This window comes from Streptomyces filipinensis (assembly GCF_014649495.1).
In the GTDB taxonomy this organism is placed as follows: Bacteria; Actinomycetota; Actinomycetes; order Streptomycetales; family Streptomycetaceae; genus Streptomyces; species Streptomyces filipinensis.
Map to the genome: position 1 here is coordinate 1 of NZ_BMTD01000009.1, position 57671 is coordinate 57671.

Consider the following 57671-nt stretch of genomic DNA (forward strand, 5'->3'; position numbering starts at 1 on the left):
CCTCGGTGCTTTCCAGGTTCCCGCTCTCGCGTTTCCCTTTCCGGCGGTTCCGACTCTATCAGATCCTTTCGGCGTCTGACCCCCAGTCAGCGGGGTTTGTCTTCGCGGCCGTTGGGCCGTTCCGACGTCTCAAACCTTAGCGGATCCGCTCGGCGATTCCCAATCGGGCCACCGGGCTTCCCTTCGGAATTGAATTCGGGCATGCCGAAAACAACCCGTTCGGGAGATCGTACTAATGGTGTGAGGGGGTGCCGCTCGGGGCGGCTGAGGTGCTGCTGCGGAACCGTTACGGCTCCGTGGCAACCCGAAGAACTTTACGGAACGGGCAGGGGCGTGTCAACCACTGCCGCCCATCCACTGTCAAGATCTTTTCGGCGTCCTCAGTCGAGGTCGCTGAGGCGCCCGCCGGCGTCCGGCTGGGCGTGCTCCACCCTGCGCAGAAGACGGGTCAGCACCTCGCCGAGGACCACGCGCTCCGTCGGCGTGAGGTCCTGGAGCAGGTCCTCCTCGAAGACGGTCGCCAGACGCATCGCCTCCAGCCACTTCTCCCGCCCCTCCGGGGTCAGCTCGACGATGACCCGCACACGGTTGGATTCGTCCCGCTCACGGGTAACCAGTCCCTCGCCGACCATGCGGTCGATCCGGTGGGTCATCGCGGCCGGCGTGAGGCCGAGGCGTTTGGCCAGGTCGCTGGGTCCCATGCGGTAGGGGGCACCGGAGAGGACCAGTGCCTTGAGGACCTCCCACTCGGCGTTGCTGATGCCGAGGCCGGCCGTCTGGCGGCCGTAGGCGACGTTCATACGCCGGTTGAGCCGGGACAGCGCCGAGACGATCTTCTCGACCTGGGGGTCGAGATCCCGGAACTCGCGCTGGTAGGCGGCGATCTGCTCTTCGAGCGTCGGTTCTGTGACGTCGGGGGCGGTGTCGGCCATGGCCGCAGTATCGCACGCAGCGCCTTTGCCTTGAAGTCCTTCGATGTGTACTCTTTAGCTTCGAACTTTAGCTTCGAAGTCTTCACACCTAACTAGTGAGAGAGGTGAACGTGACCAGGGCGATGGGCGCAGCGATGCGCCGGATCCACGTGGGCAACGCACTCAGCGCGTTCGGGCTCGGCTTCACCGTCCCGTACCTGTACGTCTATGTGGCGCAGGTGCGGGGCCTGGGAGCCATGACGGCGGGACTCGTGCTCGCCGTCTTCGCCGTGGCCGCGCTTGTCGTGCTGCCGTTCGCCGGCAGGGCGATCGTGCGGCGCGGCCCGCTGCCGGTCCTGCTCGCCGCCCTGGTCATCGCCGCGCTCGGCGCCCTGAGCCTGGGACTGGCGGGCAACGCCGCCGCCGTACTGCTGTCGGCCGCGGCGCTCGGTGCCGGGCAGGCCGTGATGCAGCCGGCGCTGGCGACGATGATCGTGGACTGCTCCACGGCGGACACCCGGTCGCGGGCGTTCGCGACGCAGTTCTTCCTGCAGAACCTGGGGCTCGGCGTAGGCGGCCTCATCGGCGGCCACCTCGTCGACACCACGCGCGTGTCCTCGTTCACCCTGCTGTTCGCGATCGAGGCGGCGATGTTCCTGCTGCTGGTCGCGGTGATGGCGACGGTGCGCATGCCCCACTCGCCGCAGATGGAGGACGCTCCCGCGGGGTCGGCGAAGGGCAGCTGGAAGCAGCTGCTCGGGAACCGGGCGATGGTGCAGCTGTGTGTGCTGGGTTTCGTGCTGTTCTTCGCCTGCTACGGCCAGTTCGAGTCCGGCCTGAGCGCGTACGGCGTCGAGGCGGCCGGGATCTCCACCTCCGCGCTGGGGACGGCCCTGGCCGCGAACACGCTGATGATCGTGGTCGCCCAGTTCGCCGTGCTGAAGTTCGTGGAGCGGCGCCGGCGCTCGCGCGTGATCGCGGCGGTCGGCCTGATCTGGGCCGTGGCGTGGGTCGCGGCCGGGTACGCGGGGCTGGGCCACGGCAGCCAGGAGATGGCGACGGCCGCCTTCGTGTCGACGTACGCGCTGTTCGGGCTGGGCGAGGCGATGCTGTCGCCGACGGTCGCGCCGCTGGTCGCCGATCTGGCGCCGGAGGGCATGGCCGGGCAGTACAACTCGGCGTTCGCGCTGGTCAAGCAGTTGGCGCTGGCCGTCGGTCCGGCGGTCGGCGGGCCGCTGGGTGCCTCGCTGCACGCGCCGTACATCGTGACCTTCCTGCTGTTCTCGCTGGGGATCACCGTCCTGGCGCTGCGGCTCGGGCGGCGGCTCACCGCCGTGCAGGACCGGCCGTGGCTGGCGCGCGGGTCCCGGGTGGTCACCCGGGGTGGAGCTCCCGCCGAGCCGGTTCCCGCCGAGGCGTGAGCCTGGGTGTTCCGTGACGGCCGTCGCCTTCGGGCGGCGGCCGTCACGCGTACCCGGTCAGCGGGTCGCCGGGATCAGGGTGCTTGTCACATCGGGCGTGGGGTACGGCCCTGTGCCGCGCCGGCCCATGCGTCCGCCGGTCAGTGCTTTCCCTTCGGCAGGACGAACTCGCACCACACCGCCTTGCCGCCACCGGGGGTACGGCGGCAGCCCCAGCTGGAGGCGATGGTCGCCACGATGGCGATGCCCCGGCCGGACTCGTCGCCGGGTTCGGCGCGCCGGCGCCGGGGCAGGTGGTCGTCGCCGTCGGTGACCTCGATGATCAGGCGGCGGTCGGTGCGGCGCAGGCGCAGCCGCATGGGCGGGGTGCCGTGCTGGAGGCTGTTGGCGACCAGTTCGCTGGTGGCGAGGACGCCGAGGTCGTGCAGTTCGGCGGGGAAGCGCCAGCTGGTGAGGACGCCGGAGGCGAAGGCACGCGCGCGGGGTGCCGCTTCGACACCGCCGAGGAGTTCCAGGGCGGCGTTGCGGAAGAGGTCGCCGTCGGGGCCCGTGCGGGCCGGGTGCTGCAGGACGAGCACGGCGACGTCGTCGTCGTGGTCGGCGGTGACGCCGGCCGAGCGGACCAGGCGGTCGCAGACGACCTGCGGGGTGCCGGTGGCGCCGGCGAGGGCGCGTTCGAGTGCGGCGATGCCCTCGTCCAGGTCCTCGTCACGGCGCTCGACCAGGCCGTCGGTGTACAGGACGGCGGTGGCGCCGGGGCCGAGGGCGATGGAGCCGGAGGAGTGGATCCAGCCGCCGGTGCCGAGCGGCGGGCCGGTGGGCTCGTCGGCGCGGGAGACCGTGCCGTTCTCGTCGCGGACCAGGATCGGGAGGTGGCCGGCGGAGGCATAGACCAGGCGGCCCTCGTTGGGGTCGTGGACGGCGTAGACGCAGGTGGCGATCTGGTTGGCGTCGATCTCGGTGGCGAGACCGTCGAGGAGCTGGAGCACCTCGTGCGGGGGCAGGTCGAGGCGGGCGTAGGCCCGGACGGCGGTCCGCAGCTGGCCCATCACCGCCGCCGCACGCACCCCCCGCCCCATGACGTCGCCGATGACCAGGGCGGTGCGGCCGCCGCCGAGGGTGATCACGTCGTACCAGTCGCCGCCGACGGCTGCCTCGGTGCCGCCGGGCTGGTAGGTGGCGGCGATGCGCAGGTCGTCGGGCTGTTCCAGCTCCTGGGGGAGCAGGGAGCGCTGGAGGGTGACCGCCGTCTCGCGCTGGCGGCGCTCGCTGGCGCGCAGGCGCTCCGCGGCCTCGGCGTGGTCGGTGACGTCGGTGGCGAAGACGAGCACGCCGGCGTCCCGGTCGCCGTCCTCGGCGACGGGAGTGCAGGTGAAGGTGTAGGAGCGGCCGTCGACGGCCTTGCGGGACTTCAGGGTGCGGGGCTTGCCGCTGCGCAGCACCTGGTCGAGGAGCGGCAGCAGGCCCAGTGCGGCGAGTTCCGGGAGGGCCTCGCGGGCGGGCTCGCCCGTCTCCCGTACGCCGAAGGCCGCCGTGTAGGCGTCGTTGACGTAGGCGATGCGGTGGTCCGGGCCGTGTACGAGCGCGACGAGGGCCGGGACGCGGTCGAGGACGTCACGCGCGGGCAGTTCGTCGACGGCGGGCACCGCGGGTGTGCCGTCGGCCGGCTGTTCGGCGCGTGCCGCGGGCACGGAGCCTTCCCCCCGCCGGTCCGGGGAGACCGGGGTCTCGGTCCGCGCGGCGGCGCGGCGCTGTGTTCCGGGGAGCCGGGCGCTCCAGCGCGTGAAGTTCACTTGGGAAGAAGCCTCGTGGGTGCTGTGGGCGGGCGGGTGGCCCCGCCGCGGACGTGGGGCAGTCTGGCAGGGGCGGCGCCGCGGCGACATCCGTCAGACGCCTGGGCGGGCCGGGTAGTTCCTGGGTCCGGTCAGGACGACCCCTTCGGGTCGTCCGAGGGGCTGTGAGGAGCCTTTCCACCGGCCGCGAGTTCGAACTCCGCTCGCGGATGTTCGAGCGAGCCGAGCGAGACGATCTCCCGTTTGAAGAGCCCGGCGAGGGTCCACTCGGCCAGGACACGGGCCTTGCGGTTGACGGTGGGCACCCTGCTGAGGTGGTAGACGCGGTGCATGAACCAGGCAGGGTAGCCCTTCAGCTTGCGTCCGTAGACCTGGGCGACGCCCTTGTGCAGGCCGAGGGAGGCGACGGAGCCGACGTACTTGTGCGCGTACGTCTCCAGGGGCTCGCCGCGCAGCGTGTGGGCGATGTTGTCGCCGAGGAGCTTGGCCTGGCGGACGGCGTGCTGGGCGTTCGGCGCGGTCTCGGTGCCGGGTTCGGCGGCGGTGACGTCGGGTACGGCGGCCGCGTCGCCGGCGCCCCAGGCGTGTTCCGCGCCGTCGACGGTCAACCGGGCGGTGCACCTCAGCCGGCCGCGTTCGGTGAGCGGCAGGTCGGTCGCGGCGAGCAGCGGGTGCGGTCTGACGCCGGCGGTCCACACGAGCGTACGGGTGGGGAAGCGCTGGCCGTCGCTGAGGACGGCGACGCGGTCGGCGCAGGAGTCCAGGCGGGTTTCGAGGAGCACCTGGATGTTGCGCCGGCGCAGCTGGGTGACGGTGTAGCGGCCCATCTCCGCGCCGACCTCGGGCAGGATCCGGTCGGAGGCCTCCACGAGGATCCACTTCATGTCCTCGGGGCGGACGTTGTGGTAGTAGCGCGCGGTGTAGCGGGCCATGTCCTCCAGCTCGGCGAGCGCCTCGACGCCCGCGTAGCCGCCGCCGACGAAGACGAAGGTGAGGGCGGCGTCGCGGATCGCGGGGTCGCGGGTGGAGGAGGCGATGTCCATCTGCTCGATGACGTGGTTGCGCAGGCCGATGGCCTCTTCGACGGTCTTGAAGCCGATGCCGTACTCGGCGAGGCCGGGGATGGGCAGCGTGCGGGAGATCGAGCCGGGGGCGAGGACGAGTTCGTCGTAGCCGAGGAGTTCGGCCGCTCGTCCCTCGTGGGCGGTGGCGAGCGTGTGGACGGCGGCGGTGCGTACGGCGTGGTCGACGGAGGTGACCTCGCCGACGACGACGTGGCACTGGTGCAGAACGCGGCGCAGCGGTACGACGACGTGGCGAGGGGAAATCGAACCCGCGGCTGCTTCGGGGAGGAACGGCTGGTACGTCATGTAGGGGTCGGGGGTGACGACGGTGATCTCGACCTCACCCCGCTTGAGCTCGCCCTTCAGCTTCCGCTGCAGACGCAGGGCCGTGTACATCCCGACGTAGCCGCCGCCGACAACCAGAATGCGCGCACGTTCCTTCACCATCCCATGACGCACCCGGCGCAGGTGTTTGTCCACAGCCCCGGCAAATTGTGTGACTGGCGGCCGGGTGTACACGGGGCCGGGCGCGCTGTCCGGGCAGGACGAAAGGGGCCAGGTCAGCGGGGGCGGGCAAGGGGGATGGAAGGTGGGGAAACAGGACGTACGAGACCCGTACTCCGATCGGGGGGCGCACTGTGCGGAACCTGCCCCTTCTGAATTGACTCTCTCTCAACTATGTTCGTGTGTCGACGGGGTGTAGGGAATGTGGTCGAGCGGGTACCGCGACGGGCGGACCCGGTCGAGACCGGTGCATGTTCCGCGCACTCCGCATTCAGTTGCGGGGAGTCTCCGGGGGGAGACGTCATTACCGGGGGAACACATGCATGTTCAGGACACGCATTGGTCATCTGCCACCGCGATCGCGTCCGGCGGTGGCGGGGTAGGCGCGGCGGCGGGCAACGGACGCGCGGACGCGTCGCGTACGACGCCGCTGCGGGTGGACGCACAGCGCAATCTGGAGCACGTGCTGCGTGCGGCGCGTGAGGTGTTCGGTGAGCTGGGGTACGGCGCGCCGATGGAGGACGTGGCGCGGCGCGCGCGGGTGGGTGTCGGCACGGTGTACCGGCGCTTTCCGAGCAAGGACGTGCTGGTGCGGCGGATAGCCGAGGAGGAGACGGCACGGCTGACCGACCAGGCGCGGGCCGCGCTCGGGCAGGAGGACGAGCCGTGGTCGGCGCTGTCGCGGTTCCTGCGGACGTCCGTGGCCTCCGGGGCGGGGCGGTTGCTTCCGCCGCAGGTGTTGCGGGTCGGCTCCGCGCAGGGCTCCGCCGGTTCGGCCGAGTCCTTCGAGGGGGCTCGGGTGCCGCAGCAGCGGGTGCAGCCGGGGGCCGGTGAGCTGCGGCTGGTGCCGGAGTCCGGCGGGGCCGGTGAGGGCAGCGGGGTCGGGGCGCTGCTGGAGGTGGTCGGGCAGCTGGTGGAGCGGGCTCGGGCGGCCGGTGAGCTGCGGGCGGACGTGTCCGTGGGGGACGTGCTGCTGGTGATCGCGACGGCGGCGCCGTCCCTGCCGGATGCGGCGCAGCAGGCGGCGGCGTCCGCGCGGTTGCTGGACATCCTGCTGGAGGGGCTTCGGTCTCGGCCGGTGTAGGAGTCGGGAGAGGTGCGGGGTGCGGAGTCGTCGGGCTGCGGGTCCGTCGTGCCTGGTAGTGCCGTTCCCCGCGCCCCGGAGAGGAGCACCGTCCGCTCTTTCGGGTGGTGAGCGCGCGCCTGTGCTGACCAGAGCCCTCGGATGAGTGGATGCCGTGCACACGCGGGTCTTGACCGAAAGTCGGTGTGGCACCCTGAGCCGGTGACGGGTTGGGCTGGGCCGGTGCCGGGGGCTTTCCGCGATGGGCGTTGACGGGTGGGACGGGTCACGCGATGACGACGCGGACGCGGAGGCCGCCGGGCTGACCCCGCCCCAGGTGCCCCGTCAGGGCGGGCGTCCGGCTTCCCCGGGCGGGCGGAGCGACACGAGCGTGCCCGCCCAGCGCGAGGGCAGTGTGCTGCCGCCGCCCCGGCAGTTGCCACCCGACGACGGCGACCTGATCGAGCGGATGCGCGCCGGTGACGACTCCGCCTACGAGGAGCTGTACCGGCGGCACGCGGACGCCGTACGGCGGTATGCCCGCACCTGCTGCCGGGACGGGCACACCGCCGACGACCTCACCGCCGAGGTCTTCGCCCGGATGCTGCAGGCGGTGCGCGGAGGATCCGGGCCCCAGCACGCCGTTCGCGCCTATCTGCTGACCTCCGTGCGGCGTGTCGCCGCGCACTGGACCAGGTCGGCCCGGCGGGAGCAGCTCGTCGACGACTTCGCCGGCTTCGCCCAGCAGGCGAGCCGGGTCCCGGCGGTCTCCGACGGCACCGCGTCCGCGGGCTCCTTCGGGGCGGGTCTCGACCTGGGCGCCGACGTGCGCGCGATGCACGAGGCCGAGCAGTCCCTGGCCATGCGGGCGTTCCGCTCGCTGCCCGAGCGCTGGCAGGCCGTGCTGTGGCACACCGAGGTGGAGGACGAGTCCCCGAGCGAGGTCGCCGTGCTGTTCGGGCTGGACGCCAACGGCACCCGGGTCCTCGCCAGCCGCGCGCGCGAGGGGCTGAAGCAGGCCTATCTGCAGGCCCATGTCAGCGCCGCACTCGCCGGCGACGAGGAGTGCGCCCGCTATGCCGACCAGCTCGGCACCTACGCCCGCCGCAAGCTGCGCGTCCGCGCCGAGCGGGGTCTGCGCAAGCACCTGGAGGAATGCGCCAAGTGCCGGCTGGCGGCCGCGCAGATCGAGGAGGTCGCCGGCGGTATCCCCGGTGTCGTGCCGGTAGCGGTCATCGGCTGGTTCGGGACCGCCGGGTACGCCAAGGCGCTCGGGATCGTCGCCGGCAGCGCGGGGGCCGGGGCGGCCGGTGCCGCCGCGGCCTCCGGGTCGTCGGGTGGGGCGGGCGGCGCGGGCGGGGCCGGGGCCGGGGCCGCCGAGGGGCTCGGGGCGCCGGTGAAGGCGGGAATCGCGGCCGGTGTGGTCGCGGTGACCGCCGCCGCGGTGGCGCTCGCCCTGGTGAACGACAGCCACCCGCCGGCGGAGGAGGCGGCCAAGCCGTCGCCGTCCACACCGATCGTGCGGCCCGAGCCGCCGAAGCCCACCCCGCCGAGGCCGAGGCGGAAGCCCACTCCCGAGCCGGTCGCTCTGGCCCCCGAACCGGCCCCGACGCCGCCACCCACGCCCCCACCCACGCCTAAGCCGGCTCCGCGCCCGACCCCCACTCCCACCCCGACGCCGAAGCCGACACCGACGCCGACACCGACGCCCGCCCCCAAGCCCCCTCCGAAGCCCACCCCGCCGCCGGCGACCACCGTCTACGAACTGAGCGAGCTCAACTACGACCTCACCGGCGACGGCACCCGCCCCGAGATCCTGCTCGGCCGAAGCAGCTGGGTGTGGCAGCGCTACGGCATGTGGGTGGACGGCACCCGGTACACGCGCGGGGTGACCGTGCACGGCGGGTCCTCCGTCACCGTCGCCCTCAACCGGCAGTGCACCGCCTACGACGCGCTGGCCGGCGTGGACGACCTGACACCCGGCCGCGGCAAGGTGTCCTTCTCCGTCTACACCGACGGGGTCCGGCAGTGGCGGTCCGGGACGGTCAGGGGCCACGACCGGGCCGTACCCGTCCATGTGGACCTGACCGGGCACAGGACCGTACGGCTCGTCGTGCGGGCCCGGGGCGGCCTCTTCGACCCGGTGGCGTTCGCGGACTGGGCGGAGTCCCGGTTCACCTGCCGGTAGCCGCCCTCACCCCTGCGTGACGGCTGCGCCCGGCGCGTCGAGGTCCCGCAGCACACCGGCCACGTCGAGGGACGCGCCCCGGTCGCGCTCGGCCGCGTACCGCTCGGCGGGCAGGGCCGTGCGGGCTTCGGCCTGCACCCGGGCGGCCTCGCTGCGCTCCGGCTCGGGACGCCGGCCGTCGTCGCGCCAGTGGTCCGCCGCGGCGAACAGCCGGACCGCGCCGGCCAGATCACCGCACCGGGCCCGCAGCCCGGCCGCCGTGTCCACCAGCACCGCCGTGATCGCCTCGGAGCAGCGCTGGGCCACGGCGTCGCGCAGCGCCGCCGCGAGGATCGGCAGCCCGTGCCCGGGGCCCGACTCGTCGGCGGCGAGGAGCGCCTCGACGGTGCGCAGGGCCGACACGAACTGCGGTGGCGGGTTGCCGCCGCGGGTCACCGCGCACGTCGCCTCGTACAGCTCGCGGGCCTGGTCGGTCCGGCCTTCGTGCAGGGCGATGTGAGCGCGCATCAGCAGCACGAAGGCGCGGGACTCCGGCACCGCGTAGCGGTCGGCGGCGGCTCCCGCCTCGTCCAGGGCCGCCAGCGCGGTCTCGGGGTCGCCGGAGCGGTAGGCGATCTCGGCCAGCCGCGCCATCAGGAACGGCGACTCGGCGTAGGCGCCCACCTCGTAGGCGAGGCGCAGCGCCTCCTCGTACTCGGCGCGTGCCTCGTCGAACAGGCCGCGCGCCATGGCCGCCTCGCCGGCCGCGCTGCACACCTGGGCACGCATCCAGCGGTCCCCGACGCGCGGGCCGAGCTTCCGCAGCTCGGCCAGGTCCTCGTCCACACCCCGCAGGTTGCCGGGGGAGTCGACGGTCACATGGGCGCGGTACATCAGGGAGACAGCGATCTCCCAGTCACCGCCGTACGCACGGCAGTTGGCGACGGCCGCGGCCATGTCCGGGCTGAGATCCACCGGGCCGCCCAGGTAGTAGGAGGTCAGCGGCCAGACGATGCCGGGGAGACGGGCGGCCTGCGGACCGCCGGGCTCGAAGGCGGCCCGGACGCGCGCGATGTACTCCGGGGCCCGGGGGTCGGACGCGAGGTGCTCGGGACCCGACTCGGAGATCAGGAACAGGTCGAGCATCCGCAAGTCCATCCGCAGCTCCCGCAGCGGATGGCCGCCCTCGCCGTCGGGGGCGGCGACGAGGTCGCCGATCGGATCGGCCGCCTCCACCAGGGCCATCAGCGCCTCCGGATCGTCGGCGGCATCCGCAGGAGCCCCGGAGGGACGGGAAGCCGCTCGGGTGTCCAGGGCCACGCCCAGGCGCAGGACCAGACGGACCCAGGAAGCCGCCTCCTGACGGTGGTTGCGCAGCCACCAGAACCAGCCGATGGCCAGGACGATCGCACCCGCCTCCGCCTCGTCGCCGGCGCGCACCGAGCGGTCCAGGGCCGCCCGGATGTTGTCCAGTTCGGTCTCCAGGCGGGAGATCCAGGGCAGCTGGTCCGCCGACCGCAGACGCGGCTCGGCCTCCTCGACCAGGGCCCGCACCCACGCGCGGTGCCGGCGCTCGGCCGTGGCGCGCAGGCCGGGGGACTCGGCCGCACGCTCGGTGGCGTACTCGTGGATGGTCTCCAGCATGCGGTAGCGCATGCCGCCCGTGGCGTCCGGAGCGGCGACGACGAGGGACTTGTCGACCAGGGCGCCGATCAGGTCGGCCGCCGGGCCGGTGCACACGGCCTCGGCCGCCGTGAGGTCCCAGCCGCCGGCGAACACCGACACCTCGCACAGTACCGCGCGCTCACGCTCGTCCAGCAGGTCCCAGGACCAGTCGACGACCGCGCGCAGGGTCTGCTGGCGGGGCAGGACCGTGCGGCTTCCGGAGGTGAGCAGGCGGAAGCGGTCGTCGAGCCGGTCGGCGATCTGCCGCGGGGTGAGCAGCCTGAGCCGGGCGGCGGCCAGCTCGATGGCGAGCGGCAGCCCGTCCAGACGGCGGCAGATCTCCGCCACGGCCCCGGCGTCGGCGAGCACCGCCTCGGCGTCGGGACGGACGGCCCCCGCGCGCTCGGCGAACAGGCGGTGCGCCTGCTCCGGGACGAGGGGCTCGACCGGGCGCACCGACTCACCGGGGACGCCCAGGGGTTCACGGCTGGTCGCGAGGATCGTGAGCCCCGGGCAGTGGGTGAGGAGGGTCTCGGCGAGGGCGGCGGCCGCGCCGATGACGTGTTCGCAGTTGTCAAGGATCAGGAGTTGGCTGCGCGGGGCGCAGTACTCGATCAGCAGGGCGGCGGGGTCGGCCTGCGGGGTCGCCAGCTCGTTGGTCAGCAGCACGGTCTCGCGCAGACCGAGGGCGCTGACCACCGCGCCGGGCACCGCCTCCGGATGGTCGAGCGGGGCCAGCTCGACCAGCCATGCCTGGGGAAGCCCTGCGGCGGCCTCCTCGGCGAGGCGGGTCTTTCCGGAACCGCCCGGTCCGGTGAGCGTGACCAGGCGGGCCCTGTGCAGATCCGAACGAATGGCTTCGAGTTCGGGTTCCCGCCCGACGAAGGACGTCAGACGGGGGCGGAGGTTGCCGGTGCGCTCGGGGGGTTGGGAGGGGGGCGCTGCTCGCCGGGTCTCCGGCTGGGTCGGTGGTGCCTGCTGCTTGAGCAACGACGCGTGCAGGGCCTTGAGTTCCGAGCCCGGGTCGGCGCCGAGGGTGTCGGCGAGGGTGCGGCGAGCGGACTCGTACGCGGCGAGGGCGTCGGCGGGGCGGCCCGTGTCGCGCAGGGCGCGGATGAGGAGAGCGTGCAGGGGCTCGTCCAGCGGGTGGGCCGCGGTGAGTTCCGTCAGCTCCGGTACGACGTCCGAGGCGCGGCCGAGTTCGAGGGCGGCGGCGGCCCGGGTGCGGGCCGCCGCCAGGCGCAGGGCCTCCGGGCGGGTCGCGGCGGTACGGTCGGGCAGGTCGGCGAGGGCGGGGCCGTGCCAGAGGGCGAGGGCCTCGGTGAGCGTGCGGTGGGCGGTGGCCGGGTCGCCTGCGGTGAGGGCCTTGGTGCCGCTGTGGGTGAGGCGTTCGAAGACGTACAGGTCGATGTCGTCCTCGGTCGCTTCGAGGCGGTAGCCGCCGGGGGCGGAGGCGATGGTCTGCCTGCCGAGGGCCCGGCGGAGGCGGCCGACGAGGGCCTGGAGGGCGGCGGGGGCATCGCTCGGGCGGTCGTCCGGGTGGTCGCCGGCCCAGATCTCCTCGATGAGGGTTTCGGGGGTGGTGGTGCGGTTCGGGCGGAGGGCCAGGACGGTGAGCAGGGTGCGCAGGCGTTGGCCGCCGATGGGGATGGGGGTGCCCTGGTCGTCCGCTGCTTGGGTTACCCCCAGGATTCTGTACCGCACCCGGTCATTGTCGCGGGGGCCGCGGGGCGGGGCGACGGGGTTTCACTCAACGCCGCCGAACCGCCGCCCGGTGCTGCGGCTGGGCAAGGGAGGCATCCTCAGCCTCTCAAACACCGCAGACCAAACCCCCCAAGGGGCGCGGGGAACTGCGCGACCAGCCACCACGAACCCGCAGCGACCCACAAGGGGCCCCCACCCGCCCGCATCCCAGCGCCCAACCGCCGGAGGCCGGCGCTCAACCGCCGGAGGCCAGCGCTCCTCTTCTCGGCTGGATCCCGGAGGGAACCGCACGGGCGCGTGCCGGTGTCCCCGTCCAGCAGGTGCCCCGGCGGGAGAGGAGGCGGTGGAGCCAGAGTTCGAGGGAGACGAGGTCGGCGAGGCCGTCCAGCGGCAGGGGCTCGCCGGCGGCCCCCGCGCGGAGCGCCTTGCGGATGACGCGGGCCTCCACCAGGCCGGCGTCGGCCAGGAGAGGGGTCGAGAAGAGATCCAGGAGGGGCTCGGCCGCCACGCGCAGGCCCGCGCGTGCGGCGGCTGCCGACGAGGCGTGGGAGGGGGCTCCCCAGCCGGGCGGCAGGTCGGTGACGCCGGCGCCCTCCAGGACCGTGCGGAGGATGGCGGCGCGGGCGCCGGGCTGGACGCGCAGGGCTTCCGGCAGGGCGCGGCAGGCGCGGACGACCTGGTTGTCGAGGAACGGCGCGTGCAGGCGCTGCGAGCGGATCTCCGCGGCCTGTTCCAGGACGCGCAGGTCGGCGGCGTGGCGGGCGAGAGCGGCACGCGCGCGATAGTCACCGGGACGCTGGACGCCGGTTGCCGAGCGGTCCGCCTCCGCCTGCAGCAGAACCGATACTTCTGCCAGGGCCTCCCCCGTGAGCCAGCGCGCGGCCGGCCCGGGTCTGGCCCAGGTCAGTCCGGCGAGGGACGCGCCGACCGCGCCCACGGGCTCGTCGAACCGGCGCCGCATGAGCCGCTCGGCCAGCACCTCCAGGCCGGCCCGGTAGGGCGTGCGGGCGAGCCGGCGGGCGGCGCCGTACACGCGCGCGGGGACCATCACCGAGCCGTCGGCCTTGGCGAGTGCTGCGACCGGGCGGACCAGATGGCGGCGTTTGCGGTCCATGAGGAGGTCGGCGAGGCGGGCGGGGTGGGCATCCAGGACCTGGCGGGCGCCGTGGCCGGTGAAGTGGTCGGCGCTGCCGGCGGCGAGCCGGGCGCGGTGCCGGGCGGCCATGACCAGCGAGGGCCCGGGTTCGTCGGTGAGGGGGCCGTCGAGGTCGGCGTACGGCAGGGTCTCCTCGGCGCCGGTGACCACCACGTGGTGCAGCCGCGGGTTGGCGGCGAGGGCGCCGGCGCGTTCGAGTTCGGCCTCGCGGCCGGTCACGGCCAGGTCGTTGAAGGTGACGGCGAGGAGCCGTTCGCCCGCGCCGGTGCCGTGGCCGAGGAGCGTGCCGGGTCTGCCGGGCAGCCCGGCGGCCAGCAGGGCGAGGGTGCCGGAGGCGGGGCCCCCGGAGAGGTCGGCGCCGATACCCGGCACCGGCATCCCGCGCCGGGCCCGCCGCTCGGCCGGCCCCATGCCGGGCACCGGCCCGGGGTCGAGGTCGGGCACGTGCCGGGGTGCCGACAGCCGGGTGCGGACCGCCTCCACCAGGGCGTCGCGTACGGCGTCCACGGCGCGCTCGGGGTCGGCGGGGGCCGCGGCCACGGCGAGGGAGGCGACCGGCTCGTACCCGGCGATCTCACGCGCCCCGGCGCGCAGCACGAGTGCGTGCCCCGGCGGAACGCGCCGCACGCCCTCGTACGGGGTGGTGTCCCGCAGCGCGGCCGGTACGTCCGGGGCGGCGAGCAGGGCGGCCAGGTGGCCGAAGTCGAGGTTGGCCTCGATGAGGTCGGCGAGGGGCAGCGCGGCGGTGGCGTAGGCCGTGCCGCCGGCCCAGGGGGTGTGGAAGACCGGGCGGGCGCCGGCGAGGTCGCCGCAGACGGTGATGCGGCGGCCCACCTTGACGACGGCCGTGTAGCTGCCCGGCCAGCCGGTCAGATGGCGCAGTGCGCCCCCGCGCGCGGTGAACAACCCGCGTCTCAGCTCCTCGTCGGAGGCGCCGCAGATGCCGAGGACGGCGATGTGGTTGTCGGCGTCGGCCCGCACCATGCGCACCTCGTCCGGGCGCCAGTCGCCGACGGCCCACAGCGGATCCGGGTCGCCCCACAGGAGTTGGGAGCCGACCGGGTGCAGGGTCTCGCCGTCGTAACCGGTGGCGCCCGCGACACCGGTCACGGAGACGCCCGCGGCGGTGCTGCTCCAACCCACCAACCACCGCATCGACGCCTCCACAGGCTGTGGACAACAGTGCACCGTACGAACCGGACCCCCATGCTGCCATGAAGGGGGCACTGTGGAGGGGCGGCGGCACCGGCTTCGGGCGAGGGAAGACCGAGGGGGCCGCGCAGGGAACACCGAGGTCGGACCCGGCGAGCACGACTCGAATGCGCCCCCTGTACGCTCCCCCAAAACGCCCTTCACGCCGTCAAGTTGCATGGTCGGAGCGGATGTCAACCGCGTCAAGCGGGGGCGATTTTCAGCCAAATACGCAGAGCGAAGCGGGATTTGAGCACGCTCCGTACAGGCCTGCGCAACGCGCTGCGGCGCGGACACGCGCACAGTCCGGGAGGCGGGCATCGCCTCCCGGACCGGTCCGCCACCCGCGGGGATGAAGGTGGCGGTGTCCCCCAGCCCACTGGATCCAGTACAGCGGGCCGACCCACGCAAGAGCCATGGAACCGCTCCCCCCGGTGGCCGGAGAAGAGCGCACGGACGGGCGCACGGCCACACGGGCGGGGGCACGGGGCGACAGGCCGTGCACGGTGCGTACAGGACCGCACTTCCGTACGGACCACAATCCCGCCATCCGGAACAATGCCCCTTAACGCTTGGGATGCGGCGAACTACGCTGGGTTTACGAATGCCGCGTGGTTATGCCAGCACGGCAGCCGTCTGTGTCGAGGGGTGGCGCATGTCCAGGGAGCAACGCGGGCCGAACGAAAAGCTCGGCGCCGTTCTCGCCCTCGCGGGAATCAGCAACGCAGGACTCGCGCGACGCGTCAACGACCTTGGCGCCCAACGCGGGTTGACTCTTCGCTACGACAAGACCTCGGTGGCGCGCTGGGTCTCGAAGGGGATGGTGCCGCAGGGCGCGGCGCCGCACCTCATCGCGGCGGCCATCGGCCAGAAGCTCGGCCGCCCGGTGCCGCTCCACGAGATCGGCCTGGCGGACGCGGATCCCGCGCCCGAAGTGGGCCTCGCCTTCCCCAGAGACGTAGGACAGGCGGTGCGGAGCGCGACGGAGCTGTACCGTCTCGACCTCGCCGGCCGCCGGGCCGGCTCCGGCGGCATCTGGCAGTCCCTCGCCGGATCGTTCGCAGTGAGCGCATACGCAACGCCCGCCTCACGATGGCTGATAACCCCCGCCGACAGCTCGGTCGCGCGGGAGGCGGGTTCCGCCGAGGACTCCGGCGCACCGATCAAAGTCGGCCACAGCGATGTGCGCAAGCTGCGGGAGGCCGCCGAGGACGCCAGGCGGTGGGACTCCAAGTACGGCGGCGGGGACTGGCGTTCGTCGATGGTCCCCGAGTGCCTGCGGGTGGAGGCGGCGCCGCTGCTGCTCGGCGCCTACTCCGACGAGGTGGGCCGCGCCCTGTTCGGCGCCTCGGCCGAACTCACCCGGCTCGCCGGGTGGATGGCCTTCGACACCGGCCAGCAGGAGGCCGCGCAGCGGTACTACATCCAGGCGCTGCGGCTCGCGCGCGCGGCGGCGGACGTCCCGCTGGGGGGCTATGTGCTGGCCTCCATGTCGCTGCAGGCGACGTACCGCGGCTTCGGCGACGAGGGGGTCGACCTGGCGCAGGCCGCGCTGGAGCGGAACCGGGGGCTGGCGACCGCGCGCACGATGAGTTTCTTCCGGCTCGTGGAGGCGCGGGCACACGCGCGTGCGGGGGACGCGCAGGCGGCGGGTGCGGCACTGAAGGCCGCCGAGGGGTGGCTGGAGCGGTCCCGGGAGGGCGACAACGATCCTTCTTGGCTTGGTTTCTATGGATACGACCGGTTCGCCGCGGATGCCGCGGAATGCTACCGGGATCTGAAGGCGCCACGGCAGGTGCGGCGCTTCACCGAGCAGGCCCTGTCGAAGCCGACGGAGGAGTTCGTGCGCTCGCACGGGCTGCGGCTGGTGGTCTCGGCGGTGGCCGAGCTGGAGTCCGGGAACCTCGACGCCGCCTGCGAGCAGGGGGTGCGGGCCGTGGAGGTGGCCGGGCGGATCTCGTCCGCGCGCACCACCGAGTACGTGAAGGATCTGCTGCACCGGCTGGAGCCGTACGGGGACGAGCCGCGGGTGGTGGAGCTGCGGGAGCGGGCCCGGCCGCTTCTGATGGCTCCGGCGTAGGGAGATGCCGCTGAGCGGTACGGCACATCCCCGCGTTGGAAGCCACTGTCAGTGGCACAGTGCACTATCGGGAGTGGAGGTGGTGCTCGGTGCTGGTCGGGGCGTACGACTGTGATGTGCTCGTGGTCGGTGGGGGGATCGTCGGGCTGTCCACGGCGTATGCGATCACGCGGGCCGCGCCGGGCACGCGGGTCACCGTCCTGGAGAAGGAGCCGGGGCCGGCCCGGCACCAGACGGGGCGCAACAGCGGGGTCATCCACAGCGGGATCTACTACCGGCCGGGCTCGCTCAAGGCGCGGTACGCGGTGCGCGGCGCCGCCGAGATGGTGAAGTTCTGCGCCGAGTACGGCATCGCGCACGCCGTCACCGGCAAGCTGATCGTCGCCACGGAGCGGGAGGAGCTGCCGCGGCTGCACGCGCTCGTGCAGCGCGGCCGGGAGAACGGCATACCGGTGCGGGAGCTGGGCGCCGCACAGATCGGTGAGTACGAGCCGGAGGTCCGCGGCCTCGCCGCCATACACGTCGGCACGACCGGCGTGTGCGACTTCGTCGGGGTCGCGCGGCAGCTCGCGCGGGCCTCCGGAGCGGACATCCGGTACGGCGCCCGGGTCGTGCGGGTCGACCGGCGGGCCGATCGGGGCGTGGCCGTGCTGACCTCGGGCGGCGACGTCGTCCGCGCACGCGTGCTGGTGAACTGCGCCGGGCTGTACTGCGACGAGGTGGCCCGGCTGACCGGGGACGAGCCCGAGGTGCGGATCGTGCCCTTCCGCGGGGAGTACTACGAGCTGGCGCGGCCCGAGCTGGTGCGCGGGCTGGTGTATCCGGTGCCGGACCCGGCGTTCCCGTTCCTAGGCGTCCATCTGACCCGGGGCATCGACGGCGGTGTGCACATCGGGCCCAACGCGGTGCCGGCGCTGGCCCGGGAGGGGTACGGCTGGGGGGTCGTACGCCCCCGGGAGCTGGCCGGAACGGTGGCGTGGCCTGGATCATGGGCCATCGCCCGGCGGCACTGGAGATACGGCGCGGGGGAGCTGCGCCGCTCGGTGTCGAAGGGGGCGTTCCTGGAGGCGGTGCGCAGACTGCTGCCCGCGGTGGGGGCGGACGACCTGGTGCGGGCCCCTGCCGGAGTGCGGGCACAGGCGGTGCTGCGGGACGGGACGCTGGTGGACGACTTCCTCATCCGCGAGGGGGCTCGGGCCGTGCACGTGCTGAACGCGCCCTCGCCCGCGGCCACGGCCTCGCTGCCGATCGGGCGGGAGGTCGGACGCCGGGTGCTGTCCATGCTCGGGTCGTTGTAGCGCACACCGGTCCGCTCGCCGGCGCCGCGCCGTAAAATCTGTCCTACTGTGTCTGACTTCCTCAATGCCCCCGAAGCCCCCTCGCCGACCCCCCACACCCCCGGCGTCTCCGTCCGGCATACCCGGGCCAAGGGGGAGCCGCGGTTTCCCGACGGCCCCAGGGCGGATCCCGCCGGGTCGCACTTCGAGCGGCGGATCCGGAGTTTCCAGCCGCGGCGCAGCCGGGTGACCGCCGGGCAGGCCGACGCGCTGCAGCGGCTGTGGCCCGCGTGGGGGCTCGACATCGACGGACAGCGGGTCATCGACCTGGGTGAGCTGTTCGGGAACGACAGCCCGGTGGTGCTGGAGATCGGGTTCGGGATGGGCGAGGCCACCGCGCGGATGGCCGCCGCCGACCCGGACACCGACATCCTCGCCGTCGACGTGCACACCCCGGGCCAGGGCAATCTGCTGGGCCTCGCCGACCGGATGGGCCTGTCCAACGTCCGGGTGGCCAACGGCGACGCGATCATCCTGCTCAGGGAGATGCTCGCCCCCGACTCGCTCGACGGCCTGCGGGTCTACTTCCCCGACCCCTGGCCCAAGAAGCGGCATCACAAGCGGCGGCTCATCCAGCCCGAGTTCCTGACGCTCGCCGCGACCCGGCTCAAGCCCGGCGCCGTCGTGCACTGCGCGACCGACTGGGAGCCGTACGCCGAGCAGATGCTCCAGGTGCTCAGCGCACACCCCGACTTCGAGAACACGCAGGCGGACGGCGGTTTCGCGGCGCGTCCCGCGTTCCGTCCGCTGACACGTTTCGAGGGACAGGGACTGGACAAGGGACACGTCGTGAACGATCTGCTCTTCCGCCGCGTACCGCACCGGGACCGATAATCCGCTCCAGCCCCTCGTCCCGTCACCGTTAGGGTCGATGCCGTGGCCACCAGTCCTCCGTTTCCGCCGTACCCGCCGGGCCCCGAGGGCCTTGTGCTCCGCCATCCGCACTGGTGGCAGCGCAGGTGGGTGCGGTACGGGGCGCTGATCACCCTGCTGGCGCTGTCCGGGCTGGTCATCCTCGCGCTGGTGCGCAGGCAGACCGGCACGGAGGGGTTCCTCGTCGGGCTCGGGCTGGCCATGCTGCCCGTGCCCTGGCTCATAGCCGCGTTCCGCTGGCTGGACCGGGTGGAGCCGGGCCCCTGGCGGAACCTGGTCTTCGCCTTCGCCTGGGGAGCGTGCGCGGCGGCGCTGATAGCCATCGTCGCCAACAGCTTCGCGACCAAGTGGATAGCCACCGCCACCGCCGACCCGGCCAGTGCCAACACCCTCGGCGCCACCGTGATAGCGCCCATCGTGGAGGAGTCCGCCAAGGCCGCCGCCGTGCTGCTGGTCTTCCTCTTCCGCAGACGTGACTTCACCGGGATCGTGGACGGGATGGTGATAGCCGGGATCACCGCCACCGGCTTCGCGTTCACCGAGAACATCCTCTACCTGGGCACGGCCTTCGGGACCGACCAGCTGACCGGCGGCAGCGGCATCGCCTCCGTCACCGCCGCCACCTTCTTCGTGCGCATCGTGATGTCCCCGTTCGCGCACCCCCTGTTCACCACCCTGACCGGCCTCGGCTTCGGCATCGCCGCGCTCTCCGCCGAGCGGCAGCGGGTGCGGCGGGCGCTGCTGCCGGTCTGCGGTCTGCTGCTCGCGATGAGCATGCACGCCTTCTGGAACGGCTCCTCCACGTTCGGCGAGTTCGGGTTCTTCGCCGTCTACGGCGGCTTCATGGTGCCCGTGTTCGGGCTGCTGACCTGGCTCGCGATCTGGACGCGGCAGCGGGAGCTGCGGACCGTGCGCGAGGAGCTGCCGGCGTATGTGCCGGCCGGGTGGCTCGGGCCCGCCGAGCCGTTCGCGCTCGGGTCGATGCGGGCGCGCCGGATGGCCCGTGACTACGCCCGCCACCACGCCGGCCGCCCCGCGGCACGGGCCGTGGCGCAGTACGAGGCGTACGCGACGTCGCTGGCGTCCCTGCGGCAGCGGGGCCGCAGGGGAAAGGCCGGGGCGGACTTCGTCGTACGGGAGCGGGAGCTGCTGGACGAGCTGTGGAACCGGAGGGAAGCGGCCCGGCCGGCCCTGGAGTACGCGGCCAGGGCCTCTGTTCCGGCACCGGTGTACTGGGCACCGCAGCTGCCTGTGGCGTACGGGCCGGCGTACGGCTATCCGGCGGCGCCGATACCCACGGCGTACGGGTATCCGGCGGGGCCGTATCCCGCGGACAACCCGTACCGGTCGTAGCCGGCCGGGTCGCGGGGAGTCCGCCGTTTGGCCGGGAAGGTCACGCGGACGCTTCCGTCAGCTTCGCCAGCTCCGCTTCCGTAAGCCTCAGCTCCGCCACTCCCAGCAGGGCCGGGAGCTGATCCACCGTGCGGGCCGAGGCGATCGGGGCCGTGATCGTCGGCTGGGCGGCCAGCCAGGCGAGGGCGACCGTGGCGACGGGCGCCTCGTGGGCGGCGGCGACCTCGTCCAGGGCCGCCAGCACCTTCCGGCCGCGCTCGGAGTCGGCGTGCTTCGCCGCGGAGCCGGCCCGGGCGCTGTCGACCTGGGTACCGGGGCGGTACTTGCCGGTGAGGAAGCCCGAGGCCAGGGAGAAGTAGGGCACCGCGGACAGGCCTTCCCTGGCGGCCAGGTCCTGCAGCGGGCCCTCGTAGGTGTCGCGGGAGACCAGGTTGTAGTGGGGCTGCAGGGCGACATAGCGGGCCAGGCCCTCGCGGGCGGAGAAGTCCAGGGAGGCCTGCAGGCGCTCGGGGGTGATGTTGGAGGCGGCGATGTGCCGGACCTTGCCCGCCTTCACCAGCTCGTCCAGCGCGCCGATGATCTCCTCGACCGGCACCTCTGGCTTGTCGAAGTGGGTGTAGTAGAGGTCGATGTGGTCGGTGCCCAGGCGGCGCAGGGAGGCGTCGGCGGCGGCCTTGATGTTGGCCGCGGACAGGCCCTGGTACTCGGGGTGCTGGCTGACCTTGGTGGCGATGACGACGCTGTCGCGGTTGCCGCGGGCCTTGACCCACTTGCCGATGATCGTCTCGGACTCACCGCCCTTGTTGCCCTCGACCCAGGCGGAGTAGGCGTCGGCGGTGTCGAGGAAGTTGCCGCCCGCGGCCGTGTAGGCGTCGAGGACGGCGAAGGAGGTCTCCTCGTCGGCGGTCCAGCCGAAGACGTTGCCGCCCAGGGAGAGCGGGAAGACCTTGAGGTCGGAGGAACCGAGCGTGCGCAGAGAAGTCATGCTTCACGTCAACACCGGCGACGGATGATCGCATTCCGTCGCCGGCGTCGATTTCACACGTTTCACACGGCTGCCACGGATACCACCGGTGGCACGGATGACACCGATGGCGCGGGCGGGAGGGTCAGGGGGTGAGCCCCTTGTCCCGCAGCCACGGTGCCGGGTCGATGCCGGTGGCCTGGCCGCCGGGGTGGACCTCCAGGTGCAGGTGCGGGCCGGTGACGTTGCCGGTGGCGCCGATACGGCCGATGACCTCGCCGGTGGAGACCTTCTGGCCGACGGAGACGTTGATCGAGGACTGGTGGCAGAACCACAGCTCGGTGCCGTCGTCCAGGGTGAGGACGGTGCGGTAGCCGTAGGCGCCGGCCCAGCCCGCCTGGGTGATCGTGCCGCTGTGGATGGCCTTGATGAGGGTGCCGGTGGGGGCGGCGAAGTCGAGTCCGGTGTGGTAGCCGGAGGACCACATGGCGCCGGGCTGGCCGAAGGTGCCGGTGATCGTGTACGAGACGACGGGCAGCTGGTACTGCTTGGCCAGCTCGGCCAGGCGCTTGGCCTCGGCCGCCTTCTTGGCGTCGGCCTCGGCCTTCTGCTTGGCGGCGGCGGCCTTGGCGGCGGCGTCCTGCTCCGCCTTGGCCGCGGTGTCGGCGGTCTGCTTCTCGGCGGCGGCGAGCGCGACGGCGGTGGCCTTGCTGTCGGCCTTGCTCCGCTGCTGCTCGGCCTGGGCCATGATCCGGTTGCGCAGGGTCTCGCCCGCGTCGGAGTCCTTGCTGTCGGCCGAGGTCACGCCGGCGCTGCTGAGCGCGGTGGCATGCGCCTGGTGCGTGTCGGAGGAGTCGTCGCCGAAGAGGTGGCTGACGGAGTCCAGGTCCGGCAGGGATATGGAGACCGGCGGCTTGCCGGTGTTGGCGCTGGCCATGCCGCCCGCACCGACGGCGGCCACCACGCCGACGCCGAGGACGGTGGAGCTGCGCGCGAAGCCGCCGCGCTGCTTGGCGACACGGTGCCGGCCACGGACGGGGGCGAGGGATTCCTCGGTGGGGTTCCACTCCTCCCAGGGGCCCTCTTCGGTGCGGTAGGCGCCGTAGCCGAAGGTCTCGGGCTCGGCCTCCGCGGGCATGAACGGGGCTTCTGGGGCAGGCCGGTTGGACGCCACGCGGGCGTACTCCTTTCCTTCCTCCGCCTACCGGGTTAGCTGACGGGTTCGGAGCAGGAAGGTCTCCTACGCGCGTATACCGGGCGTGGACTCCGTGAGTTCACCGAGTTCAGTGCGGCAGCCGCGAGATTCACCCCAGGGTTGGTGGTTCCCCGGTTCCCTTGCGGGATTCGGCGCGTGCGCGCGGAGCCGCCTCTTGTGACGGCTGGGACGACCGCGCTGCGTTATCGAACGTTAATAGACCTGCTGGTTACTTTCCAAGCCGTTCGGCTTGATCATTAACGTTTCCCGGGCCGGACTTACCGGTCAGGAGTGCGGCAAACCGGGCGAGTTGGCCTGCGTTCAGGAGTCTCGGCGTTTTTGATGGTGACTCAGATGTTATGCGGAGGGCTGCCGTCCGGTCACCGTCGGTGAGGGTGACCACGGGAACGGGGGCGGTGGACCGCCCCGGGCGAGCGGGCGGCCGGCGCCCCGGGACAAGCCGTGTGCGTGACGCCCTGAACATGAGGTACTCTGGAGTCACAACGACGCGGGGTGGAGCAGCTCGGTAGCTCGCTGGGCTCATAACCCAGAGGTCGCAGGTTCAAATCCTGTCCCCGCTACTCAAGGCTCAGGGCCGGAAGCCAGTGATGGTTTCCGGCCCTGAGTGTTTTCCCGGCCGACCGGGCCGCCCCGCCCCCGAAGGGGCGCGGGGCCGTGTCCGCCGTGCCGCTTGGCCGCCTCACCCGAGCAGGTGGGTGTTCGGCGCCTTGGCAAGCGCCTCCAGTTCCGGCAGTACGACCACCTCGGCACCGCCCTTGACCAGGACGCCCGTCCCGTCGGCCGAGGAAACGAACGTGTCCGGCTCCCGCCAGGCCGTGACCACCCTGCGCACCCCCGCCCGCAGAATCAGCGCGGCACACGGCGCCGGCCGCGAGGCACGCCGGGCGCACGGCTCCAGACTGCTGTAGACCGTGGCGCCGGCCAGCCGGGGATCCGCCGGATCGATCTTCGCGAGCGCCGCCTCCTCGGCGTGGACCACGGGGTCGCCCCCCTCCCGCGAGTGGCCCCGGGCGAGCTCCGTGCCATCGGCGGCGACCACCACCGCACCGACACTGAACGCCGTCTCCGAGACCGGACACCGCTCCGCCAGCCGGCAGGCGGTCCGCAGCCAGTGCCGGTCGGCGGCGGTGGGGACCGGGCCGGTGCCGGGGGCGGTGGGCTCGTAGCGCATGAGGACCACGTCCTCGATACGGCGGGTTTCCGTCAGACGCAGCCGGCCGGCCTGGAAGGTGCCCGGACCGAACAGGCGGGGGGCGGCCGGGTCGCCGACGAACAGCGGGGCCAGGACCAGCTGGAGCTCGTCGGCGAGGCCCAGCTGGAGCAGCTGGGTGTGGACCGTGCCGCCGCCCTCGACCATCAGGCGCCGTACGCCGCGCACGTCGTGCAGGTGGCTCAGCAGGGCGCGCCAGTCGAGGCCGGGGCCGAGCGGGACGATGCCGGCGGCGTCGCCGAGGCGGTGGGCGGCCTGTTCGGCGCCCCGGTCGGTCGTGTAGACGAGCTTGTCGCCGCCGGTGTGCCAGAAGTTGGCGTCGGGATCGAGGTCGCCGGTGGCGGTGACGGTCACCTTCAGCGGGTACTCCGGCCTGCCCTCGGCCAGGCGGGCCGCGCGGCGCTCGGCGGAGTTGACCAGCAGCCGGGGGTTGTCGGCACGGATGGTGCCGGCGCCGATCAGGATCGCGTCGACCGAGGCCCGTACCGCGTCGACCCGGTCGAAGTCGGCCGGACTGGACAGCAGCAGTCGTTCGGGGCCGGTGTCGTCCAGATAGCCGTCCAGGGAGACGGCGGCGGACAGCAGCACATAGGGGTACGACATCGGCGCGCTCTCCCGGCTCTTGGTTCAAGTTTGAAACAAACCTACACTGGCAGCATGACGACCCGCTGGCTCACTCCCCAGGAGCAGCGCGCCTGGCGCGCGTACCTCGCCGCGACGCACCTCCTGGAGGACGCGATCGACCGACAGCTCCAGCAGGACGCCGGCATGCCACACCTGTTCTACTCCGTGCTGGCCAACCTCTCCGACGCGCCCGACCGGCGGCTGCGCATGACCGATCTCGCCGAGACGCTGAAGATCACGCGCAGCCGGCTGACGTACGCGGTGACCCGCCTGGAGCGGGACGGGCTGGTGCGCCGGGAGGACTGCCGCTGGGACAAGCGCAGCAGCATCGCCGTACTGACGGACGAGGGGACGGCCGTGCTGGAGCGTGCGGCGCCCGGGCACGTGGAGACCGTGCGGGCCACCCTGTTCGACCGGCTCTCTCCGGAGCAGGTGGGGCAGCTGGAGGAGATCTGCACCGGGATCGCGCGCGGGCTGCAGGGCGGTGGCACCGAGCCCGGGGCGGAGGACGTGCCCTGGCGGCGCCGGGCGTCCTGTTCGTCGACCGAGTCGTCCCCGCCGGTCCAGCCACGCCGGTCGCCGTAGCCACTCCAGGCACGCCCAGACCCCACGCATCCCAGCCACCCCGGGCACCCCAGGCGCGAAAAGCGATTGCTTTAACTTTTAAGCATGGGGTAGGGTCCTGCGCATCGCTGCTTCAAATCTGAAGCAATCGCTCGGAGGGATCCGCATGCCCGACACCCCTGCCGCCACGCCGCGCGCCCGCGTCCGGGTACCGCTGCGCTTCCACGACGGCTACAGCGTGGACTCCGAACTCGTCACCTTCCACGGCCTGGCCGACGGCGAGGAGCATGTCGCCGTCGTCCTCGGCGACCCGGGCCCCGTCCCGCTGGTGCGCCTGCACTCCGAGTGCCTGACCGGCGATGTCTTCGGCTCGGCCCGCTGCGACTGCGGAGCCCAGCTGCGGGAGGCGGTCGAGCGCATCGCCGGCACCGGAGGCGTCCTGCTCTACCTCCGCCAGGAGGGCCGCGGCATCGGCCTCTACAACAAGCTCGACGCCTACGCCCTCCAGGACCAGGGCCTCGACACCTACGAGGCGAACGCCGCGCTCGGCCTGCCGGAGGACGCCCGCGACTACACCGCCGCCGCGCAGATGCTCAGCGCCCTCGGCATCACCGAGCTGGACCTGCTGTCCAACAACCCCGACAAGGCCGAGCAGTTGCGCGCACGGGGCGTCGCCGTACGGGACCGGGTGCCGACCGGCGTCTTCACCACGGCCCACAACGTCCGCTACCTGCGCGCGAAGGTCCTCCAGACCAGCCACACCCTGCCCCTGACGGAACTGACGGAACTGACCGCGGGCTGACCCCGGCGCAGCCTGCCGGCCCGGGCCCTGGCCCGGGTCAGGGGCAGGGGCAGGGGCAGGGGGTTTGGAGGTTCCGCCCCTCACCGCGCATGACCACGGCCCGGGAGGCGCAGGGCGGGCAGGGCCGCAAGGGCCAGGAGCGCCGCCGCGACCGCGTACGCGGTGCGGAACCCGGACGGGTGCATGCCCGCCGAGCCCAGCACCACCGACAGGACGGCCGTGCCGACGGAGGCGCCCAGCTGGGAGTCGATGCTCAGCGCGGTGCTCGCCGCGGGCAGCCGCTCCCCGGGCAGCTCCCGGCTCGCGGTGGTCATCGTCGGCATCAGCACCATGCCGGTGCCGACGCCCATCACCATGGCCGACGCGACCATCCGCCAGGCCGCGACCCCGGGCACCCCGGACTGCCAGGCCAGCAGGGCCATCCCGAGGGCGGCGACCGCGATGCCGGCCGGGATCAGCCGGCGCGGGGCCACCCGGTCGATCCGGCGGGCCGCGATCTGCATCGTCACACCAACGACGAGGCCGACCGGAGTGCCCAGCAGCCCGGTCGCGGTGGCGCTCAGGCCCCGCACCTGCTGCCAGTACAGCGGGCCGAGCAGCATCGAGCCGAAGTAGCCGCACGTGAACAGCGCGAGGGTGCCGGCGCCGGCGGCGAAGGTGCGGTCGCGCAGCAGCCGCAGGTCCAGCAGCGGTGCGGAGGCGGTGAGCGCCCGCCGCACGAAGGCCACCGCGAGGGCGGCGCCGGCGAGCGTCGGCACGAGGGCACCGGGCGCACCGAAGTCGCCGCGCTCACCGCCGCGGGACAGGCCGTACAGCAGCAGGGCCAGCCCGGGCGAAAGCATCAGCAGGCCGGGGAGATCGAGGCGGGCGGTGGTCTTCCCGGGTCCGTTCGCCGGCGTGTCCGGCGGCAGCAGCCGTAGGGCGAGGGCCAGGGCCAGGGCGCCCACGGGCAGGTTGACCAGGAAGATCCAGTGCCAGGAGGCGGCGTCGACCAGCCAGCCGCCGAGTACCGGCCCGGCGACCGGCCCGACCAGGACGGGCAGCCCGCCCACGGCCATCGCGCGGCCGAGCCGGCTGCGGTCGGCGGCGCCCATCACCATCGCCATGCCGACCGGCTGCAGCAGCCCGCCGCCGAGTCCCTGCACCGCCCGGAAGGCGATGAGGCTGCCCGCGTCCCAGGCGCACGCGGCGAGCAGCGAACCCAGCGTGAACAGGGTGAGGGCGGTCATGTAGGTGCGCTTGGCGCCGATCCGGGCCATGGCCCAGGCGGCGGTCGGGACGACGGCCGCCAGTGCGAGCGTGTACGCGGTGGCGGTCCACTGGATCGTCTGCAGCGAGGCACCGAAGGACTGCGAGAGCCGGCGCAGCGCGACGTTGACGATCGTCATGTCGAGCACCGCCATCACGGTGCCGACGACGGTCACGGCCAGGGTGCGGTTCAGGGCCGTGGACGGGGCCGGGGCCGGGCGGGCCGGGGTCACGGCGGGCGCGGGCGCAGGCATCTCCCCCACCTCTGCTGCCTTCCCCGCCCTCAGCCCGCGTACGGGCGCTCGGCCCGCGCGGTCCGCAACGCCCGGGCCCACCAGGTGAGTTGACCGAGCATGCCCTTCGCGGCACCGGCGCACACGGCCGCGTCCCGCGGTGTGCCGTCCTCACCGAGACCGGACCAGGGCCCGTGCAGGCTGACCGAGTCGCGCACGGTCGTCGCGTGCAGTTCGGCGAAGACCAGCCGGAGTTGCTCGACCGCGCGCAGCCCGCCACCGAGGCCGCCGTACGAGACGAAACCCACCGGCTTGGCGTGCCACTGGGTGTGGTGCCAGTCGATGAAGTTCTTCAGGGACGCCGGGAAGCTGTGGTTGTACTCGGGCGTGACGACGACGAACGCGTCGGCGGCGGCCAGCCGTGGCGAGACATCCCGCAGCACGGCGGCGGCCTCGGGGCCCGGCGCGCCGCCCCAGCCGGGCAGCACCAGCGGCAGGGGGGTCTCGGCGAGGTCGATGACGTCGAAGTGCAGGCCCTCGTCCCCGGCGGCGGTGCCGAGGAACCAGTCGGCGACGGCCCGGCCCTGCCGGCCCTCCCGGACGCTGCCGACGAGGACGGCGACGCGCAGCGGCGCCTCGTCGCCGACGGGCACGGCGGCGGTGACGGCTTCCTTGCTGGTGACAGACACAGATGTCCCCCTTGTGCGGTGGCAGGGCCGCCCGGTGCGGCCCCCCGGACCACAAAGTACAACGCCCGTTGTAAAAATTACAACGGGCGTTGTAACTCCGGTAGAGTGGCGGGTCAGGGCGGGTCAGGTGACGGGTCAGGTGGCGAGTCGGGTCACGAGGAGGCAGGCGTGAGCGAGGCGGGTGCGGGCGAGACGAACGAGTCCCGGCTGGCTAAGGCGCGACGCGAGGTCTCACCACGCAGACTGGAGAAGCAGATGGCGATCGCGAGCGCGTCGTGCACGCTCTTCGGCCGCGAGGGCTACACGCGCGCCTCCGTCGACGCACTGGCCGCCGAGGCGGGCATCTCCACGCGCACGCTCTACAACCACTTCCCCGGCGGCAAGGCGCAGCTCTTCGAGACCGTGGTGACCTGGACGTCCAACGAGGTCCGCGACGCCCAACTGACCCTCCTGCGCGCGGTGCTGGACCCCGAGAGGCCGCCGCGCGCCGGGGACCTGGAACGCGTCCTGGTCGCGCTGGCCCGCGCCTTCGTCGGCCTCATGGCCGACTACCCGAACCACTTCGCCCTCGTCCGCCACATCCACGCCGAGGCCGACCATGTGCCACCGGAGGTCCTCAAGGCCTGGTACGAGGCGGGCCCGGGACCGGTCGGCCGCGCCCTCGCCGAGGCGATGCGCCGACTCGCCGACACCGGCCTGCTCGACCTGCACGGCGACGCGGCGATGACCGCCGCCCACTTCGTGGCCCTGACCACCCACACGATCGTCCAGTCCACCAACTACGGCGTCCGCCCGCTGCCTCAGGCGGAGACGGAACGCCTGATCGGCGGTGGGGTGGCGGCGTTCCTTCGGGCCTACGGGCGCACCGGCCCCACCCGTTGAGCACCGGGCCTCGGCCGATTCCACCTCCACTATATTCACGGGATGAAATTTCCCGGCTACTCGCATTTTCCCTATGTGCTGTCATAGGACCCGCCGAATACTGCTTTCGGGCCACGGAAACACCCGAATGCCGGACACCCTCGCCGCCCGAGGGGCTCGTTAGGCGGTCGTGACACGGACTGAGAGGCTCGCGGCCGGGTATCTTCGCTCGGCGCTCACATTTCAGATGGACCCCGACGACAGCGACGCACGCTTTGACGGGTGCTCAGATCTCCTCGACGAGTTCCTGAGGAGAATCACCCAGCTGGAAACTGAGTACCTGCAGGCGATGGTGGGGCTATAGGACTTACGTGATGGACAGGATTCAGGACGAAGACGTCTTCAGCGACTCCGAGTTCAGCACGATCGAGATAGAGTGGGACCCGGTCGAAGAGCTGGCCCAGATGCTGTCCGCCGCATCCGGCGCGAACCCCGAACCGAACCAGGCGCACGAACGGTCCAGCCACAGGCGGGCCCGCCGGCGGATCCGCACGGAGCCCCGCTCGCCCGAGAACAACCGAAGCGCTCATGTGACGATCCTGATCGCGACGATCTCGGTGTGCGCGATCTGCATGTTGGGCTGGTCGTTCTCGTATTCGTACACCCAGCTCCGCGCCACCGCCTCCTCGGTACTCCCGATGAGACTCGCCCAGTGGTGGCCGCTGACGGTGTACGGGCCGTGGCTCGTGGCGGCTCTTTCCATTCTGCGGGCCACCGTGCAGTGTCGGAGTGCGCGGAGATCCTGGGGTGTGGTACTGGGCGCCTCCGCCATGGCGGTCGCCCTGTGCGTCAGCCATTCATCACATTCACCGCTTTCACTGATCATCTTCGGAATTCCACCGATCACCGCTCTGGTGTGTTTCTGGGAGATCGTCGGCCAGGTCTCGTCCAAGGTGTCCAAGCCCCGGCATGCCGCGCACAGCCGGCGGAACTCCAAGCCGCAGACCCCGCCGTACGAAACCCCGTGAGGCCCGCACGAGGCCGCTGAAGCGTCGTCCGGGCCGGCCGGAACCGGCCCGGGCAGCGGCGGCCGCGGTCACCGACCGTATGCGTTCGACATGCGGAGTGTGCGGGTCTACGCAAGCCTGGGTCTCACATTCCCCCACGACGCACGTCTGGCGGGAGGACCCAGAAAGGACCGCTCACCATGCGACACATCAGTGCACTCTTCATCGCCGCGCTCCTTGCAGCCTTTGCGATCCCGGCGGGTGCCGCTTCGGCCGCCCCCTCCCACGTGTGCGACACCCACACGATTAGCTCGCTCTGCTGGTGACCTCTTCTTGAACGGGACAGGCCACGACCGTGTGGAGGTCGCGGCCTGTCCCCGTCCCCGGATCCGGTCCCCGGGCCGCGTCCGGCAGCCTGAAACAAAGCAGCGTCCGGGTCAGCCGAAGCCGACCCGGACGCTGCGTAGCAGGTCAGAGGGGGTGAACCCTCCCCCGCAGCCGTAGGCCCTGTGGGACTCGAACCCACAACCAATGGATTAAAAGTCCACTGCTCTGCCAATTGAGCTAAGGGCCCAGGCGATGTTGCCTGTCCGAGCATAGCCGGACGAGGCCGTGTCTCCGATCGGGTATCGGTGACCCGGCCGCGTCGGGTGGGGTTCGGAACGGGAAGAGCGGGCCGGATGGTTACTTTTCGACCAGACTCGGCGCGGCGCTCCGCTCCCCGGCAAGGAACCAGTGGCGGGCCGAGGCCAGCCACCAGGCCGCCGCGAAGCCGAGGACGACGAGGACGGCGAAGGGCGCGTAGTTGAAGGTCTTCCAGGTGACCGGGGAGACCTGCGGCAGCATGAAGAGAACCGTGATCACCACGACCCAGGCCACCGAGACCACGCCGACCGCCCCCGACCAACGGCCCAGGTGCCAGGGGCCGCGCTCGAAGGCGGCGCCCCTGCGGACCCGCAGGAAGGTCGGGATGACGTACGCGATGTAGAGGCCGATGACCGCGATCGACGTCACCGCCGCGTAGGCCGTCGAGTTGATCAGATACGGCAGGCCCAGGGCCAGGGCGCCCAGCGCGGCCAGCCAGACCGCCGCCACGGGGGTGCGGGTGCGCGGGCTGACCGTGTGCCACAGGCGGGAGAACGGCAGCGCCCCGTCGCGCGAAAAGGCGTAGATCATGCGGCTGTTGGCGGTGACGGACGCCATGCCGCAGAACAACTGGGCGCCGATGACGACCAGGAGGAGGAGCTTGCCGGTGGTGGCGCCGAGTGCGTCCAGGAGGATCTGGGCCGGGGGCGCACCCGTCGGGGAGGCGAGTTCCCCGTCGTAGGACTGGATGGCGAAGGTGAAGCCCAGCAGGAGCACGAAGCCGGCGATCCACGACGTCCAGATGGAGCGGACGATGCCCTTCGGGCCGGCCGTGGACGCGTCGTGGGTCTCCTCGGTCATGTGGGCGGAGGCGTCGTAGCCGGTGAAGGTGTACTGGGCCATGAGGAGGCCCAGGAGGACGACGTACGGGCCGCTGCCCCAGCCCGTCTCGTTGACGAAGTGCGTGAACACGAAGGACGCCGACCGGTGGTGGTCGGGGACGAACGCCAGCGCGCCGACGATCACCGCCACGCCCAGGACGTGCCACCAGACGCTCACGCTGTTCAGGAACGCGACGATGCGCACCCCGAAGGTGTTCAGCAGCCCGTGCAGCACGAGGATCGCCGCGAACAGGAGGACCGTGCGGCCGGGGGTCACCTCGAAGCCGAACTGCAGGTTCAGCCAGGCGCCGAGGAAGGAGGCCGCACCGAAGTCGATGCCGGCGGTCACCGCGACCTGGCCCAGCACGTTGAACCAGCCGGTGAACCAGGCCCAGGCCGCCGCCGAGCGCGGTGGTGCGAGGCGGTGGGCCCAGAAGTACAGGCCGGCCGAGGTCGGGTACGCCGAACAGATCTCGGCCATCGAGAGGCCGACGAACAGCGTCATCAGACCCACCGCCACCCAGCCCCAGGTGATCACCGCGGGCCCGCCGGTGGTCATGCCGAAGAGATAGAGGGTCAGGCAGCCGGACAGCACCGAGATGATCGTGAAGGAGACGGCGTAGTTCGAGAACGCCGACATCCGCCGGGCGAGGACCTGTGTGTAGCCGAGCTGGGCCAGCCGCTCCTCGTCCGACAGCCCACCCACTCTCGCGTCTTCTGTCATGCCCCCAGCAATTCCCTCGACGGGGGCGTGACATGCGTCACGCGGTGACGGAAAAGGGCCCGCACGACCGGAGTCGTACGGGCCCTCGTCAGGTCACTCGGCGTCAGCCGTTGCGCTTCCAGCGCGGCTTGTCCTCACGGCGGCCGAAGGAGCCGTTGCCACGGTGGTCGTCACGACGGCCGTAGGGGCGCTCGTGGCCGCCGGAGCGGAAGCCCGGGCGGTCGTCGCGGCGGTCGCGGTTGAACGGACGGTCGCTGCCCCGGTGCCCGCCGCGCTCGTCGCGACGGAAGCCGCCACGGTCGTCACGGCGCTCGAAGGAACGGCCACCGCGGTCGTCACGACGGTCACGGTCGAACGGACGGCGCTCGTCGCGACGCTCGAAGGAACGGCCACCACGGTCGTCACGGCGCTCGAAGCCGCCACGGTCGTCGCGGCGCTCGAAGGAGCGGCCACCGCGGTCGTCACGACGGTCACGGTCGAACGGACGGCGCTCGTCGCGACGCTCGAAGGAACGGCCACCACGGTCGTCACGGCGCTCGAAACCACCACGGTCGCGGTCGAACGGGCGACGCTCGTCACGCCGCTCGAAGGAACGGCCACCGCGCTCGCCCCGGTCGCCCCGCTCGTCGCGGCGCTCGAAGCCCCGCTCGCCACGGTCACGGTCGAAGGTCCGGCGCTCCCGGCGCTCGTACGGCGCCGAGGCCGCCGGGCGCTCCTCGCGCTCGGTCTCGCGCTCCGCCGGCTGCTCGGCCACCGCGAGCTCCTCGGCCGCCGTCGCCTGCGCCTCGGCCACCGCGGCCTCGGGGTCCTCGCCGCGCTCGCGGGCGACCCGGGCCACCAGCCGGTCGGCCTCCTCGCGCAGCTCCGTCGCACGACGCTGGGCGCGCTCCAGCTGCTTGGTGAGCTGGGCGACCTCACGCTCGGCCTGCTGGGCCGCGTTGCCCGCGGACTCCGCCTGGACCTCGGTCATGGAGCGGGCGCCGGTGATCTCGGCGACCTCCGGGTCGAAGGCGGCCCCACCCTGGATGATGTGGCGCGCGGCGTCGACGCCGGCGTCCTCCATCAGACGGAAGATCTGGCGCCGCTGGTGCGGCAGGGACAGCGAGACGACCGTGCCGGTACGGCCCGCACGGGCGGTACGGCCGGCGCGGTGCAGGTAGTCCTTGTGGTCGCCGGCCGGGTCCACGTTCAGGACCAGGTCGATGCCGTCGACGTGGATGCCGCGCGCGGCGACGTCCGTCGCGACCAGGACGTTGACGTAACCGTCCTTGAAGTCGGCCAGGGTGCGGGTGCGGGCGCCCTGGGTCATGCCGCCGTGCAGCGCGTCGGCCTTCACGCCGGCCTCGCGCAGCTGCTCGGCGACGCGGTCGGCGCCCAGCTGGGTGCGGACGAAGATGATCGTGCGGCCCTTGCGGGAGGCGATCGCGGCGGTGACCGGCGCCTTGTCCTTGGGCTTCACGATGAGGATGTGGTGCGACATCGTCGTGACGGCGCCCTGGGCCGCGTCCACCTCGTGGGAGACGGGGCTGTTCAGGTAGCGGTCGACGAGGGTCTGGATCTCGTTCTCCATCGTGGCGGAGAAGAGCATGCGCTGGCCGCCCGCCGGGACCTGGTCGAGCAGCTCGGTGACCTCGGGCAGGAAGCCCAGGTCGGACATCTGGTCGGCCTCGTCCAGGACGGCGATCTGCACGTCCTCCAGGGAGCAGGCGCCGCGGTTGATGATGTCGCGCAGGCGGCCCGGGGTGGCGACGAGGATGTCGACACCGCGCTCCAGGGCGTAGATCTGGTTGCCCATGGAGGTGCCGCCGCAGACGACCTTCATCTTCAGGCCGACGACGTCGCCGTACGGCTGGAGGGCGTCCGCGACCTGCATGGCCAGCTCACGGGTCGGGGTGAGGATGACGGCGCGGGGCCGCTTCTTCTCGGTGCGGCCGCCGGCCAGCTGGGCCAGGGTCGGCAGACCGAAGGAGAGGGTCTTGCCGGAGCCGGTGCGGCCACGGCCGAGGATGTCCTTGCCGACCAGGGCGTCCGGGATGGTCGCCGCCTGGATCGGGAAGGGGGTCGTCACGCCGTTCTGTGCGAGCTTGCGCACAACGCCCTCGGGGAGGCCGAGGTCGGCGAAGGTGGTCTGGGGGGTGGTGTCGGGGGCCTCGGGGGCCTCGGTGACCTCGGTCGTCACGTCGACGAGTTCGTTCTCGAGCTCGTTCTCGGACACGACGAACTGATCAGCACTGGACACGGACATGCGAATGCGAAACCTTCCGGAGTCTCTTCGGCACGCGCCCGTCAACTCCGTGATTCGCTCACGACCGCCTCAATGCGGTCCGCCACGGCAAAGGAGAGTACGCGCCACACGGCGCGCTCTGTGGTGGCGCCGGGCAAATGGGATCAAACGATCTACCACCATACGCACCCAACACCCCTGAAGGCAAACCGGGCCTCATAGTCGCAGGTCAGCTAGGCACCCGCAGCTCGGCTCGGCGCCCGCTCGGCCCCTCACGCGGGTACCCCGGCCGTGGGCGCGGGCTCACGCTGGACGAGCTGCGGTCCGGTCTCCTCGTGCGCCGAGGAGGACGGCTCGGCCGACGGCGGCTCGGAGGTCGCCGGGGGCGGGGTGGAGGCCGGAGGCGGCTCGGGCGGGGCGGAGGTGACCGGCGGAGCCGGCGGGGCCTTGGTCGGCGCCGGGTCCACGGGCCCGGCGGTCTTGCCGGGCTTCGCCGGGGCCGGGGAGGCGCTGTCCTCGGCGGACGGGGTGGCCGACGCGGAGGCCCGCTCCTTCGGCTTGGCCTTGCCGCTGCGGCCGTGCTTGCCGTCGCCCGCCGCCCTCTCCCGGCCCAGGCCGCGGGCGCCGGCCACCGGGCCGCCGTCGGGCGCCTTGCCGCCGCGCTGCCCCGCCGAGTGCGTGGGCCTGGCCGGGCTCGCGTCGTCACCCACGTTCACACAGCCGGCGGCAGCGGCGAGGGCCAGCACCGTGACGGTGAGCCGGACGGGTACGGGCAAGGGGCGCACGGCGGCCACCTCCGGGGGCGGGGAAAGGAGTCAACCTCCCCAACTCCCGCTACCCACAAGAGGACACGCGTCCCGCACGCATCCCCCGCCGGCCGCACCCGCGTCCACACCGGACCCCCGCGGGCGTACGGGCGGGCGTCGCCGATGCCGGAGTGGGCGGCCGGACCGGCGGAGCCCCGCATCCTCCCGACTCGGGAAGCCCTCCCCGACAATGGCCCTGTGCTGGAAATGACACGCGACAGGTTCGAAGAACTGGTGAGTGAGGCCCTGGACCGGATCCCGCCGGAGCTGACGCGGGTCATGGACAACGTGGCCGTCTTCGTGGAGGACGAGCCGCCCGCCGACGACCCGGAGCTGCTGGGGCTGTACGAGGGCACCCCGCTCACGGAACGCGGCGAGTGGTACGCCGGGGTCCTCCCGGACCGCATCACGATCTACATGGGCCCGACCCTGCGCTCCTGCGAGACGGCGCAGGACGTGGTCCAGGAAGTGGCCGTGACGGTCGTCCACGAGGTGGCGCACCACTTCGGCATCGAGGACGCGCGGCTCCACGAGCTGGGCTGGGGCTGATCTCCCGGCGGACCCGCACACCGCGCGAGGAACGCGCGTCGGGGGGCGCCGACGCCCCCTGGCGCGGCCCGGATGAGGCCCGTACGAGGCCGGTACGAGGCCGGCGGGGCCGCATATCCGCATATCCGCACCGGGCCCTGGGCATACGGCACCAATGGTCCGCGTCCCCGTCGCCGCTCTCCGCACGATGACGAACCGCATGCTGCCCGCCCGCCGCGGCACCCGCCCGCCGCACACCCCGGAACTCACCCCCCGCCCCCGCCCCTGGCTCCAGGCCCTCGGCCTCGCGGCCGTCGTCCTGGCCGGCGCCTGGCTGGGCCTGCTGATCGTGGGGAACGTACGGACCCCGGTCGGCCCCATGAACACGACGATGGCGCTGCGCCCGTCCCTCAGCGGCGGCACGAGGATCAACATCTCGCCGCTGGGCGCGCTCTCCCTGGACAGCCATGTGGCACCGGTCCGCCTGGACGTGAACGTGGACCAGCTCGACCCGCTCCGCTCCCAGGCCCTGGTCGATCACCCCGAGCGGATCTCCGGCCTCCAGGACGAGGTCGCCGGAGACGTCGAGCGCGGCACGCTGGACCTGGCCGTGCGCTCCTGCGTCGCCGTGGTCGTCGGCGCCTCGGCCCTCGGTCTCGCCGTCTACCGCAGCCCCCGCCGGGCCCTCGCCGCCGGCGGCCTCGCCCTGGCGCTGCTGGCGGCGTCCGGGGCGAGCGCGTACGCCACCTGGAACCCGAAGTCGATCCTCGAACCGCGGTTCTCCGGGCTGCTCAGCTCGGCGCCGCAGGTCGTCGGCAACGCGCGCAGCATCGTCACCGATTTCGACGTCTACCAGAAGGAGCTGGCCCGCCTGGTGACGAACGTGACGAAGCTCTACGACGTCACCTCCACGCTTCCGGCCTACCAGCCTGACCCCTCCACCATCCGGGTCCTGCACGTGTCGGACATCCATCTCAACCCGGCGAGCTGGAAGATCATCTCCTCGCTGGTGGAGCAGTACAAGGTGAACGTGATCGTCGACTCCGGCGACACGATGGACCACGGCACGCCGGCGGAGAACGGCTTCCTGGACCCGATCCGGGACCTGGGGGTGCCCTATGTCTGGGTGCGCGGCAACCACGACTCCCGGACCACCCAGCACTATCTGGAGCGGATGAAGAACGTGCACGTCCTGGACGACGGACGCGCACAGACCGTCGGGGGCCTGCGCTTCGCGGGCATCGGCGATCCGCAGTTCACCCCCGACCGCTCGGTGGTGCCCGGCGGAGACGCGGCCGAGCAACTGGCCGGCGACCGGCTGGCCAGCGCCCTGCGCGACCAGCGGGCGGCCGGGAAACCGGTCGATGTCGCGGTCGCCCATGAGCCGGCCGCGGCCCGCGAGACGGACGGCGAGGTCCCGCTGGTGCTGTGCGGCCATCTGCACCACGAGGGGGACGAGAAGCTGCCCTACGGCACCCGGCTGCGCATGGAGGGCTCCACGGGCGGCAGCGGGCTGCGCGCGGTGGAGCGCACCTACCCGGCCCCCATCGAGGCCTCGATCCTCTACTTCGACCGTGCCGGCCACCGTCTGCAGGCCTGGGACGCGATCAAACTGGGCGGGCTGGGCGAGACGACGGCCGAGGTCAGCCGCCACCTGGCCGACGACGCCCTGGGCCGGCGGCCGCACCGCCGGCAACCGGGCGCCACCCGCACCCCGACGGCCCCTTCGCGGACCTCTTTCACGCCCTCGCCGTAAACCGTTTTGGCGATCCTCCCCGCCATCCCATATGCTTCTCACGTCCCCGACGCGCTGAGAAGCGCCCAGGCGGGCCGATAGCCCTCATCGTCTAGCGGCCTAGGACGCCGCCCTTTCAAGGCGGTAGCACGGGTTCGAATCCCGTTGGGGGCACGCAACACCGTGTGCGACACTGTTGCACGCACGCTTGGTCCTGTGGAGCAGTTTGGAGTGCTCGCCACCCTGTCAAGGTGGAGGCCGCGGGTTCAAATCCCGTCAGGACCGCTGGTGTTTCACGTGAAACACCGTGGCTGGGTAGCTCAGTTGGTACGAGCGTCCGCCTGAAAAGCGGAAGGTCGCCGGTTCGACCCCGGCCCCAGCCACCGCAGCCCTCATCAGGGCAAACAGCCCCTCCGGGATTTCCCGGAGGGGCTGTTTCCGTGTCGGCTACGGCCACTTCCAGCCAGACTCGCGCAGGGCGCCGGCGCGTTGTATGAGCGCGTCGATCCGCGTGGCCGCTTCAGCCGGTTCCCAGTAGTGGTGCGATGCGGTCGTCTGGTCGGGGTGCTTGCGATAGAGGACGCTCGGCTCCGCTATGAACTCTCCGGGTGCCACGGCTTCCGCGGCGAGGAGCAGGGCAACCGTCTCGGCCCCGGACAGGGCCTGCCAGCCGCCCAACGCGAGCACCAGGCGACGGTGCGCGGCGAATGTGGTCGCCTGAACGGACAGGCGGTGCTCCTGCACCTCGCGGTAGAAGCGGGCCGGCTCCAAGGGGCCGCCCGGAGGGTCGTAAGGACCCGGTGCGGTGCTCCCGTCCTGGTGGAGGTCGACGCATGCGGACACGCACCACGCCACGCGTTCCAGGGTCTCGATATCCCTCTCCAGCGCGCCCGGCAGCAGGACATCATCTGCGTCCAGCGTCCGGATCAGGTCTCCTGTCGCGCGCGCGAGCGCGTGTGTACGCGTCACCGCTATGCGCGCTCGCAGTCCGGTCCCGAAGGTGACCCTGGGGTCACTGGGCAGGCTGTTCGCGGGGATACCCGAGGTGCCGTCCTCCTGCACGCACCATTCCCATTGCCAGTCGTCAGGGAGCTTTTGTTCGCGCAGGGACTCGTAGGTGTCACGGAGGAAGTGGTGGCCGCCGTTGTGTACGGCGGTGATGACGCTGATGGTCGGCATACAAGGGGTCCTGCCAGAGACGGATGTGCCCTCCGTGATCATGACATGAACCAATGGCCAAGGTTTTACATTCGGTGCCCTGCGTGTCGGCCGGCTCCCCAGCCGGCACAGACCATCGCACACGTATCGTCGTACCGGACCGGTCCGGTACGGCCTGTAGGGGGGCATCCGTGGCAGACGACTTCCAGGGTTTCGACATCGCTCGGCGCGGCTACGACCGCGCTCAGGTGGACGCCTATCTGGCCGGCCTGGCCGCAGCTGCGGCAGCGGCCACGCCGCCGCCCGTCTTCGACCTCGTCCGGCGCGGCTACGACCGTACGCAGGTGGACGCGCGGATCGCCGTGCTGCGAAGTGGGGGACGATGAGCCAGCAGGAGGGCGGAGTGACGCACGACACCGAGCTCGAAAAGGACTGGGCCCGGTACGGGCTGCTCGCGGTCGTCATCAGCAATATCGCGATCACCAGTGTCGCGATCTTCGGCATCTGGCGGCTCAACGGGGACAAGGCGGTGATCGTCGGCATCCTCACCGCCGCGTTCACCGCGGTCAGCGGCATGACGACCGCCTACCTGGGCATCAAGGCCGTCTCCAACACCGCCCGGTCGATCGCCCTCGGCAACGGCCCCCGGGCCCGGCAGCACGACACCACCCCGGCCCCGGCCACGCCGGCGCCCGCCCAGCGCACTCCCTAGGCCGCCGGTCAAATCGTTCGCGTGTTTTTTGGGCGGGGTGAGATCCTGGACCGCGTATGTCTACGCATCCCGCCCCCGCCCTCGGCGCCCTCGCCCCCCGTCTGACCGAGCTGTCGCTGCGCGACGCACAGCGGCTCGGCCGACGGCTCGAAGGCGCGCGCAAGATCCGTAAGCCGGAGGCCCGTGCCGCCGTCCTCGCCGAGATCGAGGGCGAGATCGGCAGGGCCGAGGAACGGATCGGTGCGCGGCGTGCCCGCGTGCCCGCCGTCACGTACCCCGAACAGCTGCCGGTCAGCCAGAAGAAGGACGACATCGCGGCGGCCATCCGCGATCACCAGGTCGTCATCGTCGCCGGTGAGACCGGCTCCGGCAAGACCACGCAGATCCCGAAGATCTGTGTGGAGCTGGGCCGTGGCGTGCGCGGCATGATCGGGCACACGCAGCCCCGTCGTATCGCCGCCCGGACCGTCGCCGAGCGGGTCGCGGAGGAGTTGCGGACGCCCCTCGGTGAGACCGTCGGCTGGAAGGTGCGGTTCACGGACCAGGTGAACCCGGACGCCACGTTCATCAAGCTGATGACGGACGGCATCCTGCTCGCCGAGATCCAGACGGACCGCGAGCTGCGCGCCTACGACACGATCATCATCGACGAGGCCCACGAGCGGTCCCTGAACATCGACTTCCTGCTGGGCTACCTCGCCCAGCTGCTGCCGAAGCGGCCGGACCTCAAGGTCGTCATCACCTCGGCGACCATCGATCCCGAGCGCTTCTCCCGGCACTTCGGCGACGCGCCGATCATCGAGGTCAGCGGCCGGACGTACCCGGTGGAGGTGCGCTACCGCCCGCTGCTGGAAGAGGAGTCCGACGACACCGACCGGGACCAGATCACCGCGATCACCGACGCCGTCGAGGAGCTGATGGGCGAGGGGCAGGGCGACATCCTCGTCTTCCTGTCCGGTGAGCGGGAGATCCGGGACACGGCGGACGCGCTGGAGAAGAAGAAGTACCGATTCACCGAGGTGCTTCCGCTCTACGCCCGGCTCTCGCACGCCGAGCAGCACCGGGTCTTCCAGCCACACACCGGGCGCAGGATCGTTCTGGCCACCAACGTCGCCGAGACCTCCCTGACCGTCCCCGGCATCAAGTACGTCATCGACCCCGGCTTCGCCCGGATCAGCCGCTACAGCCACCGCACCAAGGTCCAGCGTCTGCCGATCGAGCCGATCTCGCAGGCCAGCGCCAACCAGCGCAAGGGCCGCTGCGGCCGTACGAGCGACGGCATCTGCATCCGGCTGTACAGCGAGGACGACTTCCTCGCCCGGCCGGAGTTCACGGACGCGGAGATCCTGCGCACGAACCTCGCCTCCGTCATCCTGCAGATGACCGCGGCCGGCCTCGGCGACATCGAGAAGTTCCCGTTCATCGACCCGCCGGACCACCGCAACATCCGCGACGGTGTCCAGCTGCTCCAGGAGCTGGGCGCGCTGGACCCGTCCCAGAAGGACGTCCGCAAGCGGCTCACCGACACCGGCCGCAAGCTCGCCCAGCTGCCCGTCGACCCGCGCCTGGCCCGTATGGTCCTGGAGGCCGACCGGAACGGCTGTGTCCGTGAGGTCATGGTCATCGCGGCGGCCCTGTCCATCCAGGACCCGCGCGAGCGCCCGGCCGAGAAGCAGGCGCAGGCGGACCAGCAGCACGCCCGCTTCAAGGACGAGACCAGCGACTTCCTCGCCTACCTCAACCTGTGGCGGTACATCCGCGAGCAGCAGAAGGAACGCGGCTCGTCGTCCTTCCGCCGCATGTGCAAGCAGGAGTACCTGAACTTCCTGCGCATTCGCGAATGGCAGGACATCTACACCCAGCTGCGTACGGTCGCCAAGCAGATGGGCATCCACCTCGCCGAGGAGGACGCCCCCGCCGACCGCATCCATGTCTCGCTCCTCGCCGGCCTGCTCTCCCACATCGGGATGAAGGACGTGAAGGACGGCAACAAGAACGAGTACCTGGGCGCCCGCAACGCCAAGTTCGCGGTCTTCCCGGGTTCGGCGCTGTTCAAGAAGCAGCCCAGGTTCGTGATGTCGGCCGAGCTGGTCGAGACGAGCCGGCTCTGGGCGCGGGTCAACGCGAAGATCGAGCCCGAGTGGGTCGAGCCGCTGGCCGGGCACCTCCTCAAGCGGACGTACAGCGAACCGCACTGGGAGAAGGACCAGGCGGCCGTGATGGCGTACGAGAAGGTCACGCTGTACGGCGTCCCGATCGTGGCCCAGCGGAAGGTGAACTACGGCCGCATCGACCCGCAGACGAGCCGCGAGCTGTTCATCCGCAACGCCCTGGTCGAGGGTGACTGGCGTACCCACCACAAGTTCTTCGCCGACAACCGCAGGCTCCTCAGCGAGGTCGAGGAGCTGGAGCACCGGGCGCGGCGCCGGGACATCGTGGTCGACGACGAGACCCTCTTCGACTTCTACGACCAGCGGGTGCCCGAACACGTCGTCTCCGGCGCGCACTTCGACTCCTGGTGGAAGCGGAAGCGGCACGAGCAGCCGGACTTCCTGGACTTCGAGCGCGAGATGCTCATCCGGGAGTCGGCGGAGGCGGTCACGAAGGCCGACTACCCGGACAGCTGGCGGCAGGGGCAGCTCACGTTCCGGGTGACGTACCAGTTCGAGCCGGGCGCGGACGCGGACGGCGTGACGGTCCACATCCCGCTGCAGGTCCTCAACCAGGTCACGGACGAGGGCTTCGAATGGCAGATCCCAGGCCTGCGCGAGGAGGTCGTGACGGAACTGATCCGGACCCTGCCGAAGCCGATCCGCCGCCACTACGTGCCCGCGCCGAACTACGCGAGGGCGTTCCTGGAGAAGGCGGTGCCCCTTCAGGAGCCGCTGACGGTGACGATGGCGCGCGAGCTCAAGCGGATGGTCGGCGTGCCCTTCGAGGCGGACGACTTCGACTGGGCCAAGGTCCCCGACCACCTCAAGATCACCTTCCGCATCGTCGACGAACGGCGCCGGAAGCTGGCCGAGGACAAGGACCTGGAGACGCTGAAGCTCAGGCTGAAGCCGAAGGCGCGGAAGGCCCTCTCCCAGGTGGCCGCGGCCACGGCCTCCCGCGAGGGCGGCGAGTCCCTGGAGCGCAAGGGCCTGACCGACTGGACGATCGGCCCGCTGACCCAGGTCTTCGAGACCCGCCGCGCCGGCCAGCCGGTCAAGGCCTACCCGGCGCTGGTGGACGACGGCGACACGGTCTCCGTGCGGCTCTTCGACACCGAGGCCGAGCAGGCCGAGGCGATGTGGAAGGGCACCCGGCGGCTGATCCTGCGGAACATCCCGGTGAACCCGGCGAAGTTCGCGTCCGAGAAGCTGACCAACCAGCAGAAGCTGGCGCTGTCCGCCAACCCGCACGGGTCGATCCAGGCCCTGTTCGACGACTGCGCGATGGCGGCGGCCGACAAGCTCATCGCGGACTTCGGCGGCCCGGTGTGGGACGAGGAGTCGTACCGCAAGCTGTACGACAAGGTGCGCGCGGAGATCGTCGACACGACGGTCCGTACGGTCGCCCAGGTGCAGCAGGTCCTCGCGGCCTGGCAGGCCTGCGAGCGCCGTCTGAAGGCCTCCGGCAGCCCCGTGCTGCTGGCGAACCTGACGGACGTCCGCAAGCAGCTGGACGCCCTTGTGAAGCCCGGTTTCGTCACGTGGGCGGGCATACGACGCCTGCCCGACCTGATGCGCTACCTGGTGGCCGCCGACCGGCGCCTGCAGCAGATGCCCACGGGCGTCCAGCGGGACACCACCCGCATGGAGAAGGTCCATGAGATGCAGGACGAGTACGCCTGGCTGCTGGAACAGCTCCCCCAGGGCCGCCCGGTGCCGCAGCAGGTCCTGGACATCCGCTGGATGATCGAGGAGCTCCGGGTCAGCTACTTCGCCCACGCCCTCGGCACCGCGTACCCCGTCTCCGACAAGCGGATCGTGAAGGCGATCGACGCGGCCGTGCCGTAATCACTCGCACACAGAGGGTGAGTTCGACCAGGCGGGCTCACCTCCTGTACAGTCTCTTCTCGCAGCGCAACGCAGAACAAAGCGCCGCGAAACCTGGTCCTGTGGAGCAGTTTGGAGTGCTCGCCACCCTGTCAAGGTGGAGGCCGCGGGTTCAAATCCCGTCAGGACCGCACATCAGGAGACGCCCTCATCCCATCGGATGGGGGCCTTCCGCATGCCCCCGAGGCCGTGCACGCGGCGAAGCCGCAATCCGACACGGCACATCCCGTCACGACCGCAGTATCGAAGGGCGCGCATCCGGCAACGGAAGCGGGCCCTTCCGCATGTGCGCCCCCACCACCGGCCACCTCACCCTCGAAGGCCGCGCCCGCGGTGGAGTCGCACGTCGGCGCGTTCAGGGCCGGAGCGGGGGCTGGGGCGGCGGTCCCAGGGGTCACTCCGACGGCGGTACGGGCGGCCCGGCCGCACCGGCGGAGCCGTCCCGCGCCCTTGACGGCGGCACATCGCGCCGGTACCCAGGGACCAGGGCCCGTTCCCCTGTGCGGTCCGCGGAGGTGGCGTATGGCGGCATCGGCCAGGCACGAGACGCGGGCGCTGCTGAGGGCGCACCTGTCGGCCGCCTCGTCCTACCGGCATCTCACCCGCCACTGCCCCATCTGCCACCACCTGCTGCGGCTGGCGATGGACACCGGCCCCCAGGTCCCGGAGCCCGCCGACGAGGAAGCCGAGGACGAAAGCCCCCGCAGCGCGTGACCGGCGCCGGCCCCAACAGCCCACCGCGCGTGGGGCGCTGGAACGGGCCGCTCCACTAGCGCACACATGCCGCCGGCAACAACCGCCGGGGCATGTGACGGGAGTCACCGCATGAGTTTTTGAAAGGCCGGTACTTACCCCCGTCCTACAACTGGTCAATTTAATATGTGCAATTGCACCGGCCCCGGGGAGCCCGCACAGCGGTTCCGACAGCCCTGCCCAGACTCCGACAAGGCCGCTCACAGGGACCCGCCCCCGCTCCGACCAGCGCACAAAAAAGATCGCGCTGGACTCGGCGGAGTCCAGCGCGATCCACGACGCACCCTGTGTCGCTGCCTACAACGTTCTCTTCGGCTTGGGCGAGGGGCCTGTTGGGGCAGGTCCCGCGTCGCTTGGAGCTAGGGTTCCGAGCGCCTCGGCCGGTTGGGGGACCTGCCGTCTTGCCCGGTTATGCGGTTGTTCAGGCCTCGCTGCGCTGCTGCGGGATGCCCGCGAGAAGAGCGCGGACCTCGGCCTCGCGGTAGCGGCGGTGCCCGCCGAGCGTACGGATGGACGTGAGCTTGCCGGCCTTCGCCCACCGCGTGACCGTCTTGGGGTCGACGCGGAACATGGTGGCGACCTCAGCCGGGGTCAGCAGCGGCTCGGCATCAGGGGTGCGAGCGGTCATGAGCGGCCTCCTCGGGAGAACCGAACCTTCTCGGTTCTTTCCTCTAAATTCTGCACCTTGACCCGCGTTGCCCGAAATGGCGGACGCGAGTCGAGTCGGTTATAGGACGAACGGCTTGTCCTCGGCACTACAACTACACCATCTGTCCAGCCGCGTCGGCCAAACCGATGGAATTGCCCTCCCAGGTGTTCATCAGCGACGGAAGCCGATGGACCATGCCATAGCGGACAGTCACGCCACTGTGACGATCAGTCACAGGGCGATCAGGAGGCACCAGACCCCCCAAAGCAGGCAATGCTGAGAATCCGCCCACAGTGGAGCATAGTTGGACGGACGGAGCCCTCCCCGGACTCCTTGTCCTATTTTGGCATGAGGGGCGGCACTTAGGGCAAGGCTCTTGTAAGTGCTGTCCATCACCCTTGAGGCAAAAGTCCAGATCGGGACCAACATCCCGTCAGATGGGCAAGTGCCGTAGACCGTACGTCGTTCGACGCCGTTTGGGCCGTGACATACGTCACTCAGTTCGCGGAACGCCGGTCCCGTACCGCCCGCCACCGCTCCACGAGCCGCACATAGGCCTCTCCGGCCGCCGCCCCGTCACCCTGTCGCAGCGCCTCGATGCCACCGGCCACGTCCGCCGCCGAGTGGTCGCCCTCCAGCTCACCGGCCGGCAGCACATGCACCAGGCCGCCGTAGTCGAGCTCGACCAGCGAGCGCGGGTGGAACTCCTCCAGCCAGCGGCCGACGTCCACCAGGCCGTCGATCAGCGGGCTCTCCTCGACCGCGTCCCTCAGCGCGCGCAGCGCCCGCGCCACCCGGCGCCGGGCCTGCACCATGGGCGTGCGGTAACGCAGCACCGGGGGCACCTCCGCGGTGCCCTTCTCGTACCGCCGCTCCTCGTCGGAGACCAGCACGAACCAGTTCAGCGGCACCTGCCAGGTCGCCGTGCGGATCCACGGGCGGGCATCGGGGTTGCGGGCGAGCCAGCGCTCGTAGTCCTGGGCCGCCTGGCGGCGTACGACCGGGGGCAGCACCGCGTCCAGGACCGGCGCCGGCAGCTCCTCCGCCAGCTCGCCGAGCGCCTGCCAGCCGCGCAGCCGGGTCCGCCACGGGCACACGCAGAGCACGCCGTCGACCTCCGTCACGAAGGCGTCGCCGCTCTCGTGCACCGGCACCGCGACAGGCGGGGTGGGCAGCAAGTCCGCCAGGGAGCGCCGCAGTTCGTCCTGACAGGAGGGGTGTTCGGAACGGCGGGCGTAACGCTCCCAGTGGCTGCGCTCCGGCTCCGGGAAGGCGCCCAGCGGCTCGTACACGCGCAGGTACGCGGCATAGGGGACGACCACGGAGGACACCTTCGGCACGCCTGCTCCCTCCCCATCGGGCCCCGCTCGAAACCACTGCAAATCGTGCCACGGTCATGCGTGCACAAGAGGCTCGGGAGAGTGATCCTGAACACTGCACGGATGGTGGTCGCGCCAAGGCTCTACGCTCATGCCACGGCACCCCGCCACCCGTACGGGGTCCGACCCCACTCGCCGCTCTTTACACAGGAGTCACCACAGTGACCGACGTAATTGGCGCACCTGCTGATGTCCTGCACACCCTGTTCCAGTCGGACCAGGGGGGCCATGAGCAGGTCGTGCTCTGTCAGGACCGCGCGTCCGGCCTGAAGGCCGTGATCGCCCTCCACTCCACCGCCCTGGGCCCGGCCCTCGGCGGCACGCGCTTCTACCCCTACGCGACCGAGGCCGAGGCCGTCGCCGACGCCCTCAACCTCGCGCGCGGGATGTCGTACAAGAACGCCATGGCCGGCCTCGACCACGGCGGCGGCAAGGCCGTGATCATCGGCGACCCCGAGCGCGACAAGACCGAGGAACTCCTCCTCGCCTACGGCCGCATGGTCGCCTCGCTCGGCGGGCGCTACGTCACCGCGTGCGACGTCGGCACCTACGTCGCCGACATGAACGTCGTGGCCCGTGAGTGCCGCTGGACCACCGGCCGCTCGCCCGAGAACGGCGGCGCCGGCGACTCCTCGGTGCTCACCGCCTTCGGCGTCTACCAGGGCATGCGCGCCTCCGCCCAGCACCTGTGGGGCGACCCCACGCTCCGCGGCCGCAAGGTCGGCGTCGCCGGCGTCGGCAAGGTCGGCCACCACCTGGTGAAGCACCTGCGGGACGAGGGCGCCGAGGTCGTCGTCACGGACGTGCGCACGGACGCCGTGCAGCGGATCCTCGACCAGTACCCGGTGGGCGTGACGGCGGTCGCCGACACCGAGCAGCTGATCCGCGTCGAGGGGCTGGACGTCTACGCCCCCTGCGCGCTCGGCGGCGCCCTGAACGACGACTCCGTCCCCGTGCTCACCGCCACGGTGGTGTGCGGCGCGGCCAACAACCAGCTCGCCCACCCGGGCGTGGAGAAGGACCTCGCCGACCGCGGGATCCTCTACGCGCCGGACTACGTGGTGAACGCCGGCGGGGTCATCCAGGTGGCCGACGAGCTGCACGGGTTCGACTTCGACCGGTGCAGGGCGAAGGCGGCGAAGATCTTCGACACCACGCTGGCCATATTCGCACGTGCGAAGGAAGACGGTATTCCGCCGGCCGCGGCGGCCGACCGGATCGCCGAGCAGCGTATGGCCGAGGCCCGCGCCGGACACACCGCGCACTGACCCGGTCGCACACGTGAGCGGTACCCGTCGGCGGGAACTTAGAGAGAACTCTCACTTCCACCGGCGGGTCGTTCCCCGATAAGTGGTTAAAATCGCCACTGACCAGCGAGGACAGGGCGCCTCGAAGGTCCTGGGCACACGCGCGTGCTGCGGGCGACGTACCGTATGGGCGCGGGCTCAGGTACCGTGGAAGCCCTACGGACCGGCCTCTCCGCGGAGGGTCCGTTCCAGATCATGAACGCGTGTCAGACTCTGGGGCCATCAAGCCCCGTCACCGAGGGGGTCGAGCCATGGGGCGCGGCCGGGCCAAGGCCAAGCAGACGAAGGTCGCCCGCCAGCTGAAGTACAACAGCGGTGGGACTGACCTGTCACGGCTGGCCAGTGAACTGGGCGCATCGACTTCGAGCCAGCCGCCGAACAGCGAGCCGTTCGAGGACGATGAGAATGAAGAGGACGATCTTTACTCTCGTTACGCCGACCTCTATGAGGACGACGACGAGGATGAAGACGACGGTCCCTCACAACATCGTCGCGGCGCTTGACCTTGCACTGAGCACTTGTCCGGTCGGTGGCACTGCCACCGACCGGCTTCTGTGCTACCCGCAGGTCAGCCGGCGGCGCCTTTAGACGGAATACGTCCCGACCATCTCGGCCCCGGTCTCCTTCTCGCCCCGGTCGGTGATCTCGCCGGCCACCCATGCGTCGACGCCACGGTCGGCCAGGGTCGCGAGCGCCACCTCGGTGGACTCCTCGGGGACGATCGCCATCATGCCGACGCCCATGTTGAGGGTCTTCTCCAGCTCCAGGCGTTCGACGTTCCCGGTCTTGCCGACCAGGTCGAAGATCGCGCCCGGGGTCCAGGTGGCGCGGTCGACCACGGCGTGCAGGCCGTCCGGGATCACCCGGGCCAGGTTGGCCGCGAGTCCGCCGCCGGTGATGTGGCTGAAGGCGTGCACCTCGGCCGTGCGGGTCAGCGCCAGGCAGTCCAGCGAGTAGATCTTCGTGGGCTCCAGCAGCTCCTCGCCGAGGGTGCGGCCCAGCTCCGGGATCTCCGTCTCCAGGGCCAGGCCGGCGCGGTCCAGCAGGACGTGGCGGACCAGGGAGTACCCGTTCGAGTGAAGCCCGGAGGCCGCCATGGCGATCACCGCGTCACCCTTACGGATGCGATCCGCGCCGAGCAGCCGGTCGGCCTCCACGACGCCCGTACCGGCGCCGGCGACGTCGAAGTCGTCCGCGCCCAGCAGGCCGGGGTGTTCGGCCGTCTCGCCGCCCACCAGGGCGCACCCGGCGAGCACACAGCCCTCCGCGATGCCCTTCACGATGGCCGCGACGCGCTCGGGGTGGACCTTGCCGACGCAGATGTAGTCGGTCATGAACAGCGGCTCGGCGCCGCACACCACGATGTCGTCCATGACCATGGCGACCAGGTCGTGGCCGATGGTGTCGTAGACGCCCATGCGGCGCGCGATGTCGACCTTCGTGCCGACGCCGTCCGTGGCGGAGGCGAGCAGCGGGCGCTCGTAGCGCTTGAGGGCGGAGGCGTCGAAGAGGCCGGCGAAGCCGCCGAGGCCGCCCAGGACCTCGGGGCGCTGGGTCTTCTTCACCCACTCCTTCATCAGCTCGACCGCGCGGTCGCCCGCCTCGATGTCGACGCCCGCCGCTGCGTAGCTGGCACCAGTTGTCTCAGACATGACTGTGAGAGCTTTCGTGTCGTACTGCAGGGGTGTTACGGGCGGCGGATCGCGTCGGCCGCGGCCGTGGCGGCGGGACCGGCCGCCAGCTCGGTCTCCAGCAGCTGCTTGCCGAGCAGCTCCGGGTCCGGAAGCTCCATCGGGTACTCGCCGTCGAAGCAGGCGCGGCACAGGTTCGGCTTGGCGATGGTGGTCGCCTCGATCATGCCGTCGATGGAGATGTAGGCGAGCGAGTCGGCGCCGAGGCTGGTGCCGATCTCCTCGATGGTCATGCCGTTGGCGATCAGCTCCGCGCGCGTGGCGAAGTCGATGCCGAAGAAGCAGGGCCACTTCACGGGCGGCGAGGAGATCCGGATGTGGACCTCGGCGGCGCCGGCCTCGCGGAGCATGCGGACCAGGGCACGCTGGGTGTTGCCGCGCACGATCGAGTCATCGACGACGACCAGGCGCTTGCCCTTGATGACTTCCTTCAGCGGGTTCAGCTTCAGCCGGATGCCGAGCTGGCGGATGGTCTGCGAGGGCTGGATGAAGGTCCGGCCGACGTAGGCGTTCTTCACCAGGCCGCTGCCGAAGGGGATGCCGGAGGCCTCCGCGTAGCCGATGGCGGCCGGGGTGCCGGACTCCGGGGTCGCTATGACCAGGTCGGCGTCGACGGGGGCTTCCTTGGCGAGCCGGCGGCCCATCTCGACGCGCGAGAGGTACACGTTCCGGCCGGCGATGTCGGTGTCCGGGCGAGCCAGGTACACGTACTCGAAGACACAGCCCTTGGGCTTCGCTTCTGCGAATCGAGAGCTGCGCAGGCCGTTCTCGTCGATGGCGACGAACTCGCCCGGCTCGATCTCGCGGACGAAGCTGGCGCCGCAGATGTCGAGGGCGGCGGACTCGGAGGCGACCACCCAGCCGCGCTCCAGGCGGCCGAGGACCAGCGGGCGGATGCCCTGCGGGTCGCGGGCGGCGTAGAGGGTCTGCTCGTCCATGAAGACGAGCGAGAAGGCGCCCCGGACCTTCGGGAGGACCTGGTGGGCGGCCTCCTCGATGGTCAGCGGCTTGCCGTCCTCGTCGACCTGGGCGGCGAGCAGCGCCGTCAGCAGGTCGGTGTCGTTGGTGGCCGCGACCCGGGTGGAGCGGCTGTTGTTGTCGTTCGGCAGTTCGGCGACCATCTCGGCGAGCTGCGCCGTGTTGACCAGGTTGCCGTTGTGGCCGAGCGCGATCGAGCCGTGCGCGGTGGCGCGGAACGTCGGCTGGGCGTTCTCCCACACGGAGGCGCCGGTGGTCGAGTAGCGGGCGTGTCCGACCGCGATATGACCCTGGAGCGAACCGAGCGAGGTCTCGTCGAAGACCTGGGAGACCAGGCCCATGTCCTTGAAGACGAGGATCTGGGAGCCGTTGCTGACCGCGATTCCCGCGGATTCCTGACCCCGGTGCTGGAGGGCGTAGAGCCCGAAGTACGTGAGCTTTGCGACCTCTTCACCAGGAGCCCAGACGCCGAAGACGCCGCAAGCGTCCTGGGGGCCCTTCTCGCCGGGAAGCAGATCGTGATTGAGTCGACCGTCACCACGTGGCACGCCACCGAGTGTAGGCGAGGTCGACCACTGGTCCGAATTGGGGATGCGCGGCCATAACCGGCACACCGGTCGGGATCACCTTGTCGGTTTCCTCGTTTACCCAGGTCAGCGCGATGTCATCGACGTGGGGGCGGCGGCGGGGGAGCTGCCGGGCGGCACTCGTGGGTGCCTTTCGCCCGGTGCGCGAGTGAGGCGTCGCACATCAATCGGGCGCGGTGTGGCTGAGATGGATGCGGTCGCCGTCGCCGTCGGTGAGCGTCAGCCTGCCCTCGCCGGTCCTGGCGACGAGGGTGCCGGTGGTGAGGGTCCGGGCGAGGGCGCGCTCGAAGTCCATGCGGTCCGGGGCGCAGGCCATCCGGGTGGTGCGCAGGTCGCCGAAGGTGATCCGGTCGCCGTGCACGGTGGCCCGGGCGCTGAAGTGGTTGCAGCCCAGGTTGCCGGCCGCCGTGCCGTCCGCGTCGATGCGGAGGCGGGCGACGGCGGGCGCGTCGCGGGTCGTGTCGCCGACGGTGAGGCGGTCGACCCGCCAGTCGATGCCGGTCACCGGCTGCCGGTCGGTCACCGGACCACTGTCCGCCTTTCCGATGCCACAGGCCACCGTGAGCGGGACGAGCACGGCGGCCGCCGTCAGGGTCATGCGCTGCTTGTACCGGTTCATACGGGTTCGACGGGCGGGCGGTACGACCGGTTCCGTCTTCGGGGCCTAGGACATGAGCGGCAGCAGGCCCCCGATGTCCGCCCGCTCCCCGCTGGCCCTGACCTTGGCCTCCGCGAGGGCGTCCGGCCAGGCCAGGCGTCCGGTGGCGAGCCGGATCCAGGTCAGCGGGTCGGTCTCGACGACGTTGGGCGGGGTGCCGCGGGTGTGCCGGGGCCCCTCGACGCACTGCACCACGGCGTACGGCGGGATGCGCACCTCGGTGGAGCCGCCCGGCGCCTTCACGGCGAGGGCGTCGGCGAGCAGCCGGGTGGCGGCGGCCAGGGCCTGGCGGTCGTAGGGCACGTCCAGGCCGGGCAGGGCGGCGTTGAGGTCGTCGGTGTGGACGACGAGTTCCACGGTGCGGGTGACGAGGTAGTCGTCCAGGGGCAGCGCGCCGGCGCTGGTCTGCAGCAGCCGGGAACCGGGGTGCTCGGCGAGCACGGCGCGCAGGGCGGTGTCGACGTCCGTGAGGTGGGCGTCGAGGTCGGGATGGTCCGCGGCGAGGCCGCGGGTGAACTCGGCGATGGCACCGGCACCGGCGGCGGTGGCGAAGGGCCACTGCACGAGTGTCGTGTCCTGCTTCGGCGGGGCCGGCCGGTCGAGGGCACGGTGCACGGCGGTGACGGCCATGCCGGTGTGGGCGATCAGATCGCGTACGGTCCACTCGCCGAGCCGGGTGGGCCGGGCGAGCTGCCCGGGATCGAGACCGCGTACGGCCTCTCGCACGTGTGCGAACTGGGCGACGACGGCTGCTCGCGTCCTGGCGGGGTCGTAGGCGCGGGCGCGCTTCCTGGCCGGTGGCATGGCGGTGAGCCTATGCCTTGACGGCGTAGCCCTTCAGGCCGTTTTCGACCAGGCCGAACGCGTGGCGCGCGCGCTCGACGGCGTCGGCCGCGATCGCCTCCGGGCTCTCGCCGGCGGCGAGTCGGCGGTAGTGCTCCTCGACCAGGGCGTTGCGGGCCGCGGTCAGGGATACGGCGGCGACCATGGCGAGCATCGGGTCACCGGTCTCCTCCGCGAGAAGGTCGGCCATCTCCCGGGTGCCGCGCCGGGAGGCCAGGAAGGCGCGCTCCATCAGCGCGCTCGTCTCCGAGACGACCTTGCGCACCTTGAGGAAGATCGGCTCGCTGTGCAGCCCGATGGAGGCGTCACGGGCCTCGGCCATCTCCAGGAACTGCCGGCGTACGGCGTCCACGGCGGACTCTCCCGGCAGCCGGTCGCGGACGGCCCGGGCGGCGTCCCGGAAGTGCTCTTCCATGGGATGGAAGACCAGGTCCTCCTTGGAGCCGAAGTAGTTGAAGACGGTCATCTTCGACACGTCGGACGCGTCGGCGATCTCCTGCACCGACACCTTGTCGAAGCCCCGCTCGGCGAAGAGGTCCAGGGCGGTCCGGTAGATCCGCCACATGGTGTCGCGCTTCTTGCGCTCCCGTAGTCCCAGCTCTTCGGCCATGCGGTCACCTTACCAAGGCGACATTTATACCGGGCTCAAATCTAATCCCAGATAAAATATTGACTCAGTACACGAACTGGCGGCATGGTGGTGCCCATGACCGAAACCCAGCGCAAGATCGGCCTCCTGGCCTGCCTCGTCACGATCGTGCTGGCCGTCCTGGACATGCAGATCGTGTCCGCGGCCACCGTGCCGATCGTCAGGGACCTCGACCCCGAGCACGGCATCGCCAGAATCCCCTGGCTGATCAGCGCCTTCTCGCTGGCGTCGGCCGCGATGCTCCCGCTGTACGGCAGGCTCTGCGACGTCCTCGGTCCCCGACACGTCTTCCTCGGCGCCCTCGGCACCTTCCTGGCCGGCTCGGCACTGTGCGGGGCGGCACCGTCGATCGGCTGGCTGATCGCTTCCCGGGCCCTGCAGGGCATCGGGGCGGGCGGGCTGATGAGCGTCACCATGGTGGTGATCGCCCACCTCGGCAGGCCCGGCGAGAAGAAGAACAAGGGCGCCGGCACCGGCGGGATCGTCGCGGGCGGCGGCATGGCGGTCGGCCCCTGGCTCGGCGGCTTCCTCGCCGACCACGCGAGCTGGCGCTGGGCCTTCTACATCAACCTGCCGCTCGGCATCGCCGCCCTGGTCGCCGCCGTCTACGCCCTGCGGCTGCCCCGGCACACCACGAGCCGCGCGATCGACTTCCCCGGCGCCGCCCTCGCCGCGGCCTTCTCCACCACCCTGCTGCTGGTCACCGAGTGGGGCGGCAGGCAGTACGCCTGGGCCTCCCCGCGGATCCTCGGGCTGGCACTGGTCTCCGCGGCCTCGCTCGCCCTGTTCCTGCGCCGCCAGTTCACCACCGCCGAACCGATTCTTCCCCCGGCCCTGTTCCGCGTCCCCGAGCTGCGCCTCGGCTTCGCGATCCAGGCCCTCGTGGGCATCGCCATGACCGGCGCCATGTACTACGTGCTGGTCTATCTCCAGCTGGTCCGCGGCGTCGCCAGCTCCTCCGCCGGCCTGTTCCTCATCCCCATGGCCGTCGGCATGACGGTGGTGGGTGTCGCGGCCGGCCGGCTGAGCGACCGCGGCTGGTCCGAGCGGACCTTCACGATCAGCGGTTCCGCCGTGACCGCCGCCGCCTTCCTGCTGCTCGCCGCCACCGGGACCCACACCTCCCTGTGGCAGCTGCGGGCGGCCCTGCTCCTCCTCGGCCTCGGCTTCGGCCAGCTCCTCGGCCAGTTGGTCCAGCTGGTGCAGCAGGCGGCCCCCAGGCCCCAGCTCGGCGTCGCCACGACGGCGATCCGCTTCTTCCAGACCCTCGGCGGAGCCCTCGGCGCCAGCCTCTTCGGCACCCTGCTGAACCGGCTCTACGACGGCCCCGGCGACGTCGGCTCCCTCGCCGCGCTGCGCGGCCCGGCCCGCACCGAGGGCCTGACGGCCTACGTCTCCGCCCTGGACACGGTGTTCCTGTGCGTGGCCGGGGTCATGACGCTGTCCCTGCTGCTCGCCCTGCGGCTGCCGCGGACCCGGCCGGTGGCGGCCGAGGGAAGCCGGGAGACCGTGGCCGCGTGAGAAGGGCCCCGCCCGGTGTCCCGGACGGGGCCCTCGACGGCGTACGGCGACTACGCCAGCAGCGCCGGGATGGTCTCCTCGTGCACCGTGCGCAGCTCCTCCAGCGTGAGCGTGAACTCGCCCTGGACCTCCACGGCGGCACCGTCCACGACACCGATACGGGTGGCCGGCAGACCCCGCGCACCGCACATGTCGTTGAAGCGGACCTCCTCCGAGCGCGGCACGGCGACGATCGCACGGCCGGCCGACTCGGAGAACAGGAAGGTGAAGGCGTCCAGACCGTCCGGGACGACCAGCCGGGCGCCCTTGCCGCCGAGCAGCGCGGACTCGACCACGGCCTGGACCAGACCGCCGTCGGACAGGTCGTGCGCGGAGTCGATCATGCCGTCGCGGGAGGCGGAGATCAGGATCTCGGCCAGCAGGCGCTCGCGCTCCAGGTCGACGGCCGGCGGCAGCCCGCCGAGGTGGTCGTGGACCACCTGGGACCACGCCGAGCCGCCGAACTCCTCACGGGTGTCGCCCAGGAGGTAGATCAGCTGGCCCTCCTCCTGGAAGGCGACCGGCGTGCGGCGGGCCACGTCGTCGATGACACCGAGGACCGCCACGACCGGGGTCGGGTGGATGGCGGCCTCGCCCGTCTGGTTGTAGAGCGAGACGTTGCCGCCGGTCACCGGGGTGCCGAGCTGCTGGCAGGCGTCCGCGAGACCGCGCACCGCCTCCGCGAACTGCCACATCACCGCCGGGTCCTCGGGCGAGCCGAAGTTCAGGCAGTCGGAGACGGCGAGGGGCTTGGCGCCGGTCGTGGCGACGTTGCGGTACGCCTCGGCCAGCGCGAGCTGAGCGCCGTGGTACGGGTCCAGCTTGGCGTACCGGCCGTTGCCGTCCGTCGCGATGGCGACGCCGAGGCCGGTCTCCTCGTCGATCCGGATCATGCCGGAGTCCTCGGGCTGGGCGAGGACCGTGTTGCCCTGCACGAAGTGGTCGTACTGCGAGGTGATCCACTTCTTGGAGGCCTGGTTGGGCGAGCCCACCAGCTTCAGGACCTGGTCCCTCAGCTCCTCGCTCGACGCGGGCCGCGGCAGCTTGTTCGCGTCGTCGGCCTGGAGCGCGTCCTGCCACTCCGGACGGGCGTACGGGCGCTCGTAGACCGGGCCCTCGTGCGCGACGGTGCGCGGGTCGACGTCGACGATCTTGCCGCCGTGCCAGTAGATCTCCAGGCGGTCGCCGTCGGTCACCTCACCGATCACGGTGGCGATGACGTCCCACTTCTCGCAGATCTCCAGGAAGCGGTCGACCTTCTCGGGCTCCACGACCGCGCACATGCGTTCCTGCGACTCGCTCATGAGGATCTCCTCCGGCGAGAGCGTGGAGTCGCGCAGCGGGACGTCGTCCAGGGTGACGCGCATGCCGCCGGAGCCGTTGGACGCCAGCTCGGACGTGGCGCAGGACAGGCCCGCCGCGCCGAGGTCCTGGATGCCGACGACCAGCTTCTCCTCGAACGCCTCCAGGGTGCACTCGATGAGGAGCTTCTCCTGGAAGGGGTCGCCGACCTGGACCGCCGGGCGCTTGCTCGGCTTGGCGTCGTCGAAGGTCTCCGAGGCGAGGATCGACGCGCCGCCGATGCCGTCGCCGCCCGTCCGGGCCCCGTACAGGACGACCTTGTTGCCGGCGCCCGAGGCCTTCGCGAGGTGGATGTCCTCGTGCCGCATCACGCCGATGGCACCGGCGTTGACCAGCGGGTTCCCTTGATAGCAGGAGTCGAAGACGACCTCGCCGCCGATGTTCGGCAGGCCCAGGCAGTTGCCGTAGCCGCCGATGCCCGCGACCACGCCGGGCAGGACGCGCTTGGTGTCGGGGTGGTCGGCGGCGCCGAAGCGCAGCGGGTCCACGACGGCGACCGGGCGGGCCCCCATCGCGATGATGTCGCGGACGATGCCGCCCACGCCCGTGGCCGCGCCCTGGTAGGGCTCGACGTAGGAGGGGTGGTTGTGCGACTCGACCTTGAAGGTGACCGCGTAGCCCTGGCCGACGTCCACCACGCCGGCGTTCTCGCCGATGCCGACGAGCATGGCGTCCGACTCGGGCGCCTTCTCGCCGAACTGGCGCAGGTGGACCTTGGAGGACTTGTACGAGCAGTGCTCGGACCACATGACCGAGTACATGGCGAGCTCGGCGCCGGTCGGGCGGCGGCCGAGGATCTCCACCACCCGCTCGTACTCGTCCTTCTTCAGGCCGAGTTCGGCCCAGGGCAGCTCGACGTCGGGGGTCGCGGCCGCGTGCTCGACCGTGTCCAGAGGCGTCCGGCTCATGCGTTGACCAGCTTCTTGAGGATCGAGGTGAAGAACGGGAGGCCGTCGGTGCGGCCGGTGCCGATCAGCGGCTCGACGGCATGCTCGGGGTGCGGCATGAGGCCGACGACGTTCCCGGCCTCGTTGGTGATGCCGGCGATGTCGCGCAGGGAGCCGTTCGGGTTGAAGTCGACGTACCGGAAGACGACCCGGCCCTCCGCCTCCAGCTTGTCGAGCGTGTACTCGTCGGCGACGTACCGGCCGTCCATGTTCTTCAGCGGGATGTGGATCTCCTGGCCCTGGCGGTAGTCGCCGGTCCAGGCCGTCTCCGCGTTCTCCACCCGCAGCTTCTGGTCGCGGCAGATGAAGTGGAGGTGGTCGTTGCCGAGCATCCCGCCCGGGAGGAGGTGGGCCTCGGTGAGGACCTGGAAGCCGTTGCAGATGCCGAGGACCGGAAGCCCGGCCTTCGCCTGCTCGATGACCGTCTCCATCACCGGCGAGAACCGGGAGATGGCCCCGGCCCGCAGATAGTCGCCGTAGGAGAAACCGCCCGGGAGGACCACGGCGTCGACCTGCCTGAGGTCCTTGTCCTTGTGCCACAGGGCGACCGGCTCGGCACCCGCGAGGCGGATCGCGCGCTGGGTGTCCCGGTCGTCGAGGCTGCCCGGGAAAGTGACGACGCCAATACGAGCGGTCACTTCGCCGCCTCCGCGACTTCCGCGGGCTCTTCCACCTTGACGGTGAAGTCCTCGATCACGGTGTTGGCGAGGAAGGATTCCGCGAGATCGTGGATGCGGGCGAGCGCGGCGGCGTCAACGGGCCCGTCAACTTCCAGTTCGAAACGCTTTCCCTGACGTACGTCCGAGATCCCTTCGAAACCCAGGCGCGGCAGCGCACGCTGGACCGCCTGGCCCTGGGGGTCGAGGATCTCCGGCTTGAGCATGACGTCGACTACGACGCGTGCCACTGGCACTCCCGGTGTGTGGTGCTGAGCAGGTTCCTTCAGACTACCCGCACAAAATTTCTACGCGGGTAGAGTTGTAGGAAACTACGTGAGGCGCATCACGATCGGGTGTCGAAGCCGTACCACCGTGAAAAGTTCTGGGAAAGTTCGACGGTCCGTCCGGCCCGCCTATTGTCAGCGGACACGCGGGCGGATTTAGTCGGGCTTCACTTTTTATTGCCGGGCACTGTACAAATGAATTGGCAATAGCCGATACTCGGCACGTCATCGCCGTTGAGCTGTATCGACGTGCCGCACGAAGGGACCGATAT

The 57671-nt window shown here is 71.6% G+C and carries 44 protein-coding genes, 6 tRNA genes and 1 riboswitch; of the genes, 25 read left to right on the plus strand and 25 right to left on the minus strand.

All coding sequences use genetic code 11. From position 1 onward, the window contains the following. Positions 1–380: 380 nt before the first annotated feature. Positions 381–932 carry a MarR family winged helix-turn-helix transcriptional regulator gene (locus IE244_RS20480; protein ID WP_191875025.1) on the minus strand — a complete coding sequence of 184 codons (552 nt, stop codon included), beginning with the start codon at positions 930–932 and terminating at the stop codon, positions 381–383. 110 nt (positions 933–1042) lie between these two features. Here IE244_RS20480 and IE244_RS20485 point away from each other — a divergent pair, with 110 nt between their 5' ends. Further along, a complete protein-coding gene (locus IE244_RS20485) occupies positions 1043–2332 on the plus strand; it encodes an MFS transporter (RefSeq protein WP_229854244.1) in 1290 nt (429 codons plus the stop codon). Between the two features lie 140 nt (positions 2333–2472). On the opposite strand, the gene IE244_RS20490 is transcribed toward IE244_RS20485, so the two are convergent. Next, the gene (locus IE244_RS20490) at positions 2473–4125 is read right to left on the minus strand and encodes an ATP-binding SpoIIE family protein phosphatase (protein WP_191875026.1); all 1653 of its coding nucleotides are present in this window, start codon (positions 4123–4125) and stop codon (positions 2473–2475) included. Between the two features lie 131 nt (positions 4126–4256). After that, positions 4257–5636, minus strand: coding sequence for an NAD(P)/FAD-dependent oxidoreductase (locus tag IE244_RS20495; RefSeq protein ID WP_191875027.1), 1380 nt, complete (start codon positions 5634–5636; stop codon positions 4257–4259). Positions 5637–6012: 376 nt separating this feature from the next. Here IE244_RS20495 and IE244_RS20500 point away from each other — a divergent pair, with 376 nt between their 5' ends. Continuing rightward, the gene (locus IE244_RS20500; protein ID WP_191875028.1) at positions 6013–6777 is read left to right on the plus strand and encodes a TetR/AcrR family transcriptional regulator; all 765 of its coding nucleotides are present in this window, start codon (positions 6013–6015) and stop codon (positions 6775–6777) included. A 241-nt stretch (positions 6778–7018) separates the two neighbouring features. Beyond that, entirely contained in the window at positions 7019–8944 is a 1926-nt protein-coding gene (locus tag IE244_RS20505) for a sigma-70 family RNA polymerase sigma factor (protein WP_191875029.1), read from the plus strand. A gap of 6 nt (positions 8945–8950) precedes the next feature. Here the strand turns inward: IE244_RS20505 and IE244_RS20510 are convergent, their stop codons facing one another. Both IE244_RS20510 and IE244_RS20515 read right to left on the minus strand, forming a co-directional pair. Beyond that, positions 8951–12292, minus strand: coding sequence for an AfsR/SARP family transcriptional regulator (locus IE244_RS20510; protein ID WP_191875030.1), 3342 nt, complete (start codon positions 12290–12292; stop codon positions 8951–8953). A 235-nt stretch (positions 12293–12527) separates the two neighbouring features. Continuing rightward, positions 12528–14603 (minus strand): asparagine synthase-related protein, encoded by a 2076-nt coding sequence (locus IE244_RS20515; protein ID WP_191875031.1) that lies wholly within the window; start codon positions 14601–14603, stop codon positions 12528–12530. A 691-nt stretch (positions 14604–15294) separates the two neighbouring features. Between IE244_RS20515 and IE244_RS20520 the strand changes: the two genes are divergently transcribed. From IE244_RS20520 to IE244_RS20535, 4 genes are all read left to right on the plus strand, one after another. Further along, positions 15295–16719 (plus strand): NsdA family TPR-like regulatory protein, encoded by a 1425-nt coding sequence (locus IE244_RS20520; RefSeq protein ID WP_191875032.1) that lies wholly within the window; start codon positions 15295–15297, stop codon positions 16717–16719. 89 nt (positions 16720–16808) lie between these two features. Then, positions 16809–18017, plus strand: coding sequence for an L-2-hydroxyglutarate dehydrogenase (gene lhgD, locus IE244_RS20525; protein WP_191875033.1), 1209 nt, complete (start codon positions 16809–16811; stop codon positions 18015–18017). Between the two features lie 48 nt (positions 18018–18065). Beyond that, complete coding sequence (trmB, locus tag IE244_RS20530; protein WP_191875034.1) at positions 18066–18890, plus strand: tRNA (guanosine(46)-N7)-methyltransferase TrmB; 825 nt, start codon at positions 18066–18068, stop codon at positions 18888–18890. Positions 18891–18932: 42 nt separating this feature from the next. Continuing rightward, positions 18933–20282: a PrsW family intramembrane metalloprotease gene (locus IE244_RS20535; RefSeq protein WP_191875035.1), complete on the plus strand. Its 1350-nt coding sequence runs from the start codon at positions 18933–18935 to the stop codon at positions 20280–20282. 40 nt (positions 20283–20322) lie between these two features. Here the strand turns inward: IE244_RS20535 and IE244_RS20540 are convergent, their stop codons facing one another. Both IE244_RS20540 and IE244_RS20545 read right to left on the minus strand, forming a co-directional pair. Further along, positions 20323–21267, minus strand: coding sequence for an aldo/keto reductase (locus IE244_RS20540; protein ID WP_191875036.1), 945 nt, complete (start codon positions 21265–21267; stop codon positions 20323–20325). Between the two features lie 124 nt (positions 21268–21391). Further along, entirely contained in the window at positions 21392–22420 is a 1029-nt protein-coding gene (locus IE244_RS20545) for a M23 family metallopeptidase (protein WP_031164697.1), read from the minus strand. Between the two features lie 9 nt (positions 22421–22429). After that, positions 22430–22606: riboswitch (cyclic di-AMP (ydaO/yuaA leader) on the minus strand. Positions 22607–22948: 342 nt separating this feature from the next. On the opposite strand from IE244_RS20545, the gene IE244_RS20550 reads away from it, so the two are divergent. Next, a tRNA-Met gene (locus IE244_RS20550) sits at positions 22949–23022 on the plus strand. A 119-nt stretch (positions 23023–23141) separates the two neighbouring features. Here IE244_RS20550 and IE244_RS20555 read toward each other — a convergent pair. Then, the gene (locus IE244_RS20555) at positions 23142–24275 is read right to left on the minus strand and encodes a dihydrofolate reductase family protein (RefSeq protein WP_191875037.1); all 1134 of its coding nucleotides are present in this window, start codon (positions 24273–24275) and stop codon (positions 23142–23144) included. 54 nt (positions 24276–24329) lie between these two features. Here IE244_RS20555 and IE244_RS20560 point away from each other — a divergent pair, with 54 nt between their 5' ends. Further along, the gene (locus IE244_RS20560) at positions 24330–24881 is read left to right on the plus strand and encodes a MarR family winged helix-turn-helix transcriptional regulator (protein WP_191875038.1); all 552 of its coding nucleotides are present in this window, start codon (positions 24330–24332) and stop codon (positions 24879–24881) included. A 145-nt stretch (positions 24882–25026) separates the two neighbouring features. After that, positions 25027–25662 (plus strand): GTP cyclohydrolase II, encoded by a 636-nt coding sequence (locus IE244_RS20565; protein ID WP_191875039.1) that lies wholly within the window; start codon positions 25027–25029, stop codon positions 25660–25662. An 80-nt stretch (positions 25663–25742) separates the two neighbouring features. On the opposite strand, the gene IE244_RS20570 is transcribed toward IE244_RS20565, so the two are convergent. Beyond that, positions 25743–27164 (minus strand): DHA2 family efflux MFS transporter permease subunit, encoded by a 1422-nt coding sequence (locus IE244_RS20570; RefSeq protein ID WP_191875040.1) that lies wholly within the window; start codon positions 27162–27164, stop codon positions 25743–25745. 29 nt (positions 27165–27193) lie between these two features. Further along, positions 27194–27832, minus strand: coding sequence for an NADPH-dependent FMN reductase (locus tag IE244_RS20575; RefSeq protein ID WP_229854245.1), 639 nt, complete (start codon positions 27830–27832; stop codon positions 27194–27196). A gap of 168 nt (positions 27833–28000) precedes the next feature. Between IE244_RS20575 and IE244_RS20580 the strand changes: the two genes are divergently transcribed. Continuing rightward, a complete protein-coding gene (locus tag IE244_RS20580) occupies positions 28001–28714 on the plus strand; it encodes a TetR/AcrR family transcriptional regulator (protein WP_229854246.1) in 714 nt (237 codons plus the stop codon). A 353-nt stretch (positions 28715–29067) separates the two neighbouring features. Beyond that, complete coding sequence (locus IE244_RS20585; protein ID WP_191875041.1) at positions 29068–29721, plus strand: DUF2637 domain-containing protein; 654 nt, start codon at positions 29068–29070, stop codon at positions 29719–29721. 480 nt (positions 29722–30201) lie between these two features. Here the strand turns inward: IE244_RS20585 and IE244_RS20590 are convergent. The 4 genes from IE244_RS20590 to IE244_RS20605 form a co-directional block, all read right to left on the minus strand. After that, positions 30202–30274: transfer RNA gene (locus IE244_RS20590), tRNA-Lys, on the minus strand. 110 nt (positions 30275–30384) lie between these two features. After that, positions 30385–31890: an amino acid permease gene (locus IE244_RS20595; RefSeq protein WP_191875042.1), complete on the minus strand. Its 1506-nt coding sequence runs from the start codon at positions 31888–31890 to the stop codon at positions 30385–30387. Between the two features lie 103 nt (positions 31891–31993). Next, positions 31994–34135, minus strand: a complete 2142-nt coding sequence (locus tag IE244_RS20600; RefSeq protein ID WP_191875043.1) for a DEAD/DEAH box helicase — start codon at positions 34133–34135, stop codon at positions 31994–31996. A 251-nt stretch (positions 34136–34386) separates the two neighbouring features. Beyond that, the gene (locus IE244_RS20605) at positions 34387–34899 is read right to left on the minus strand and encodes a hypothetical protein (protein WP_191875044.1); all 513 of its coding nucleotides are present in this window, start codon (positions 34897–34899) and stop codon (positions 34387–34389) included. 228 nt (positions 34900–35127) lie between these two features. On the opposite strand from IE244_RS20605, the gene IE244_RS20610 reads away from it, so the two are divergent. From IE244_RS20610 to IE244_RS20630, 5 genes are all read left to right on the plus strand, one after another. Then, positions 35128–35469 carry a metallopeptidase family protein gene (locus IE244_RS20610; protein ID WP_373305765.1) on the plus strand — a complete coding sequence of 114 codons (342 nt, stop codon included), beginning with the start codon at positions 35128–35130 and terminating at the stop codon, positions 35467–35469. 154 nt (positions 35470–35623) lie between these two features. Then, positions 35624–37204 carry a metallophosphoesterase family protein gene (locus IE244_RS20615; RefSeq protein ID WP_191875046.1) on the plus strand — a complete coding sequence of 527 codons (1581 nt, stop codon included), beginning with the start codon at positions 35624–35626 and terminating at the stop codon, positions 37202–37204. 80 nt (positions 37205–37284) lie between these two features. Continuing rightward, a tRNA-Glu gene (locus IE244_RS20620) sits at positions 37285–37357 on the plus strand. 36 nt (positions 37358–37393) lie between these two features. Further along, positions 37394–37468 (plus strand) — tRNA-Asp (locus IE244_RS20625). Positions 37469–37492: 24 nt separating this feature from the next. Further along, a tRNA-Phe gene (locus IE244_RS20630) sits at positions 37493–37566 on the plus strand. A gap of 64 nt (positions 37567–37630) precedes the next feature. Here the strand turns inward: IE244_RS20630 and IE244_RS20635 are convergent. Further along, the gene (locus IE244_RS20635; RefSeq protein WP_191875047.1) at positions 37631–38362 is read right to left on the minus strand and encodes a glycosyltransferase family 2 protein; all 732 of its coding nucleotides are present in this window, start codon (positions 38360–38362) and stop codon (positions 37631–37633) included. A gap of 170 nt (positions 38363–38532) precedes the next feature. On the opposite strand from IE244_RS20635, the gene IE244_RS20640 reads away from it, so the two are divergent. From IE244_RS20640 to IE244_RS20660, 5 genes are all read left to right on the plus strand, one after another. After that, the gene (locus tag IE244_RS20640) at positions 38533–38727 is read left to right on the plus strand and encodes a DivIVA domain-containing protein (protein ID WP_191875048.1); all 195 of its coding nucleotides are present in this window, start codon (positions 38533–38535) and stop codon (positions 38725–38727) included. Next, positions 38724–39053 (plus strand): hypothetical protein, encoded by a 330-nt coding sequence (locus IE244_RS20645; protein ID WP_191875049.1) that lies wholly within the window; start codon positions 38724–38726, stop codon positions 39051–39053. The genes IE244_RS20640 and IE244_RS20645 overlap by 4 nt, the downstream gene beginning before the upstream one ends. 56 nt (positions 39054–39109) lie before the next feature. After that, positions 39110–43054, plus strand: coding sequence for an ATP-dependent RNA helicase HrpA (gene hrpA / locus IE244_RS20650; protein WP_191875050.1), 3945 nt, complete (start codon positions 39110–39112; stop codon positions 43052–43054). A 95-nt stretch (positions 43055–43149) separates the two neighbouring features. Next, a tRNA-Asp gene (locus IE244_RS20655) sits at positions 43150–43224 on the plus strand. Positions 43225–43615: 391 nt separating this feature from the next. Continuing rightward, positions 43616–43807 (plus strand): DUF6274 family protein, encoded by a 192-nt coding sequence (locus IE244_RS20660; RefSeq protein WP_191875051.1) that lies wholly within the window; start codon positions 43616–43618, stop codon positions 43805–43807. Between the two features lie 460 nt (positions 43808–44267). Here the strand turns inward: IE244_RS20660 and bldC are convergent, their stop codons facing one another. Then, complete coding sequence (gene bldC, locus IE244_RS20665) at positions 44268–44474, minus strand: developmental transcriptional regulator BldC (RefSeq protein ID WP_003949541.1); 207 nt, start codon at positions 44472–44474, stop codon at positions 44268–44270. A 518-nt stretch (positions 44475–44992) separates the two neighbouring features. Continuing rightward, positions 44993–45835 (minus strand): DUF8083 family protein, encoded by an 843-nt coding sequence (locus IE244_RS20670; protein ID WP_191875052.1) that lies wholly within the window; start codon positions 45833–45835, stop codon positions 44993–44995. Between the two features lie 200 nt (positions 45836–46035). On the opposite strand from IE244_RS20670, the gene IE244_RS20675 reads away from it, so the two are divergent. Together IE244_RS20675 and IE244_RS20680 are read left to right on the plus strand one after the other, a co-directional pair. Further along, complete coding sequence (locus tag IE244_RS20675) at positions 46036–47142, plus strand: Leu/Phe/Val dehydrogenase (protein WP_308436275.1); 1107 nt, start codon at positions 46036–46038, stop codon at positions 47140–47142. Between the two features lie 290 nt (positions 47143–47432). Continuing rightward, the gene (locus IE244_RS20680) at positions 47433–47684 is read left to right on the plus strand and encodes a DUF3073 domain-containing protein (protein ID WP_069780012.1); all 252 of its coding nucleotides are present in this window, start codon (positions 47433–47435) and stop codon (positions 47682–47684) included. 81 nt (positions 47685–47765) lie between these two features. Here IE244_RS20680 and purM read toward each other — a convergent pair whose 3' ends face one another. The 5 genes from purM to IE244_RS20705 form a co-directional block, all read right to left on the minus strand. Beyond that, complete coding sequence (gene purM / locus IE244_RS20685) at positions 47766–48833, minus strand: phosphoribosylformylglycinamidine cyclo-ligase (RefSeq protein ID WP_191875053.1); 1068 nt, start codon at positions 48831–48833, stop codon at positions 47766–47768. A 35-nt stretch (positions 48834–48868) separates the two neighbouring features. Beyond that, on the minus strand, positions 48869–50398 hold the full coding sequence (gene purF, locus IE244_RS20690) for an amidophosphoribosyltransferase (protein WP_191875054.1): 1530 nt from the start codon (positions 50396–50398) through the stop codon (positions 48869–48871). A 202-nt stretch (positions 50399–50600) separates the two neighbouring features. Further along, positions 50601–51035 carry an META domain-containing protein gene (locus IE244_RS20695; RefSeq protein ID WP_229854248.1) on the minus strand — a complete coding sequence of 145 codons (435 nt, stop codon included), beginning with the start codon at positions 51033–51035 and terminating at the stop codon, positions 50601–50603. Positions 51036–51101: 66 nt separating this feature from the next. Continuing rightward, positions 51102–51899, minus strand: coding sequence for a maleylpyruvate isomerase family mycothiol-dependent enzyme (locus IE244_RS20700; protein ID WP_191875056.1), 798 nt, complete (start codon positions 51897–51899; stop codon positions 51102–51104). Between the two features lie 10 nt (positions 51900–51909). Further along, entirely contained in the window at positions 51910–52548 is a 639-nt protein-coding gene (locus tag IE244_RS20705) for a TetR/AcrR family transcriptional regulator (RefSeq protein WP_191875057.1), read from the minus strand. 96 nt (positions 52549–52644) lie between these two features. Between IE244_RS20705 and IE244_RS20710 the strand changes: the two genes are divergently transcribed. Then, positions 52645–54108, plus strand: coding sequence for an MFS transporter (locus IE244_RS20710; protein ID WP_191875058.1), 1464 nt, complete (start codon positions 52645–52647; stop codon positions 54106–54108). Positions 54109–54158: 50 nt separating this feature from the next. On the opposite strand, the gene purL is transcribed toward IE244_RS20710, so the two are convergent. From purL to purS, 3 genes are read right to left on the minus strand one after another with little or no spacing between them, the layout of a single operon-like run. Further along, on the minus strand, positions 54159–56417 hold the full coding sequence (gene purL, locus IE244_RS20715; RefSeq protein WP_191875059.1) for a phosphoribosylformylglycinamidine synthase subunit PurL: 2259 nt from the start codon (positions 56415–56417) through the stop codon (positions 54159–54161). Next, positions 56414–57094, minus strand: coding sequence for a phosphoribosylformylglycinamidine synthase subunit PurQ (purQ, locus tag IE244_RS20720; protein WP_191875060.1), 681 nt, complete (start codon positions 57092–57094; stop codon positions 56414–56416). The genes purL and purQ overlap by 4 nt, the downstream gene beginning before the upstream one ends. Then, complete coding sequence (gene purS, locus IE244_RS20725; protein WP_031164634.1) at positions 57091–57363, minus strand: phosphoribosylformylglycinamidine synthase subunit PurS; 273 nt, start codon at positions 57361–57363, stop codon at positions 57091–57093. The genes purQ and purS overlap by 4 nt, the downstream gene beginning before the upstream one ends. Positions 57364–57671: the final 308 nt, after the last annotated feature.

Excerpts from the sequence above, each read along its gene's own strand:
- IE244_RS20500 (WP_191875028.1), top strand. The coding sequence starts at position 6,013 with ATGCATGTTCAGGACACGCATTGGTCATCTGCCACCGCGATCGCGTCC.
- IE244_RS20555 (WP_191875037.1), bottom strand. The coding sequence starts at position 24,275 with ATGTCGTACCCCTATGTGCTGCTGTCCGCCGCCGTCTCCCTGGACGGC.
- purM (WP_191875053.1), bottom strand. The coding sequence starts at position 48,833 with ATGTCTGAGACAACTGGTGCCAGCTACGCAGCGGCGGGCGTCGACATC.
- hrpA (WP_191875050.1), top strand. The coding sequence starts at position 39,110 with ATGTCTACGCATCCCGCCCCCGCCCTCGGCGCCCTCGCCCCCCGTCTG.
- IE244_RS20495 (WP_191875027.1), bottom strand. The coding sequence starts at position 5,636 with ATGGTGAAGGAACGTGCGCGCATTCTGGTTGTCGGCGGCGGCTACGTC.
- IE244_RS20570 (WP_191875040.1), bottom strand. The coding sequence starts at position 27,164 with ATGCCTGCGCCCGCGCCCGCCGTGACCCCGGCCCGCCCGGCCCCGGCC.
- IE244_RS20680 (WP_069780012.1), top strand. The coding sequence starts at position 47,433 with ATGGGGCGCGGCCGGGCCAAGGCCAAGCAGACGAAGGTCGCCCGCCAG.
- bldC (WP_003949541.1), bottom strand. The coding sequence starts at position 44,474 with ATGACCGCTCGCACCCCTGATGCCGAGCCGCTGCTGACCCCGGCTGAG.
- IE244_RS20700 (WP_191875056.1), bottom strand. The coding sequence starts at position 51,899 with ATGCCACCGGCCAGGAAGCGCGCCCGCGCCTACGACCCCGCCAGGACG.
- IE244_RS20520 (WP_191875032.1), top strand. The coding sequence starts at position 15,295 with ATGTCCAGGGAGCAACGCGGGCCGAACGAAAAGCTCGGCGCCGTTCTC.
- IE244_RS20515 (WP_191875031.1), bottom strand. The coding sequence starts at position 14,603 with ATGCGGTGGTTGGTGGGTTGGAGCAGCACCGCCGCGGGCGTCTCCGTG.
- IE244_RS20585 (WP_191875041.1), top strand. The coding sequence starts at position 29,068 with ATGGACAGGATTCAGGACGAAGACGTCTTCAGCGACTCCGAGTTCAGC.
- purL (WP_191875059.1), bottom strand. The coding sequence starts at position 56,417 with ATGAGCCGGACGCCTCTGGACACGGTCGAGCACGCGGCCGCGACCCCC.
- IE244_RS20610 (WP_373305765.1), top strand. The coding sequence starts at position 35,128 with ATGACACGCGACAGGTTCGAAGAACTGGTGAGTGAGGCCCTGGACCGG.
- IE244_RS20645 (WP_191875049.1), top strand. The coding sequence starts at position 38,724 with ATGAGCCAGCAGGAGGGCGGAGTGACGCACGACACCGAGCTCGAAAAG.
- IE244_RS20660 (WP_191875051.1), top strand. The coding sequence starts at position 43,616 with ATGGCGGCATCGGCCAGGCACGAGACGCGGGCGCTGCTGAGGGCGCAC.
- IE244_RS20635 (WP_191875047.1), bottom strand. The coding sequence starts at position 38,362 with ATGCCGACCATCAGCGTCATCACCGCCGTACACAACGGCGGCCACCAC.
- IE244_RS20560 (WP_191875038.1), top strand. The coding sequence starts at position 24,330 with ATGACGACCCGCTGGCTCACTCCCCAGGAGCAGCGCGCCTGGCGCGCG.
- IE244_RS20540 (WP_191875036.1), bottom strand. The coding sequence starts at position 21,267 with ATGACTTCTCTGCGCACGCTCGGTTCCTCCGACCTCAAGGTCTTCCCG.
- IE244_RS20480 (WP_191875025.1), bottom strand. The coding sequence starts at position 932 with ATGGCCGACACCGCCCCCGACGTCACAGAACCGACGCTCGAAGAGCAG.
- IE244_RS20565 (WP_191875039.1), top strand. The coding sequence starts at position 25,027 with ATGCCCGACACCCCTGCCGCCACGCCGCGCGCCCGCGTCCGGGTACCG.
- IE244_RS20600 (WP_191875043.1), bottom strand. The coding sequence starts at position 34,135 with ATGTCCGTGTCCAGTGCTGATCAGTTCGTCGTGTCCGAGAACGAGCTC.
- IE244_RS20505 (WP_191875029.1), top strand. The coding sequence starts at position 7,019 with ATGGGCGTTGACGGGTGGGACGGGTCACGCGATGACGACGCGGACGCG.
- IE244_RS20695 (WP_229854248.1), bottom strand. The coding sequence starts at position 51,035 with ATGACCCTGACGGCGGCCGCCGTGCTCGTCCCGCTCACGGTGGCCTGT.
- IE244_RS20615 (WP_191875046.1), top strand. The coding sequence starts at position 35,624 with ATGGTCCGCGTCCCCGTCGCCGCTCTCCGCACGATGACGAACCGCATG.
- IE244_RS20710 (WP_191875058.1), top strand. The coding sequence starts at position 52,645 with ATGACCGAAACCCAGCGCAAGATCGGCCTCCTGGCCTGCCTCGTCACG.
- IE244_RS20705 (WP_191875057.1), bottom strand. The coding sequence starts at position 52,548 with ATGGCCGAAGAGCTGGGACTACGGGAGCGCAAGAAGCGCGACACCATG.
- IE244_RS20595 (WP_191875042.1), bottom strand. The coding sequence starts at position 31,890 with ATGACAGAAGACGCGAGAGTGGGTGGGCTGTCGGACGAGGAGCGGCTG.